Source organism: Candidatus Cryosericum terrychapinii (assembly GCF_003570925.1).
Lineage (GTDB): Bacteria > Caldisericota > Caldisericia > Cryosericales > Cryosericaceae > Cryosericum > Cryosericum terrychapinii.
The window spans coordinates 1-57,671 of the sequence record NZ_QXIS01000035.1 but is presented as its reverse complement, the minus strand read 5'-3'; the positions used below and the strand labels follow the sequence as shown (position 1 = coordinate 57,671).

At 55.7% G+C, this 57,671-nt stretch carries 53 protein-coding genes and 1 pseudogene (1 of these 54 running past the window's edge); 15 read left to right on the top strand and 39 right to left on the bottom strand.

The window, feature by feature from the left end:
- On the top strand, positions 1-1,007 hold part of the coding region annotated (locus SMC7_RS07110) for a DEAD/DEAH box helicase (protein WP_133298282.1) (this coding region is incomplete at its 5' end). 151 nt of the annotated region lie to the left of the window's left edge; 1,007 of 1,158 annotated nt are visible.
- A gap of 126 nt (positions 1,008-1,133) precedes the next feature.
- Here SMC7_RS07110 and SMC7_RS07105 read toward each other — a convergent pair.
- A complete protein-coding gene (locus SMC7_RS07105; RefSeq protein WP_119089658.1) occupies positions 1,134-1,853 on the bottom strand; it encodes a pirin family protein in 720 nt (239 codons plus the stop codon).
- Positions 1,850-2,875, bottom strand: coding sequence for an HD domain-containing phosphohydrolase (locus SMC7_RS07100; RefSeq protein ID WP_119089657.1), 1,026 nt, complete (start codon positions 2,873-2,875; stop codon positions 1,850-1,852). Before SMC7_RS07100 ends, SMC7_RS07105 begins: the two co-directional genes overlap by 4 nt.
- 462 nt (positions 2,876-3,337) lie before the next feature.
- Between SMC7_RS07100 and SMC7_RS07095 the strand changes: the two genes are divergently transcribed.
- The 3 genes from SMC7_RS07095 (at position 3,338) to SMC7_RS07085 (ending at position 4,478) form a co-directional block, all read left to right on the top strand.
- Positions 3,338-3,910, top strand: coding sequence for a DUF4388 domain-containing protein (locus SMC7_RS07095; protein WP_165845218.1), 573 nt, complete (start codon positions 3,338-3,340; stop codon positions 3,908-3,910).
- A 137-nt stretch (positions 3,911-4,047) separates the two neighbouring features.
- Positions 4,048-4,236: a hypothetical protein gene (locus tag SMC7_RS07090; protein WP_119089655.1), complete on the top strand. Its 189-nt coding sequence runs from the start codon at positions 4,048-4,050 to the stop codon at positions 4,234-4,236.
- Positions 4,237-4,247: 11 nt separating this feature from the next.
- Positions 4,248-4,478 carry a DUF2922 domain-containing protein gene (locus SMC7_RS07085; protein WP_119089654.1) on the top strand — a complete coding sequence of 77 codons (231 nt, stop codon included), beginning with the start codon at positions 4,248-4,250 and terminating at the stop codon, positions 4,476-4,478.
- A gap of 76 nt (positions 4,479-4,554) precedes the next feature.
- On the opposite strand, the gene SMC7_RS07080 is transcribed toward SMC7_RS07085, so the two are convergent.
- Positions 4,555-5,622 carry a type IV pilus twitching motility protein PilT gene (locus tag SMC7_RS07080; RefSeq protein ID WP_119089653.1) on the bottom strand — a complete coding sequence of 356 codons (1,068 nt, stop codon included), beginning with the start codon at positions 5,620-5,622 and terminating at the stop codon, positions 4,555-4,557.
- Positions 5,623-5,871: 249 nt separating this feature from the next.
- On the opposite strand from SMC7_RS07080, the gene SMC7_RS07075 reads away from it, so the two are divergent.
- The gene (locus tag SMC7_RS07075) at positions 5,872-6,843 is read left to right on the top strand and encodes a hypothetical protein (RefSeq protein ID WP_119089652.1); all 972 of its coding nucleotides are present in this window, start codon (positions 5,872-5,874) and stop codon (positions 6,841-6,843) included.
- Between the two features lie 30 nt (positions 6,844-6,873).
- Here SMC7_RS07075 and SMC7_RS07070 read toward each other — a convergent pair whose 3' ends face one another.
- A complete protein-coding gene (locus tag SMC7_RS07070; RefSeq protein ID WP_119089651.1) occupies positions 6,874-7,239 on the bottom strand; it encodes a P-II family nitrogen regulator in 366 nt (121 codons plus the stop codon).
- Positions 7,240-7,308: 69 nt separating this feature from the next.
- Positions 7,309-9,819, bottom strand: a complete 2,511-nt coding sequence (locus SMC7_RS07065; protein WP_165845217.1) for a DEAD/DEAH box helicase — start codon at positions 9,817-9,819, stop codon at positions 7,309-7,311.
- A gap of 129 nt (positions 9,820-9,948) precedes the next feature.
- Here SMC7_RS07065 and SMC7_RS07060 point away from each other — a divergent pair, with 129 nt between their 5' ends.
- From SMC7_RS07060 to SMC7_RS07050, 3 genes are read left to right on the top strand one after another with little or no spacing between them, the layout of a single operon-like run.
- A complete protein-coding gene (locus SMC7_RS07060; protein WP_119089649.1) occupies positions 9,949-10,950 on the top strand; it encodes a DUF438 domain-containing protein in 1,002 nt (333 codons plus the stop codon).
- Positions 10,947-11,369: a PAS domain-containing protein gene (locus SMC7_RS07055; protein WP_119089648.1), complete on the top strand. Its 423-nt coding sequence runs from the start codon at positions 10,947-10,949 to the stop codon at positions 11,367-11,369. The genes SMC7_RS07060 and SMC7_RS07055 overlap by 4 nt, the downstream gene beginning before the upstream one ends.
- Positions 11,370-11,419: 50 nt before the next feature.
- On the top strand, positions 11,420-12,205 hold the full coding sequence (locus SMC7_RS07050; RefSeq protein WP_119089647.1) for a toast rack family protein: 786 nt from the start codon (positions 11,420-11,422) through the stop codon (positions 12,203-12,205).
- 125 nt (positions 12,206-12,330) lie between these two features.
- On the opposite strand, the gene SMC7_RS07045 is transcribed toward SMC7_RS07050, so the two are convergent.
- From SMC7_RS07045 to SMC7_RS06990, 12 genes are all read right to left on the bottom strand, one after another.
- Positions 12,331-13,179, bottom strand: coding sequence for an alpha/beta hydrolase (locus tag SMC7_RS07045; protein ID WP_119089646.1), 849 nt, complete (start codon positions 13,177-13,179; stop codon positions 12,331-12,333).
- Positions 13,180-13,233: 54 nt separating this feature from the next.
- A complete protein-coding gene (locus SMC7_RS07040; RefSeq protein WP_119089645.1) occupies positions 13,234-13,875 on the bottom strand; it encodes a HutD family protein in 642 nt (213 codons plus the stop codon).
- A 331-nt stretch (positions 13,876-14,206) separates the two neighbouring features.
- Positions 14,207-15,391, bottom strand: coding sequence for a Gfo/Idh/MocA family protein (locus tag SMC7_RS07035; protein ID WP_119089644.1), 1,185 nt, complete (start codon positions 15,389-15,391; stop codon positions 14,207-14,209).
- 260 nt (positions 15,392-15,651) lie between these two features.
- Positions 15,652-16,599 carry a carbohydrate kinase family protein gene (locus SMC7_RS07030; protein WP_165845216.1) on the bottom strand — a complete coding sequence of 316 codons (948 nt, stop codon included), beginning with the start codon at positions 16,597-16,599 and terminating at the stop codon, positions 15,652-15,654.
- 55 nt (positions 16,600-16,654) lie between these two features.
- Complete coding sequence (locus tag SMC7_RS07025; RefSeq protein WP_119089661.1) at positions 16,655-17,839, bottom strand: sugar ABC transporter permease; 1,185 nt, start codon at positions 17,837-17,839, stop codon at positions 16,655-16,657.
- Positions 17,840-17,868: 29 nt separating this feature from the next.
- Positions 17,869-19,386, bottom strand: a complete 1,518-nt coding sequence (locus SMC7_RS07020) for a xylose ABC transporter ATP-binding protein (protein WP_119089642.1) — start codon at positions 19,384-19,386, stop codon at positions 17,869-17,871.
- A gap of 122 nt (positions 19,387-19,508) precedes the next feature.
- Positions 19,509-20,543, bottom strand: coding sequence for a sugar ABC transporter substrate-binding protein (locus tag SMC7_RS07015; RefSeq protein ID WP_119089641.1), 1,035 nt, complete (start codon positions 20,541-20,543; stop codon positions 19,509-19,511).
- A gap of 146 nt (positions 20,544-20,689) precedes the next feature.
- Positions 20,690-22,009: a xylose isomerase gene (gene xylA, locus SMC7_RS07010; protein WP_207798752.1), complete on the bottom strand. Its 1,320-nt coding sequence runs from the start codon at positions 22,007-22,009 to the stop codon at positions 20,690-20,692.
- A 16-nt stretch (positions 22,010-22,025) separates the two neighbouring features.
- Complete coding sequence (gene xylB / locus SMC7_RS07005; protein WP_119089660.1) at positions 22,026-23,504, bottom strand: xylulokinase; 1,479 nt, start codon at positions 23,502-23,504, stop codon at positions 22,026-22,028.
- A 419-nt stretch (positions 23,505-23,923) separates the two neighbouring features.
- Positions 23,924-24,955 carry a galactose/methyl galactoside ABC transporter permease MglC gene (mglC, locus tag SMC7_RS07000; protein WP_119089639.1) on the bottom strand — a complete coding sequence of 344 codons (1,032 nt, stop codon included), beginning with the start codon at positions 24,953-24,955 and terminating at the stop codon, positions 23,924-23,926.
- Positions 24,956-24,968: 13 nt separating this feature from the next.
- Positions 24,969-26,483: a sugar ABC transporter ATP-binding protein gene (locus tag SMC7_RS06995; protein ID WP_119089638.1), complete on the bottom strand. Its 1,515-nt coding sequence runs from the start codon at positions 26,481-26,483 to the stop codon at positions 24,969-24,971.
- Between the two features lie 111 nt (positions 26,484-26,594).
- On the bottom strand, positions 26,595-27,626 hold the full coding sequence (locus SMC7_RS06990) for a galactose ABC transporter substrate-binding protein (RefSeq protein WP_119089637.1): 1,032 nt from the start codon (positions 27,624-27,626) through the stop codon (positions 26,595-26,597).
- Positions 27,627-27,836: 210 nt separating this feature from the next.
- On the opposite strand from SMC7_RS06990, the gene SMC7_RS06985 reads away from it, so the two are divergent.
- Positions 27,837-28,541 (top strand): HAD family hydrolase, encoded by a 705-nt coding sequence (locus tag SMC7_RS06985; RefSeq protein ID WP_119089636.1) that lies wholly within the window; start codon positions 27,837-27,839, stop codon positions 28,539-28,541.
- 183 nt (positions 28,542-28,724) lie between these two features.
- Here SMC7_RS06985 and SMC7_RS06980 read toward each other — a convergent pair whose 3' ends face one another.
- From SMC7_RS06980 to SMC7_RS06935, 9 genes are all read right to left on the bottom strand, one after another.
- A complete protein-coding gene (locus SMC7_RS06980) occupies positions 28,725-29,273 on the bottom strand; it encodes a D-lyxose/D-mannose family sugar isomerase (RefSeq protein WP_119089635.1) in 549 nt (182 codons plus the stop codon).
- A 32-nt stretch (positions 29,274-29,305) separates the two neighbouring features.
- On the bottom strand, positions 29,306-30,310 hold the full coding sequence (locus SMC7_RS06975; RefSeq protein ID WP_119089634.1) for a carbohydrate kinase family protein: 1,005 nt from the start codon (positions 30,308-30,310) through the stop codon (positions 29,306-29,308).
- Between the two features lie 95 nt (positions 30,311-30,405).
- The gene (locus SMC7_RS06970; protein WP_119089633.1) at positions 30,406-31,749 is read right to left on the bottom strand and encodes a GH1 family beta-glucosidase; all 1,344 of its coding nucleotides are present in this window, start codon (positions 31,747-31,749) and stop codon (positions 30,406-30,408) included.
- Between the two features lie 94 nt (positions 31,750-31,843).
- Complete coding sequence (locus SMC7_RS06965; RefSeq protein WP_243620320.1) at positions 31,844-34,264, bottom strand: glycoside hydrolase family 2 protein; 2,421 nt, start codon at positions 34,262-34,264, stop codon at positions 31,844-31,846.
- Between the two features lie 249 nt (positions 34,265-34,513).
- The gene (locus SMC7_RS06955) at positions 34,514-35,458 is read right to left on the bottom strand and encodes an ABC transporter ATP-binding protein (RefSeq protein WP_119089630.1); all 945 of its coding nucleotides are present in this window, start codon (positions 35,456-35,458) and stop codon (positions 34,514-34,516) included.
- A 5-nt stretch (positions 35,459-35,463) separates the two neighbouring features.
- On the bottom strand, positions 35,464-36,417 hold the full coding sequence (locus tag SMC7_RS06950) for an ABC transporter ATP-binding protein (RefSeq protein ID WP_119089629.1): 954 nt from the start codon (positions 36,415-36,417) through the stop codon (positions 35,464-35,466).
- 4 nt (positions 36,418-36,421) lie between these two features.
- The gene (locus SMC7_RS06945) at positions 36,422-37,279 is read right to left on the bottom strand and encodes an ABC transporter permease (protein ID WP_119089628.1); all 858 of its coding nucleotides are present in this window, start codon (positions 37,277-37,279) and stop codon (positions 36,422-36,424) included.
- Positions 37,280-37,285: 6 nt separating this feature from the next.
- A complete protein-coding gene (locus tag SMC7_RS06940) occupies positions 37,286-38,275 on the bottom strand; it encodes an ABC transporter permease (RefSeq protein WP_119089627.1) in 990 nt (329 codons plus the stop codon).
- Positions 38,276-38,361: 86 nt separating this feature from the next.
- A complete protein-coding gene (locus tag SMC7_RS06935) occupies positions 38,362-40,446 on the bottom strand; it encodes an ABC transporter substrate-binding protein (protein WP_119089626.1) in 2,085 nt (694 codons plus the stop codon).
- 220 nt (positions 40,447-40,666) lie between these two features.
- Between SMC7_RS06935 and SMC7_RS07290 the strand changes: the two genes are divergently transcribed.
- From SMC7_RS07290 to SMC7_RS06910, 4 genes are all read left to right on the top strand, one after another.
- Entirely contained in the window at positions 40,667-41,119 is a 453-nt protein-coding gene (locus tag SMC7_RS07290) for a hypothetical protein (protein WP_165845215.1), read from the top strand.
- Positions 41,120-41,233: 114 nt separating this feature from the next.
- Positions 41,234-41,992, top strand: a complete 759-nt coding sequence (locus SMC7_RS06920; protein ID WP_119089623.1) for a SagB/ThcOx family dehydrogenase — start codon at positions 41,234-41,236, stop codon at positions 41,990-41,992.
- 136 nt (positions 41,993-42,128) lie between these two features.
- Positions 42,129-42,614, top strand: a complete 486-nt coding sequence (locus SMC7_RS06915) for a flavodoxin family protein (RefSeq protein WP_119089622.1) — start codon at positions 42,129-42,131, stop codon at positions 42,612-42,614.
- Positions 42,615-42,664: 50 nt separating this feature from the next.
- Positions 42,665-43,483: a GNAT family N-acetyltransferase gene (locus SMC7_RS06910; protein ID WP_119089621.1), complete on the top strand. Its 819-nt coding sequence runs from the start codon at positions 42,665-42,667 to the stop codon at positions 43,481-43,483.
- A 15-nt stretch (positions 43,484-43,498) separates the two neighbouring features.
- Here the strand turns inward: SMC7_RS06910 and SMC7_RS06905 are convergent, their stop codons facing one another.
- The 5 genes from SMC7_RS06905 to SMC7_RS06885 form a co-directional block, all read right to left on the bottom strand.
- Positions 43,499-44,215 carry a M48 family metallopeptidase gene (locus tag SMC7_RS06905; RefSeq protein WP_119089620.1) on the bottom strand — a complete coding sequence of 239 codons (717 nt, stop codon included), beginning with the start codon at positions 44,213-44,215 and terminating at the stop codon, positions 43,499-43,501.
- 183 nt (positions 44,216-44,398) lie between these two features.
- Positions 44,399-44,848 carry a CGGC domain-containing protein gene (locus tag SMC7_RS06900; RefSeq protein WP_119089619.1) on the bottom strand — a complete coding sequence of 150 codons (450 nt, stop codon included), beginning with the start codon at positions 44,846-44,848 and terminating at the stop codon, positions 44,399-44,401.
- A gap of 225 nt (positions 44,849-45,073) precedes the next feature.
- A complete protein-coding gene (locus tag SMC7_RS06895; RefSeq protein ID WP_165845214.1) occupies positions 45,074-45,904 on the bottom strand; it encodes an Mrp/NBP35 family ATP-binding protein in 831 nt (276 codons plus the stop codon).
- Complete coding sequence (locus SMC7_RS06890) at positions 45,885-46,631, bottom strand: NifB/NifX family molybdenum-iron cluster-binding protein (protein WP_119089617.1); 747 nt, start codon at positions 46,629-46,631, stop codon at positions 45,885-45,887. The genes SMC7_RS06895 and SMC7_RS06890 overlap by 20 nt, the downstream gene beginning before the upstream one ends.
- 296 nt (positions 46,632-46,927) lie before the next feature.
- The gene (locus SMC7_RS06885) at positions 46,928-47,953 is read right to left on the bottom strand and encodes a hypothetical protein (protein WP_119089616.1); all 1,026 of its coding nucleotides are present in this window, start codon (positions 47,951-47,953) and stop codon (positions 46,928-46,930) included.
- Positions 47,954-48,161: 208 nt separating this feature from the next.
- Between SMC7_RS06885 and SMC7_RS06880 the strand changes: the two genes are divergently transcribed.
- Positions 48,162-48,473, top strand: coding sequence for a hypothetical protein (locus SMC7_RS06880; RefSeq protein WP_126850755.1), 312 nt, complete (start codon positions 48,162-48,164; stop codon positions 48,471-48,473).
- A complete protein-coding gene (locus SMC7_RS06875; RefSeq protein WP_165845213.1) occupies positions 48,409-49,278 on the top strand; it encodes an integrase catalytic domain-containing protein in 870 nt (289 codons plus the stop codon). Before SMC7_RS06880 ends, SMC7_RS06875 begins: the two co-directional genes overlap by 65 nt.
- Positions 49,279-49,446: 168 nt before the next feature.
- Here the strand turns inward: SMC7_RS06875 and SMC7_RS06870 are convergent, their stop codons facing one another.
- From SMC7_RS06870 to SMC7_RS06830, 8 genes and pseudogenes are all read right to left on the bottom strand, one after another.
- Positions 49,447-49,635: a hypothetical protein gene (locus tag SMC7_RS06870; RefSeq protein ID WP_119089613.1), complete on the bottom strand. Its 189-nt coding sequence runs from the start codon at positions 49,633-49,635 to the stop codon at positions 49,447-49,449.
- Positions 49,636-49,683: 48 nt separating this feature from the next.
- Positions 49,684-50,187 (bottom strand): hypothetical protein, encoded by a 504-nt coding sequence (locus SMC7_RS06865; RefSeq protein WP_119089612.1) that lies wholly within the window; start codon positions 50,185-50,187, stop codon positions 49,684-49,686.
- Positions 50,188-50,318: 131 nt separating this feature from the next.
- On the bottom strand, positions 50,319-51,293 hold the full coding sequence (locus tag SMC7_RS06860; RefSeq protein WP_119089611.1) for an ABC transporter ATP-binding protein: 975 nt from the start codon (positions 51,291-51,293) through the stop codon (positions 50,319-50,321).
- 19 nt (positions 51,294-51,312) lie between these two features.
- Entirely contained in the window at positions 51,313-52,299 is a 987-nt protein-coding gene (locus SMC7_RS06855) for an ABC transporter ATP-binding protein (protein ID WP_119089610.1), read from the bottom strand.
- A 9-nt stretch (positions 52,300-52,308) separates the two neighbouring features.
- A complete protein-coding gene (locus SMC7_RS06850; protein ID WP_119089609.1) occupies positions 52,309-53,193 on the bottom strand; it encodes an ABC transporter permease in 885 nt (294 codons plus the stop codon).
- Between the two features lie 9 nt (positions 53,194-53,202).
- Entirely contained in the window at positions 53,203-54,216 is a 1,014-nt protein-coding gene (locus SMC7_RS06845; protein WP_207798750.1) for an ABC transporter permease, read from the bottom strand.
- A gap of 40 nt (positions 54,217-54,256) precedes the next feature.
- On the bottom strand, positions 54,257-56,479 hold the full coding sequence (locus tag SMC7_RS06840) for an ABC transporter substrate-binding protein (protein ID WP_165845212.1): 2,223 nt from the start codon (positions 56,477-56,479) through the stop codon (positions 54,257-54,259).
- A 430-nt stretch (positions 56,480-56,909) separates the two neighbouring features.
- Positions 56,910-57,671 (bottom strand): annotated as a pseudogene (locus SMC7_RS06830) (oxaloacetate decarboxylase subunit alpha); the annotation flags it as partial.

Here is a 57,671-nt window from a genome sequence, read left to right as displayed (position 1 = left end):
TCTACGGCGGCGTCGGCATCAACCCACAGATCGATGCGCTCCGGCGCGGCGTCGACATTGTCGTCGCCTGCCCCGGTCGCTTGCTGGACCATATCAGCCAAGGCACGGTCGACCTCACGAAGATACAGGTCCTCGTCCTCGACGAAGCGGACATGATGCTGGACATGGGCTTCCTGCCCGACGTCCGCCGCATCATCAAGAACCTCCCTGCCCAGCGCCAGAACCTGTTGTACAGCGCCACCATGCCGGAGGACATCCGCCATCTGGCCGACGCTATCCTGCATGACCCCGTGACGATCCAGATTGGACACTCCGCTCCGGTAGAAACGGTTTCACATGCTCTCTACCCGGTGCCACAGCACCTCAAGACACCGCTGCTCATCGAGTTGCTGAGGAACACTGACACGGAGTCGGTTCTGATCTTCACACGGACCAAGCACCGTGCCAAAAAGCTTGGCGAGAAGCTGGCGAAGGAAGGCTACCGCGCGACGTCGCTGCAGGGCAATCTGTCACAGCGCGCACGCCAGGCAGCATTGGACGGCTTTCGTGACGGCAGCTACAAGGTGCTGGTCGCTACCGATATCGCGGCCCGCGGCATCGATGTAACGCAGATCTCGCACGTCATCAACTATGACATCCCGGACACGACGGACGCCTACACCCATCGCATCGGGCGTACCGGCCGGGCTCTCCATTCGGGAGATGCGTTCACCCTCGTCACAGACGAAGACACGATCCTGGTCCGTGATATTGAGAAGGTTCTGGGAACGCCCATCGAACGGCGTACTCTCTCCGGCTTCGACTACAGGGCCCCGGCTCCAAGGCGCGAAACCGAGTTTGCCTGGGACCCCAGACCCAGTACGGGTTCCAGCCGCCCTCAGCGTTCGGCCGGTCGTGACGGTCAGTCCGCTTCAGCACCGAAACATCATGAAAATAGCATGAATCTGCCAAAGAGCTTGAATCATCGGTCAGAGACAAGAAGACCGGCCAATATCCGGACCTCTTGACAGCGTTTGCAGAGAAGTGATATAATAAGGTTGTGATAGCGCCAAACGTTATCACATGCCCTCCTTCGCAGGGGCCCCGTCTGGGGCCCCTCGCTTTTTTCCGCGACTTGTACCTGTTCCGGTACGCTATTCGTGAATCGTCTGCCCGAGCGTCGGCACATCCACGAGGACGAAGTCCGAGTGGTCGATCGCCCCCACCATGAACTCGGGCTCGTCCGCTATGCGCGCCTGATCGCCTACCTCATAGTCGACCCCATTAACAGTCAGAGCACCGCGGGTCAGGTAGAGAAATGCGCGACGGTCCGGGGTCATCCGGTATTCGATCATTTGGTAGGGTTCGAGGGAGCCGACGAAAACGGTTGCATCCGCGTTCATCGGAATCGCCCCTACCTTGTTCTGACCAGAGGCGACTGCGACCAGTTCGTTGGGGGGAGGAAGCGCTCCAAATGAAGCCTCAGCATGAGTCGGCATCAGTCCCGGCGCCCGCGGAAAAATCCCCACCTGATACAAATGGGCTTGTCCCGGGCACTCGTTCATCTCCGCGTGACGGACGCCGGTCCCAGCAGACAGGACCTGGACATCTCCTGGACGAAGGCGTACCGGAGGCTGAACCCCCTGCCGCTGTCGTATCTCCCCTGCCACGACGATGGTGACGACCTCAATCTCGTCATGGAAGTGGAGCGGAAAACCACACGCGGGGTGGATAAGGTCATCGTTGAAAAACCGGAGACCACCCCAGCGGACGTTTCCGGGCTCGAAGTAGTCGCCATACGAGAACAGCAGGAAGTTCTCGGCACTCTGCGACGCGGCGAGGTGTCGCTTCTGCGAGGCTACGCGGCGGATCATCCAGCCTCGCTGTCAAGCTGGTCCTCGGATAGAATCTCGCCAGCACCGATCATGTCGAGAAATGTCAGCCCGACTGTAGGATCGAACTGCGTCCCAAGGTGTCTTGCGATTTCCTCCCGGGCCTCTGCCACCGAGAGAGAGCTGCGATATGGACGCTGAGACGTCATTGCATCGAATGTGTCGGCGAGAGCTAGAATTCGAGAGCCGACCGGAATACGTTCTCCTGACAAGCCATCTGGATAGCCTGCTCCATCCCATCGCTCATGGTGATTGCGGATAATACCCGCAACATTGCGCAGCTGCGCGATGGGGCGAAGGATGCTCTCGCCGACCAGAGGATGCGTGTCCATGAGCACCACCTCTTCCGCCGTCAGACTGGATGGCTTGTCCAGCAGACGGTCGGGGACCGCTACCTTGCCGATATCGTGGAGACGGGCGGCCAGCTGGATCTCGGCCGCATCGGCGGCATGGCCCAGGACCCTGCGAGCAACCTTGCCGGCCATGAAGGCGACTCGGGTGGAATGCCCGCACGTATATCGATCTCGAGCCTCGAGTGCGTCGACCAGCGTGATCATGCCGTCCACAAAGCGTTCCTGCAGCGCATCCTGCAGGGCCGCGACCTGCTGCTGAAGCCCACAGAATCGCGCTTCCTGACGAGCATCCTGAAGCTGCCGGTCTGTCACGTCGTGAGATGTAACGGTAGTACCAGCATAGATACCTCCCGGCGCTTTCACGGGGACGCATCGGTGTTCATAGACCCTGCCTGTCGACGGGTTGCCCTCGACAACCGAGAACTCCGTCGCTGTTCCTGTCCGGAGTGCTCCAAGACCCTGTTCGATGTCCTCGGTCACTGAGCCTGCAAAAAGCAGGGGAAAAGCAATGCTGGCATCCGGCCGCGGACCCCTGATAAGTCGCGCCTGAGCGTTGAGCGTAACAACATGATCAAGAGCATCGGCCACGACGACGCCGTCAGGAAGCTGTTCGAGAGCCAATCGTATCAGTTCACCTTCATCCTGAGCCATATGCGCCTCCTAGGCGTCACGTACCACGTTCCTTCAAGAAAGTCTAGCGCGTTGTGGTGTCAAGTAAAACAATGTCAGCTGAGACAGCAGGAATGGGCGTCACTGCTGAGGGGAAATAGAAAAGGCGAAAGGCTGACGCCTCTCGCCATTGTAGTAAGTTGGTTGGAGAAAGAAAGTCGGAACCTTCTCATCTAACGCGTTCGTCATCATAGCGGGTTCATCGCGGCACACAAGACCAGGTCTCACACACAATCGTTCACAATTTGTGCAAGAAGCCGAAAGAAGCGCTGCAGATCAAACTTTGATATGTGCTCCCTTCCACCATACCATCTACGCCATTTTACCTGCGACAATACTGTTGCAAAAGGGGCGAGGTGGCATACCATAAAGTTACAGGCCTGCCCAGCGCTCACGTGGAACGCCGATGCCGACAATCACGGGCGACCACAAGGGGAGCACGAAATGGAGCTACGTGGAACGCTGAGGGACTTCTCACTCGAGGCCATCCTTGGCCTGATTCGGAACGGTCACAAGACAGGCACACTGCGTCTCGCAGTCACGACGCCGGTGGCAATGCTGCGCCGGGTCGACCTGTCCTTTCTGGGCGGGGAGATAGCATCGGTCCAGTGTGGCTCTCTTCGCGGGCTTGACGCTTTGCGTGAGGCGGCAATATGTGTGGAAGGCTCATTCGAGTTCAGCGTCGACAGCGCACTCTCCCCTCAGGACGAGACCGTCCCGGTTGCCATGGAAGTTGCGCTGGCGACCATCGACGAGGCACGCAACGCAATGAAATCTCTGGGCGCAACCCTTCCTGCCGCCGGCGTAGCATTCAGTCACGCCGTCCCTGCCGATGACACCATCCACATCAGTGTCGAGGAGTTCCGCCTGCTGGCCGTCACGCGCGATGGCATGACCCTGAACGATCTCATCGCAACGAATACTGCACCTACCGTAGATTCGATGCGAATCGTCCGGCAGCTCATGGAACGAGGCCTCCTCGTCGCCGGCCCCGCCGTGCCAACCGTCGGCCAGTGAGATAACCGGCTGAACTGACCCCTCCAACCGGGTGACACCAAGCGCGAACAGCATCACAGGCTCACTCTGGACCTTTCTGTTGATGGGTGCCTCATAAGAGAGACGGGTACCCGAAATCCAGAACACAGGAGGCACAGATGACCGTCCAGGACCAGGCAGGAACGATCCGCATCACGTTCGTCAGCACGAAGGGTGAGACCATCGCCTACGTCAACCCACTTGCCACAGACGCCGTCGCATACGCGTGCGCCGGACAGCTTATGACTCTGCTCACTGAGCAGACGGCCGCCATCGTACGCAACAGGCGGTCCGCATTCGTGGAGTAAGGAGGTAACCCATGGCTGATTCTCAGACCACCGTCCTTCGCCTCGTGTTCGGCACCGACACACCCGGCAAGAGCTATGCAATGGAGTTCAATAGCCCCAAGCCCAACCTCACGGATGCTCTGATCCGTCCGGTGATGCAGCAGTTCATCGACGGCCAGCTGATCAGCGGAAAGAATGGCATGCTCACGAGCATCGAAAGCGCCGGCATCGTCACGCGTCAGGTGACAGACGTCATCTCGTAACAACCGCGTATCCATCAGGGCATAACAAGAAGGGGCGCAGCCATGGCTGCGCCCCTTCTGCATTTCCAACGTCAGTCTAGTCCTTGACGTTGACTCCCGCCCGCAGGGCCACGTCGGCCGCAACGATCCCCCTGGCTACAAGGTCCTTGACGCACTTCTCCATGGTCATCATCCCCAAGGCGCCGCTCGTCTGCATCGTGGAGACGATCTGGTAGGACTTGTTCTCACGGATGAGGTTCCGGACGGCCGGTGTCGCTATCAGTACTTCCGTGGCCACGACCAGCCCATTGCCGTCCTTGCGCGTCAGCAGTTGCTGTGTCACGATGGCCGACAGGACATTTGCCAGCTGGATGCGGATCTGCCCCTGCTGTGCGGCGGGAAAGACGTCGATAATGCGATCGATGGACTGCGGAGCCGAATTGGTGTGCAGGGTCCCGAACACCAGGTGTCCAGTCTCGGCTGCCGTCAGAGCTGCCGCAATTGTCTCCAGGTCTCGCAGTTCTCCCACGAGGATGATGTCGGGGTCCTCTCGCAACACAGCGCGCAGAGCATGCGCGAACGATTCCGTGTCCTCGCCCAGCTCTCGCTGAACCACGATGCCCTTGCGGTGCTGGAACAGGAACTCAACGGGGTCCTCGACGGTGACCGTATGCACATCGCGTTCCTGGTTGATCTTGTCGATCATCGCCGCAAGCGTCGTCGACTTGCCGTGGCCGGTCGGGCCCGTCACGAGCACAAAACCCTTCTCCAGCTTGATGAGATCCTTCACGACGTCCGGCAACCCGAGCGAATCGAGGTCGGGGATGGTGAATGGGATGCGCCGCATGGTCACGGCCATCGTGCCCCTCTGGCGGAACACGTTCACGCGGAACCGTGCCAGTCCCTTGACCGAGTAAGAGAAGTCGAAGTCCAGATGCTGCTTGAACACAGCCTTCTGATCGTCGTTCATGATGGGGTACACGAGCGCTTCGATGGCGCCTCCCGACATCATCTCGGTACCAATCGGCAACAGATGCTTGTGGAGACGCAGCATGGGCGGCGTTCCCGCCTGCAGATGCAGGTCCGAAGCCCCTCGATCCACAACGATCTTCAGGATATCGTCCAGGCCCCTGATTTCTACGGGTGCCCTGTTGAGTTCTTCCATCAGTACCTCCACAAATCGGCCGGACAGTGAATCCTTGTACCGCGCCTCTATTTAGTATAGCAGGACACTCGTTTCTTCCAGTTATGAGACACATATCCCTGGCTTGACCATTGCCAACGTAGGCTGTTCAGCCTCCAGGTAGCTGTGCGCTTCCACAACCGGGCATGATTGACAAACCTGCTTGGGGGCAGTAGCATGAACTTATAGTCATGGAGCGCATGACCGTGCTCATCCACTGGGAGGCCTGTCATGAACATCAACACACGCATCTGGGAAAATAGCATCACAGATCTGCCACAAGGGGACCAGCAGGCTGAGCAGTTCGAGCACTACGCCCGCGAGTTCTTCATGCCCGACAGCATTGCGCCATCCGTCTATCTGGCCAATGTGGCTGCGCTGATGGAACAGGCGGTCGAGGAGAATGGAGTTCAGCCGACCCCGTCGGCGGCCAGGATGGCCTTGTCGATGCAGCATCCCACCGGTTTCCCAACATGGTTTCTCGCAGCCTATCCGGACGTTGCTCTCTGGTTCTCGTCACAGGACGGTCCGGACCGCAAGGCCGTCGACGCCGAAGTGACCAGAAGATCGGCGGCGTCTGGAGCCGCAACCAGTCATCTTGTCGACGAAAACGGGTTCTTCGCCCACGCCGTCCTGAGGACGCTCATCGACTTGTACCGCGAATGCACAACCTCTGTGCTGGAATGCACGGCTCCTGATGCTGACCTTCAGGAAGAGGGTGCAGCCGGTTCGACAGACGAACAGGCTCTGACAGCCCAGCAGGCTGTAGACTTGATGGCCGCCAACATCACTCGTTACGAGCGCGAGCTGGCAACCAGCTACGGAGACAGGTTCGCAGGCATGCAGCCACGGTTGACGGTGGCGGGACTTCTTCAGCTTGGCTACTACGTCCTCGTAGACCACGTGATCCCGTTGGCGACAATCGTCCAGGCTGCCGACGAATCAGCGTCAGCGGACGATCCAGTCGTTGAATTCGTGGAACGGCTCGAGATAGAGGTGTTCTGCGCCGAGGGAGGGGAAGGCGAACGAAAGCGCATCGAGGACACATGTCACCTCCTGCGTTCGCGCATCCTGGATGTCGTGCTGCAAACCCGCGCCGACTTCGACGAAACGCCCTCGCTCACTGCGGCTACCAGCAATTTCATGGAGCTAGCCCAGTTCGAGTCCTTGCGACAGGCCATCGGGATCCGTCCGACCAGCTAGCAAGCGATTCCGGCCCGAAGCGAGTTCCGACTAGGGAATATTCGGAGGTAGCGGTTCCGGCTCGATCAGCCCGTACGCCTCGGCAACGGGGACGACGAACATGATGCCGACACCCTTCTGGGTCATGTCCCCGACTGCGTCCAGTACGACCTTCTTGGCGCGGTCCAGGGTTTCAGAATTGTTGATGACCGAGAAAATCGTTCTGCTGCTCTCCTGCACCGGCGAACCACCGAGAAGGCGAGCAATACCGGCCACGATCGGAATGTCGGCCGCAAGCATCTGACCCATGCCTCTGCTGTCAATGACAGTTGCGCCACCGACATCAATGGCAGTAAAACCCTCAAGTACCTTACGCACATGCGCATCACTGTTCAGCACGGCAACCAGCAGGAACATCAGCACCTCCCGAAAACTTGTATCTTCGGTATCAGTGTGGCGAAGGACAGCCTCCTGTCAACTGTCGCACTATGGACTGGGGTCCAGGAGCTCCCCATCGGCAAGCGGCAGAGGCGTCTCTTCGGGCTGCGCAGGCGTTACGCTGCGATGAGCTGCGGACGCGGACGCAGTGTCCCGCGCCGTCATGTCATCCCCGAGTCCACGGCGTCTGCGCCCCTTGCCCTTCGCAGCTTCAGGATTGCGCCCAAGCAAGGACTCGGGGACGAACCCTGCGTTCTTGAGGAAGAACCAGTTCGTCGCAGGCAGGTCGAGCGCCAAGTATGCCGAGCGCGCCCCACGTTCCAGCGTCCCCTCCAGTAGCAGCGGATGGGAACCGATCTGAATGAAGCTCTCGAGGATGCCTTCACCGGGATACGTCTCGGACGCACCGAAGTGCCGCGCAGCTACGCGCAGACCGTCATGATCGGCGTAGTGCAGACGGCAGTCTGGTGAAACCGACGCCAGCAGACGCGCCATGAGAGGCGAGACATGGGCGCCCTGCGGCACACCCACGGTCACCGTGCGGCGCGCCGCGCGCGCCCGTTCGAGCAGCCAGCCCTGATGACGGGCACGTTCGCCCACAACGATACGCTGGCCGTCCACGACACGGTTGGGTAACCACTCCCGGATGTCGCTGAGAGCCCTCGGGTCGATGCGGCGCACGGCCCCCTCCTGCTCGATGATGCTGACAATATGCCTCAGGACGGAATCCTGCGCCCCACGGTCGTGCACGAAATCAAGGTCGCCCACCAGGATGAACTTGCCACGTGCACGGCTGAGTGCGACGTTCAAGAGACGAGGCGCCGGGTCGACGTCCCAGTCCTCCAGATTGCCCCGTGTCAGTGTCGACATGGACCACTGTGGTTCTCCGTCGGTCAGCGAGAGAATGACGACGTCCACCTCAGACCCCTGGTAGCGGTGGACCGTCGAGATCGTCAGTCGGTCCCGGTCCAGGGCCAGTTCGCGCGCCATGGTCCCCAGCAGACGTGCCTGGACGGCATAGGGCGTCACGACCCCGATGCTGATGTCCGGGTAGCGCGAGAGCATGCCGGCGGCCATCGTCATCACTGTGACCGCCTCCACCAGGTTGAGGCGCGAGTACCCCTTGACCTCTCGGTAGCACCGGGTCTGCAGCAGTGAAGTGTCTACGGCGGCCATGGCCTGTCCCTCGAATGGAGCAAGGCGTGCAATCGAGCTGGTATGGACGATGATGCGCTCACCGTCGTCCAGCCGGTCCTGGTAAAACAGCCGGCTCACGGCCGAACGGATGGACGGGTGCATGCGGTATTGCGTGCGCAGCATGGCCATGTCCGGCACGTCCTGACCCGCGCGCACCGCGCTCGTGATGCCCCGCACCTGATAGATGTCCCGCTGGAGCCACTCGCGAACGGCGGGCGTCGTGCCGGAGGCAATCGGGGGCAGCTGCATGAAGTCTCCCGCGAAAACGATCTTGCCCTGTGCCCTCGAGGCGGCCAGTACGTCATACGGCACCAGCGACATGCTCGCCTCGTCGATGATGACGACGTCGAACGAGCGTTCCATCAGTTCGTCCGACAAGGCCATTTTTGTCAGCGTCGTCGCGACGACCTGCGTCTCCGAGACCAGTTTCTTCAATTCCTTGTCGACACGGTGGCGCAGTTTGCCCATGTCGCCCCGCACTGTCTCGAACTCGGCGGTGTCGAACAGCTCCTCTCGCTTCGCGTGTTCCAGCAGGTCACGCCGCCTAGACTGAAGACCAACAAAGCGCTCTGCATCAACGTTGCGCCTGGCAAGGATGTTGAGCGGGTTGATGTCGGACTCGACCAGGAGGTCGCGCCTGGTGATGATGCCATACCGGATCAGGGCGCCCTGGGAAAGGTACGGTGTTCCCCGGCAGGCGTTCACCACGGCAAGCGTCGCAACGTCGACTGCCGCGTTGCTGTGTGCCAGCAGCAGGACACTCTTATGGCGCTCGATGAGTTCGCGCACGAGGTAAGCGACGGTCCGCGTCTTGCCGGTGCCCGGAGGACCCCAGATAAAGCTGACATCGCGCTCAGCGACCTTCTGCAGTGCGTCCCGCTGCGATGAGTCCAGCCACCGGTTGTCCACAAAGGCGCCGTTCAGCTCGGGTAGACTATCCCCGGGAGCGGGAGAACTGAGCAGGGCAAGGGCCCGGCCGCAATCGTCTTCGTCCTTGAGCGCGTTCAGCCTGTCTTCCAGCTTCAGCAGCAGTTCCCATGGTGTAGCAATCATGGTGGCCGCACGCACCCGGGCCCCCAGGAACTCGCTCGAGGCAATAGACACCAGGTCCCGGCCCCCGCCCACGTAGACCCCCTGCACGACACGGCCGTCCACCTCGAGCTGTACCATGGCTTCCTCGGGCAAGTTGACCTCATATGGAGTGCTGAAGAAATAGAGGAAGTTTTCGTCGCCGCTGTCCGACACCAGTGTGCCCTCGACGAGGGAATGGCGATTCGTCCGCTCGGAGGCTTTCTCGGCGGTGACTTCGTCCTCGATTGCAGCGGCGAACGCCGCGATATGGACTGCCAGTTCTTCATTCATGCGGGCTCCTGTCATCGCGGTGTTGTGCCACGCGAGTATTCATTATACCGCCACGGGGTTTCCTGTATACTGAACGCATGACACACACAATTTTCCTGGCATGCAGCGTTCCTTACGGGAGGTAACCTAGTGTACAAACCGACGACAAAACTCTCCGCTGTCCTGACCGAACACCCACGGGCAGCGGCTTATCTCGCGTCGATCAATCCACAACTGAAGCTCCTCGGTAACCCGGTCGTCATCGGTCTCATGGCCCCCCGCACCGATCTGCGGAAGGTCGCGGAACGCGCCGGCTGGACCGTAGAAGAGTTGGAAGCGGCGATGGTCCGCAGTGACACTGAGGGGGCCGCACCAGCCACATCGGGAGAGGCTCCGGCCAAGCTCAAGGAGGACCTCAAGGCTGTCCTCCGGAGACTATACTCCGGCGAAGACCCTGCCACGTGCAAGGCGCAATTCAAGGAACTGATCGCCAGAGCGGACCCCCTTCTCATCGCGACTGCCGAGGCGGAGCTGGCACGTGAGGGGTTTTCCACCGACCAGCTCATGGAAGCGTGTGACGTCCACATGGACGTCTTCCGTGACCAGCTGGCAAGCTCGCGTACCGTGGTTCCGGATGGCCATCCGCTTGAGCGCTTCATCCGCGAACAGGATGTCATCATCGCCTGGCTCGAGCAGGGACTCACCCTGACCAGGGCACTTGGCGCGCTGAACGGGTACGCAGAGGCAGAAGCTCCCCTCGCCGAGCTGCGCACCCTGATGCAGCATCTGTACGCCGCCCAGAGCCATGACGCCCGGCAGGAGAACACGCTGTTCCCCCTGCTGGAACGGTACGGCGTTGAAGAACCGCCCGCCATCATGTGGTCCGAACACAACCGCATGAAGGCGACGCGCGACGTCATCGATAAGACGATCCTGGGGGCGCCTGATGCCCTGCCTTACGCGCAGTTCGCACAGGTGCTGGCAGGAGCGTTTCAGCACTGGCTGGAAACCTTCGTCCAGCACGCAAAGAAAGAACAGGAGATTCTGTACAACGTAGCACTCGACCTGCTATCCGAGAAAGATTGGCAGGACCTTCAGCAGGAATCCCAGGAACTGGGGTTCTTCGCACTCCCAGGAGAGGAAAACCGATGAGCGATACTAGTCTCGACCTGTTCGAGGGTATGGACCTCGACATACTGTTTGCGCTGTTCGACACCCTGCCCGTCGACGTCTCGTTTGTGAACGCGGACGACGAGGTGACCTACTTTAACCTGCCTGCCGCGGGGCGCATCTTTCCACGCACACGGCTGGACATTGGGCGCAGGGTGCAGCGCTGCCACCCGCCCCAGAGCGTCGACAAGGTCCAGCGGATTCTGGACGATTTCCGTGCGAAAAAGCGCTCTACGGCGGACTTCTGGCTAGAAGCGGGCGGCAAGTTCATCTACATCCGATATTTCGCCGTCTGCGGCAAGGACGGTACCTACCAGGGGACCCTCGAGGTTTCTCAGGACTGCACCGAGATCCGTGCCCTTCAGGGCGAAAAGAAACTCGAGGGCGAACCGGGCGTCTGAGCCAGATTTGGACTAGCGATACGTTACATATTACATACGGAGGTGTACTCATGATGGGGCCGTTTGTCGTGGTTGGAGGACTCGCCGTGCTTGCGGCTGTCCTGTGGAAACAGGGAGTGTTCGGGAGCTCCGAGACGGGAGGACTTCGCACGGAGCACCGCAGTATTCCAAGGGAAGACACGCGACGCACGGACCTGCACGTGCGCATGGGGGCGGGCGTGCTGTCACTGCAAGGGGGAGCCGTCGGACTCCTGGATGCCGACTTCGTCAGCAACCAGCCGGAACTGGAACCGGAGTTCGTCTACCGCACGAACGATGGTATCCTCGAGGCCAGCATCACTCAGCCGTCAGGCCAGCTGGTTGTGCCGACGCCCCATATGCGCTATGAGTGGCACCTGCGCTGTGCGGACAATGTCCCTGCGACCATCGACCTGGAGTCGGGGGCGGGAACGACTGACATCGACCTGAGTACCGTCCCGGTCCAACAACTGCGGGTACGGACGGGAGCCGGCCAGGGTCGCACCATCATCCTCGCGTCCAGGCTCGAGCACTTCGACCTGCAGACAGGAGCGGGGCGGCTCGACCTCGAAATCAGGGGCTCGCCGACTGCACCAGCGCACGGGAGTGTCCATAGCGGCGTCGGAGCTCTGCAGATGCACATACCGCGAACCACGCCGACCCGTATCCACGTAGACAAGGCCATTGGCGGCGTCAATGCCCGGGGCTTCGTGCAGGACGGCCACAACTATATCAACTACGCTCCCGGCGCGACGCTGGCTCTCGACATCGACATTCAGGTCGGCGTCGGTGAAGTGACACTGGACACCGTAGGCTGACATTGCTTCCTCCTGGGCACAACTAGTCCCCGGAGACACGGCCGCTGCATCGAGACAGCAATCGCCCTCGCCTGAGCGGGGGCGATTCTTCTTTCTGGCGTTTACATGACTCGCTGCGTCGAGCGCTAGCCCGTGACGTGCGCGTCGAGCCAGTCGGCCGCGAAAGCCAGCACGCGCTCCTTGGCTCCGTCCGGTTCATGGTGGATGAAGTGATACAGTCCGGGCCACAGCTTAAGCGTTACATCTCCCGAGGCCCCCGCGGCAAGACGCTGCGACCCTTCGGGCAGCGCAATGACATCGTCCTCGCCATGCATCACCAGCAAGGGAACCTGGATCTCCCCGGCGCGCACAAGTGCCTCCGCATTGGCTTCCCCGATGACTGCGGCCAATCCGACGGTGATCTTTTTGTACACCAGCGGGTCGGCGTCATATGCGTCCAGCACGGTGACGTCATGACAGACCTTGTCTCGCATGGCACCCATGCCATTGCTGACAGCCATCGTTGGCACTAGGTGCCGCAGTGCTTTGACCTTGCTCATGGCAGCCGCTGACGCCGGCGGCATCACAAAGCCGCCGCTGCACAGAATAACGCCCGCCAGGCGTGGATGTCTTCGGACAAGATATGCGACACCAAGGGTCGAACCCATGCTGAAGCCGTACAGGAACAGCGGCTTGCCAGGAAAGCGTGTCCTGACCTCGTCACAATACTGGTCCAGATCGTCCATGAAGTCGTCGAGTCGTGCAGCGAACGCACGCCTGCCCTCGGACATGCCATGTCCCCGCAGGTCCCCTGCCACAAACGCATACCCCCGGTCCACGAAGCTGTGTCCGATATCCACGTACCGGCCCCCATACTCGCCCAGACCGTGTACCAGAGCGACCACGCCGCGCACGTCCCCTTCGGGCCTCCACACGCGAGCGTACAGGTTCAGGTCATCCTTGCTGCGATACCGGAACTCATCACCGTGCATCATTGCCTCCCAGACTCCGTGTCACTACTCATGACAGTATAAGGTCCACCGGGGAACTTACTCATACCATATGGTTGCCAGCAGAACATGGACGGGGGCATTGTCCTGATTGAGCAGCCTCACACTTTTTGTGGCTCCTTGATGGTCGGTCGTGAGAAGCAATGCATCCCCCGTGTTTATTCTCCACGTCTCATCGGTACCAGCACTGGCGACAATCGTGCCATCCACGCCATATACGACGTGCACGGCTTTCTTACCTTCATCGCGCTTTTGGAGTGTCTCTCCAGGTATCGCCAGACCTGATTGTCCTTGCACGCTGACAGCTTGCATCTGCCCGGTACAGGCTGCTGACAGCATGATGTTGAAATCCCTGGCCGTCCCTCTGCTTCTCGTCATCCAATCCCCAGCAAACGCATCCTGTTGAAATGGTCGTAGCCGCACGCTGTGATGATGCTCATGCCCAAGGGTCATATCTCCCTCGAGAACCATGATCAGCCTCCAGGTCCCGGGCAGTGAAGTGAATTCTGATTCCTCTGATTCGACGTTGGCCGAACTGATTCGCCACATGAAATCACGACGGCTGTAGACAGCATTCTTCGGATAAATGGCAATCTCAGTCGTTGTCCCTCCGTTCCAGGTACTGGTGTGTTGCTGATCTTGCCGCACCAGTTCCACAGCATACGCCATGTCTTCCCTCATCACGGAGCATCTCCCGTCTCTCCTGCACTACAGACCGCTGTCTGCATCGCCCATTATCCTGTTTGTTCAGTATACCACGCCAGCCACGAAGAACCGGGCTGTTCGAGCAGGCAACCCTAATCATGGCGAGTCGGCTGGCGATCCTCCTGTCATCACCCAAGCTGTGGTCGCTGGACCTGTAACGGAACTGCCCGGACGGGAGTCCCGTCCGGGCAGTAGAGAGAACGCAAGTATCAGGTTCTAGTAGATCGAATCCGGAACGTAGTACTTGGCTGCGTTGTCCTTCGTCATCAGGTCGGTCGACAGGATGATCTTGGCCGGGAACGGCCAGTTAGATGTCGAAGGAGGCGTCCACCCATGTCGCACCTTCCTTACTGCTCTTCACGCAATCGAACACGAACTTGATCCCGCGAGCGCCGTCGATAACGGTCGGGAAGACGTCTAGTGGGTCCGGGGTGCGGCCCTGTTTCCTCGCCATGAGCACATTGCAGAAGTTCCTGTACAGGTTTGCAAACGCCTCGAAGTACCCTTCGGGGTGGCCGGCACCAAGGCGTGTAACGTGCCCGGCAGCAGCCGAGAGGTATTCGCTGCCACGAGTCAGCAGTTGTAAGGGGCCGCCCTTCTTCTGGAAGCGGAGAACGTTGGGATTTTCCTGCTCCCACTCGATGGCGCCAACCGTCCCGTACGCGCGGATACGGAGGGCGTTCTCCTCGCCGATGGCCACCTGCGACGACCAGTAGCTCCCCGATGCTCCACCCTTGTACTTCAGGAGTATATAAGCGTTGTCGTCGAGTGGACGTCCCTCGACGAACGTCTCGAGGCTGGCTGCCAGCTTGTCGATTTCCAGTCCCGTAATGAAGTGCACCAGGTTCTCGACGTGCGTGCCGATGTCGCCAACGCAGCAAGACACACCGGCATACTTCGGGTCCGTCCGCCAGACGGCCTGGCGGTTGGTACCTGCGCGTTCGATGGGCTCGGCCAGCCATCCCTGCGGGTACTCTGCAGCCACGACGCGGAGAGTCCCGAGAGCGCCAGTTCTGACGAGGTTCCGGGCTTCGCGCACCATTGGGTAGCCGGTATACGTATACGTCACCATGAACTCAGCCTTGTGTGCACTGGCAAGTGCGACCAGTTCCTTCGCCTCCTCCTCGGTGAACACCATCGGCTTCTCACACACGACATTGATGCCTTGCTCGAGGAATGCCTTGGCTACCGCAAAGTGGATGTGGTTGGGAACCGTGATGACGATGAAGTCAATCTTGCCCTCGGTGCGTGTTCCCTCCTTGACGGCCATGTCATGGAAATCGGCATATGCACGGTCAATGTCGATGCCGAGGTCCTTCGCGACCTTGACCGTCTCCGACGGAACGTGGGAGAAACTTCCGGCAACCAGCTTCGCCTGGTTGTTCATTGCGATAGCGGTGCGATGCACCGGGCCGATGGAAGACCCTGGTCCCCCGCCTACCTGCCCATACAGGAGGCTGGTTCCTATCTCGTTCAGCTTGCCTTCAATCATGTCATTTCCCCCTTTCCAGAAGAGTCGATATGCGCTTGTACTGGTCCTTCACCGCTGACTATAGCTGACGGTGTTTCTCATACCACGTGTGTATTGCCGGCCTCTTCACGGTTCTGGCCGATAACTCTCGGGCAGATTGACCCAGGTGCGTGTGTCCGAACCGACTGCCTTCGCAGCCGCGCCACTTGCAACAGAGGCTGCCGGGAAATCCTGTGGACTTACCGCCACACCCGGTAAACGGTCCACTCCTGCAGGCCCCCCTACATCAGTCCTCCCCGTTCCATGACCTGAACCGTCTCGGCGAACGACCGAACACCGCTCGAAGCCCCTATAGCGGTAACACACATGGCCCCGACCGTCACGGCAAGCTGGGCGCACCGAGAGGCATTCCACCCGTGCACGAGGCCCGCCGTGAACCCAGCGACAAACGCATCGCCTGCGCCGGTCGTGTCGACGGCTGAAACGACAGGAGCAGCAACATGCTCTATCACACCGTCCTCTGTCCGCAGAAGACAGCCCCTGTTACCTAGTTTGATGATGACGTTCCGTGCGCCACGAGCGACAAACGACGCTGCCATCGCCTCCGGCTCAGTGACGCCGCTCAGCATAGCGGCCTCGGCCTCGCTTGGCAGGAAATAGTCACAGAACGGCAGACATATCTCGATTGACTTCATCCATCTTCCTGACGCGTCCCACGCCGTATCGAGCAGGGTCACCGCCCCACTTTCCCTGGCACCTCTCAGGACTTCCGCCGTCGGCTCTCCGTCCAGCTTTGGCATAAGGAGAGACCCGGCAACGACCAGGATGTCTGCCGACCGCACGAGCTCCATGTCGACATCTTCGGAAACAAACATGGCGTTGGCACCGAGGCAATGGAGAAACGAGCGCTCGCCGTCGGGCGCGACCAGGACGACCGTAGCCGACGTCTGTACACCGTCTGCACGTCGCAGACCACTGGCGTCCACCCCCTCCTGTTCCAGTGTGTGCAGGACAAAATCGCCAAAACCGTCGCGCCCGATCTTCCCCAGGACACTGCACGCTACGTCAAGTCGGGAAAGATCGATGCCTACGTTGGTAGCACACCCACCCGTGTGCAATTCCAGCTGGTCAATGGGCACCATCAGTCCGCGTTCGGGCATGCCGTCCACTGGTCTCGCAATGACATCGGCACACACAATACCCAGGACCACGACCTTGCTGCTGCTCACGACGCACTCCTGAGGGGTAGGTAGGCCGGAGGAGACGGCCTGCCTACCCATTCCATTACTGTTTCTTCCGCGTGCTGACGTCGACCGCAACAGCGATCAGCAGGACAATTCCTTTGACGACATATTGATAGACGACACCGAGGTTCATCAGACTCATGCCGTTATCCAGAGACGCCATGACCAGAGCACCAATGATGGCACCGAACACCGTGCCTTCGCCACCCATCGTCGAGGTACCGCCAATGATACACGCTGCGATGACGTCCAGTTCCATACCCGAACCCGCCCCACCCGTCGCCGCGTTCAGTCTGGAGGTATAGACAATACCAGCAATGGCAACTGCAAGTCCCTGAAGCACGAAAATCAGGAAGTTCGTCTTCTTGACGTTGATGCCCGAGAGTTGCGCGGCGTCCCTGTTGCCGCCAATGGCGTAAACGTACCGCCCGAATGTCATGTTTTGTGAGACGAAACTGAAGATGAGAACCATGGCCATGACAATGAGAATGGCGTACGGGATGCCGTGATAGAAAACCATGATGGCAAATACCAGCGCGATGACGACAGACATGCTCACTTGTATCAATATCTGCTTGCGCGGGGACGAAACCGCAAATCCGTGTTTGATACGCCCTCTGCGGCTGCGCACCGCCGAGACGTTGTACAGGATAATGGCAAGGATGCCAATGAGTGCGCTGAAATCGTTGAAACCGGCAACCTTCATGAACAACTGAGGAAGATACCCTTGGCCAAACTGACGGAACAACTCACTGTTGGGGCTGATAGTGTTGCCACCGGTGACGCCCAAGAGCCCGCCACGCATGATGAGCTGCCCTGCCAGCGTAACAATGAACGCCGGGACGCCAACGTACGCCACCCAGTATCCCTGCCATAGTCCGATGACTAGACCAAGGAGCAGTGTCACCGGGATGGCCAGCAGTGTCGGCCAACCCGCCTTGGTAATAAGGGTAGCAACCACAGCACCGGTGAAACCAACCGCGGATCCCACCGACAGGTCGATGTGGCCTGCTACCATGACCAGCACCATTGTGCACGCGATGATGGCAACTGTAGCCGACTGGAGAAACAGGTTCGACAGGTTCCTTGGGCTGATGAAGATACGCTTGGTAAGCACAGTAAAGATGCTCCACACGAGCAGTAACGCAATGATCATCGTGTACTGCCGTACGTTGATGCGCATCCGGCTGCGCCAGTTACCTCCCGGTGAGTTCTGCGGCTGCATGACCGTCTTTGAGTTCACGTTCTCCATGGTTACCTTCCTCCCGTTGCTAAGTACATGACCTTCTCCTGCGTGGCTTCCTTCCAGGAGAGGTCTCCAACCAGTCGACCCATGTGCATGACCAGAATGCGGTCACTGATGCCAAGAATCTCCGGCAGTTCAGACGAAATCATGACGATGCACACGCCCTGTTCGACAAGCTGATTCATGATGTTATAGATCTCGATCTTGGCGCCGACGTCGATACCGCGCGTCGGCTCATCGAGAAAGAGGACCTTGGGTTGTGTCATCAACCACTTTCCCACGACGACTTTCTGCTGGTTGCCGCCTGACAGGTTGCCCACCTTCTGTTCCACAGAGGGTGTCTTGATGGACAGATCCCTGACGTATTGCTCGGTGCGCCGGATCTCCTCGTTGCCGTCGATGATACCGTTCTTCCACAGCTTCTCCATGCTGGCAAGCGTCATGTTGCCGCGCAGATCCATCATGGCGATAAACCCATATCGTTTGCGGTCCTCGGACAGATAGGCCACACCCTTCTCGATGCAGGCACTTGGACTATTCGCGACCATCTTCTTGCCGTTCAACAGGAGTTCGCCAGTCCGTCCAACACCGTAACTGCCAAAGATCGACATGGCCAACTCCGTTCGTCCGGCACCCATCAGACCCGCAATGCCCAGAATCTCGCCCTTGCGAACACTGAAGCTGACGTTGTCGATGACCTTGCGCGTCGGCACGTCCGGGTCATGAACCGTCCAACCCCTGACCTCAAGAACCGTTTCGCCTGGCGTATGATCGACGCGCGGAAAGCGTTGGGTGATTTCGTGTCCGACCATGAGCCTGATCATGCGCTCCTCGGTCATGTTCTTCACATCATCGGTACCGATGGCCCTGCCATCTCGCAGGACGGTAACGCGATCGGCGATCTGAGCAACCTCCGAGATCTTGTGTGAAATGTAGATGCATGAGACTCCCTTGGCCCGAAGGTCACGGAGTATCTGCATGAGATTCTCGGTCTCGGTTTCCGTGAGCGCTGCAGTCGGCTCATCGAGAATGAGCAGGCTCGCTTTCTTGGACACGGCTTTCGCAATCTCTACCAGCTGCTGCTCTCCGACACCGAGATCGATGACCTTGGTGAGCGGGTTACGGTTCAGATGGACTTCATCCAGCACCTTGCTTGCTGCGACAAACGTCGCGTCCCAATCGATAATGCCGTTCTTCTGAAACTCACTTCCGAGGTAGATATTCTCTCGGATGCTCATCTGCTTCACAAGCGCAAGTTCCTGGAAAATGATGGAAATGCCGGCCTTCTCGCTGTCCCGCGTTCCGGCAAATTGCAGCTCCGCCCCGTTGAACATCATTGCACCAATGTAGGACCCGAAAGGATACACCCCTGCCAGAACCTTCATCAGCGTGGACTTGCCGGCACCGTTTTCCCCAACCAGTGCATGGATTTCCCCTCGCTTCACGTTGAAGCTGACGTCATTGAGTGCCTTGACGCCCGGGAATTCCTTGGTGATATGGTTCATCTCAAGAATGTAGTCATCCATCCCTTTCACCTTCCATGTTTTGATGGGCCGCACACTCGATCGGTGGGGTCTCCGCACACACGCGCTTTCGAACTTCATTCGGGGAGCGGGCTTGCCCGCTCCCCGGTTGGTACAATGGTCTACTACTTGTAAACGTCTGCCTTCTTGAGGTATCCGCTGTCGATCAGCGCAACGTCAATATTGTCCTTCGTGACAGCGATGGGGGTCAGCAGGATAGAAGGGACATCCACCTTGTTGTTATTAACGGTCTGGGTGGCATTCGCGAGAGTATAGCCACCAAACATCGACTTGGCGGCTTCGACCGCAGCATCGGCAAGTATACGAGTGTCCTTGAAGACGGTCATACCCTGGGTACCCTTCACGATACGCTGAGCGGCGGCAAGTTCAGCGTCCTGACCGGTGATCGGAACCTTGCCGGCAAGACCCTGAGCAGCGAGCGCCTGGATGCAGCCACCGGCTGTGCCGTCGTTCGGAGCGAGGATGCCCTGGATGTTGTTCTTGTTGGCCGTCAGTGCGTTCTCCATGATCTTCAGTGCGTTCTCGGGCTTCCACTCGACAACAGCCTGGTCGGCAACAATCTTGATGTCACCTTTGTCAACAAGAGGCTGAATGATGCTCATGGCTCCCTGCTTGAAGAGCTTGGCGTTGTTGTCGGTCGGGGCGCCGGAAAGAATGGCGTAGTTGCCCTTCGGAACGGCCTTGGTCAGCCACGTACCCTGGAGCACGCCGACCTGCACGTTATCAAATGAGATGTAGACGTCGTCGTTGACGGTATCCATGACCAAGCGGTCATAGCAGATGACCTTGACGCCGGCGGCATGCGCCTTGTCGACGATTGTTGCGGCAGCAGAAGCATCCTGTGCTGCAATGATGAGGACGTTGATGCCCTGAGTGAAGAGGTTTTCGCATTGGCTTTCCTGCGCAGCGGCATCCATGTTGGCGATCTGTGTCAACAGCTCGATGCCCTGGTCAGCACAATCCTTGGTGATACGATCCTTGTCACGGACCCACCGCTCTTCCTGCAGCGTGGCAAGAGAAAGGCCGATCTTCAGCTTCTTCTCCACGGCGACGGGGGCGGCAGTCTTGCACCCTGCGAGGACCGAGACGAACAGCATTGCGGCAAGCAGTATAACGATTGCCCTAGACGTTCTCTTCATGAGCCATTCCTCCTTGAACGATTCTGGCATTATTGCCAGTGCCATAAGAACTCACGCTTGGCAGAGAATCTGACCTTGCGTGCCAACACTAAGTCCAACCCCAAGAGGGCTGGTTCGTCCCGTCACTCTTGTGGCGGGACCTCGTCCTAATGCAGGCAGTTCACGATTGCCTGCGTCACGAGCGTTTCCAGGTACTCCTGCCGGCCCGAATGGCTGGGCGCTGGCTGTTTGTCGAGGATATAAGCTTCAAGGCTTGCAAAGTCCGCCCTGCCATCCACGATTTCCTTGCCGATACCTGTAGCATAGGATGCATACCGCTGTTCGACAAATCTGTCCAGTTCGCCACTTTCAATGAGCCTTGCAGCCGCTCTCAGACCTAGAGCGAAGGTGTCCATGCCGGCTACATGCCCCATGAACAGGTCGTCGAGCTCGAAGGAGGCGCGGCGCACCTTGGCGTCGAAGTTCAGTCCGCCCGGCTGAAGGCCGCCATTCTTGATGACTTCCATCATCGCGAGTGTGGAGGTATACGCATCAGTCGGCATCTGGTCTATATCCCAGCCAAGAAGGGGGTCGCCCTGGTTGGCGTCGACGCTGCCCAATTTCCCGTTGATGCGACAGTAGCGCAACTCATGCTGGAAAGTGTGACCGGCAAGGGTCGCGTGGTTGGCTTCGATATTGAACTTGAAGAAGGGGTCGAGGTCGTAGCCGCGCAGGAAGGCAAGTGCGTTCGCGGCATCGAAATCATATTGGTGCTTCGACGGCTCGAAGGCCTTGGGCTCGATGAGGAACTGCCCTGTGAACCCGATCTTGTCGGCGTAGTCGACGGCCATGTGGAAGAATCGCGCCATATTGTCCTGCTCCAGACCATTGTTTGTGTTGAGCAGAGTCTCGTACCCCTCGCGGCCACCCCAGAAGACATAGTTCTGTCCGCCGAGCCGCTTGCTGACCTCCAGCATATGCTTGACCTGGCCGGCGGCGAACGCAAAGATGTCGGCGTTGCAGGAGCTGGCCACGCCGTGGACAAAGCGGGGGTTGCTGAACATGTTGGCGGTGCCCCACAGCAGACGGACACGGCTGGTCTTCATGTGGTCTTCAATCAGTCCAACGATGACATCCAAGTTGCGGTTGGTTTCCCGCAAGGTATCCCCTTCGGGGGCAATGTCGCGGTCGTGAAAGCAGAAGAACGGGATGCCGAGCTTCTCACAGAACTCGAAGATGGCGTCGACTTTGACTTTCGCCTTTTCCATGGGGTCACTGATCGTCGTCCATGGACGCTGCATGGTCCCCCAGCCGAACATGTCGGTGCCATCGGCACCCAGCGTGTGCCAGTAAGCGGCGGCGAACCGCGTCCAGTCGGCCATCGTGCGGCCGAGGACGACCTCGTCTGCCTTGTAATATTTGAAGGCAAGCGGGTTTGTTGATCCTGGTCCCTCGTAGCCTATCACAGTAATGTCGTCGAATATCATGATGGTCTCCTTCTGGTTAGCTGCGCCGTTCCACTAGCCGGGCAGATGTCTTGAAACGTTCTCGCAATGCTTGATAGAGTTCCTTGTACTCCGTAAACCAGGGAGTATACAGGCGACCTTTCTCCTCATCCGGCTCGTAGCGCTCGACTAGCTTCACCCATCCGGTCGTGTCAATGCCTGCCGCGTTGGCTGCGAGGCGCGCCGACCCATACGCTGCGCCCTCGTCCACCAAGGGGCTCCAGACGGGCGTCCCGAGGTTGTCCGCCAGCATCTGGCACCAGACGTGTGAGCGCGAACCTCCGCCAACGACACGCACATTGGTCATCGGCGTCCCCATATCAGCGATGCTCTCAGCTCCCTCTCGCAATGCGAAGACGACGCCTTCGTGGACAGCACGCAACATGTCCCCCTGGCTGTTGAACGAGCTCATACCGTACAAGACGCCCCTGGCGTCAGGGTCGCGGTGCGGCGTACGCTCTCCGTTGAGATACGGAAGGAAGAGGACACCGTTGCTGCCCACCGGGCTCTGTCCGACCATCTCCTCAATACGACCATAGGAAAGGTTCTGAGCGAAGCGCTGTCGGAACCAGTCAAGCGCTCCCGCAGCCGAAAGGATGACCGCCATGTGATAGTAGCAGTCCTTGGTGACATGACTGAACAGGTGCACCCGACCCGTGAGATCCGGGTTCGGAGTGGCGGTAACGGCCACAACTGTCCCGCTGGTCCCCAGACTGACGACTGTATCGCCAGGCTTCTCGACACCGCACCCGAACGCTGACGCCGCATTGTCCGCTCCTCCGGCGACGACCGGAACACCATTGAGCCGAGGCAGGTCCGGGCAGGTGATCGCTCCGATGACCGAACCGACACCCACCAAGTCCGGCAGCATCGAACGCCGGACCGTCAGGACATCGAGGATGTGATCGTCCCACACACCCTCGCGCACGCGGTAGAGTGACGTGCCAGACGCATCGGAAGCTTCAATGGCGAGCCGGCCGGTCAACTTCAGGACGAGGTAGTCTTTGGGCAGGCAGAACCGCGCGATGCGGGCAAAGTTGTCAGGTTCGTTGGCGCGCAGCCACAGCAGCTTTGGCGCGGTGAATCCTGTCAGCACTGGGTTGCCGAATACCTTAATGACTTCCTGCTCGCCACCGCAGGCCTCGGTCAGCTCGTCGCACTCGTGCTGGGTGCGCTGATCACACCACAGGATGGCGGGGCGCACGACGTCACCGGCCGCATCGAGCGGCACGAGACTGTGCATCTGTCCGGATATCGACACGGCGAGGATCTCGAGATTGCGATCGACGGTAAGTGTGTCCAGGACCTGAATGGTCGCCTTCCACCAGTCTTCCGGGCTCTGCTCAGCCCAGCCGGGGCGCGGCGTCGACAGATGAATCGGGGCCGAGGCTGTTGCGACAATGGTGCCGGATGCATCGACCAGCAGTCCCTTAACGGATGCTGTCCCCGCGTCGATACCAATAATGCATTCCTTCATCTCTACCATCCCATCTCGCTCCTACCCACTGCACGCCCCGTTCACAATCATGTGCAGGTCAGACTTCGCATTTCAACAGCGATTCCAGACGCGCAATCAATGCAGCCAATCTGTTCCTAATATTGTATTAACAATCCTAGAAGGTTTCACAGGAAAGTCAACAGTTCGCACGCTGGCGGTTGCACGCAGCTTGGAAAGCGTATTTCACAATCATCATGGGAACACCAGAAATCGCTGGTATCCTCTCCCGGGTTCTTAGCCACGAGAGGGGAGTACTGGATGAAGGCCTTTCTGTTCGACCTTGACGGCACACTACTGGCTATGGACAGCGACGACTTTCTGCTGATTGCCGCTGGACGATAAACACAAAAAAACCCGGCCGAGCGGCCGGGCTCTGCTTCTTCGGCAAACCGTGAGGACTACCGTTTCTTGCTGTATTTCCGAATGTCGACCGCGACTGCCGCGACGATGATGACACCCTTGACAACCTGCTGCCAATAGGCCGAAATGCCCAGGACCACGAGTCCATTGTTGAGGACCTCGAAGATCAGGACACCAGTGAGGACACCGGCAACCGTTCCGATACCACCCATGTTCGAGACACCACCTATCACTGATGCCGCGATGGCATCCAACTCGTAGCTCTGACCATAGTTGTTCGTCGCGCCGCCCGAACGGGCCGAGAGGAGGACACCACCGAGCCCGTAAAGCATACCGGCAATGGCGTACAGGGTGACGAGGTTTTTCTTGACATTGACACCCGAAACGATAGCGGCGTTGAGGTTGCCGCCAATCGCATAGATGTTCTTGCCGAGCTGAGTCTTGTTCAGCATGACCCAGTAGATGCAATAAACGATGAGTGCAATCAGGATGATCGTCGGCATGAATCCGACCGATCCGGTCCCCAGGTTAGTGAAGTCGGTCCGGAGTCCACCAATAGGCTGTGCGCCCAGCGGCGGCCGGTCGACATAGAGCGATGCGGCGCCCCAGACGATGACCATTGTACCAAGGGTTGCGATGAAAGGCGGGACCTTCAGATACGCAATGGCAAGCCCGTTGATGATACCTACAAGGAGTCCGGCGGCGATGCCTGCAAGGATCGGGACGATGACCCACATGTATGGAAGGTTTGGAAAGATCTTGCTTGCATAGTCTGGACGCTGGGCGAGCGACGCCGCAACAACCGCAGCAAGACCGACGGTACGCCCTGCAGAAAGGTCGACACCGCCACTAATCAGGACACCGGCGGCTCCAAGTGCGATGATGAGACGGACCGAGGAAATCCTCATGATGTTGACGAGATTGTCCGGCGTCAGGAAGCCGTTCTTGACAATGCCGATGACAAGAACCAGTGCCGCAAGTACCAGAATGATAGCATTCTTCGTCGCGAACTCACGGATGGAACGCGCATTGATACGCTTGCTCCAACTTGTCGATGCAGGATTCTTCATGTTCGTCTCCCTGTTACATGAGCTGCGTCGCGAGCGTCATGATGCGCTCCTGCGTCGCTTCTTTTCCATCAAGAATGCCGGTGACCCTGCCTTCGCACATGACCATGATGCGGTCGGACATCCCGATGAGCTCGGGCATTTCCGAGGAAATCATGATGATCGTCTTACCCTTCTTCGCAAGGTCAGCAATGATCGAATAGATCTCGTACTTGGTCCCGACGTCGATCCCGCGCGTCGGTTCATCGAGGATCAGAATATCTGGCTGCGTAAGCAACCATCGTGCAACGATAACCTTCTGCTGGTTTCCGCCTGAGAGGTTCTCGATGAGGGTCGCCAATGAAGGCGTTTTGACCCTGAGCGTGTCAATAATCTTCCCCGCATCACGCCTGCCCGTTTTCTCGTCAAGAAGACCAGACTTGTGCACATACCGGCCAATGCTTGCCATGATCGTATTGTCCAGCACAGAAAGCACTGGGAAGATACCAGTCGCCCGCCGCTCTTCGGTCAGGAGCGCCATCTTGTATTGTTTAGCCTGGATCGGGCTCGTAATGACAACCTTCTTGCCATCAATACTGACCGTGCCGCTCTTGACGCTGCGCAGCCCAAACAGGGCTTCGACCAGTTCACTCCGCTGCGCACCGACAAGGCCGCCGATACCGAAGATCTCACCCTTCTTCACGTCAAACGTTATGTCCCTGAAGGAGTGTTCAGTCACCGATGTAAGGTTTTCGACCTTCAGAACAACACCGTCCGGCGTATTCTCCCGCGGAGGAAACATGTTTGTCAACGTACGGCCCACCATTTGTTTGATGACAAACTCGGGAGTAAGTTGCTTGGTAGGATAGGTACCAACACACTTACCGTCACGCATGATAGTAACTTCATCCGAGATTTCGAAAATCTCCTCTATCCTGTGGGAGATATAGACAATGGCGATACCTTGGTCCTTCAGTTTCCTTATGATCGTAAAGAGATGCTCCACTTCGTTCTCAGTAAGAGACGATGTCGGCTCATCCATGATTATGACTTTTGAATGGTGGGAGACTGCCTGCGCAATCTCCATGGACTGGATCTTCGAAGCCGACAGGTTGAACACTTTGGTCGCTGGATCAATATTCAGCCTAAGGTCGTCAAAAACCGCCTTGCAGTCGGCGTACATCTTCTTCTCATCGACGATTTTGATGATTCCGTAGTTCTTCTCGGGAAAGCGACCCAGCCAGAAGTTTTCCATGACGCTCCGCTGTAGAACGGGTAAAAGTTCCTGCTGAATCATGGCGATACCCGCATCGAGAGCCTGCTTGGTGCTGGCGAACGAGACCGGCTGACCGTTCAGGATCACTTCCCCATCATCGGCCGTATAAAGCCCGAATACGCACTTCATCAGGGTCGACTTGCCGGCTCCGTTTTCGCCTACTATCGCATGAACCGTTCCAGGAGCCACCTTCAGCGTAACATCGTCGAGGGCTTTCACCCCGGGGAAGTTTTTGGAGATGTTACGCATCTCCAGAACATATTCGCTGCTGCTCATCGAGAGGACACCTCCGTAGCAGAAATATACAGACGGAGGGCGTACACCTTAGCGCGCACGCCCTCCTCTGTCTACAAGGAAATCAAGCTTTTCCTTGGAAGTCGAGCACCACTATTTCGCGAGGAAGTCCTTGTAGTTGTCCTTCGTAACCTTCACGTACGGAACCCAGATGTACTTCCCGGTTGAATCGACTGTTCCATCGGCCAGAGCAAGTGGGGCCACGTCGGACTTGACCTCTGCGCCTGTAGCAAGCGCGTACGCGAGATCAAAGGTAGCCTGACCCTGCTTCACTGCGTCGTTCAGGACGGTTCCCAGAAGAGTGCCCTGCGCCAAAGCATCAAGAGCAGGCGGTGTAGCATCGACACTGACAACAGGCATGTACTTGCCATTCTTGAAGTAGCCAGCAGCCTTGAGAGCTTCGATTGCGCCGAGCCCCATGTCATCGTTGTTGGCGAGGACGACTTCGATCTTGCCCGCGTTGGCAGTCAGGAAGGCAGCCATCTTTTCCTGCCCCTTGACGCGGTCCCACATGGCAGTGTCTTCGGCGAGCTTCTGGACCTTGATTCCTGCTGCTTCAATGGCCTTAATGGAGAACTCGGTGCGGTACTTCGCATCGGTGTTGGACGGGTCACCCATCAGCATAACGTACTGAAGAATGCCATCTTTGTTGAGATCTGCTTCTGGATGAGCCTTCCAGTACTCAGCGACGATCTCACCCTGATAGGTGCCAGACTGCTGCGCCTTGGCTCCAACGTAGTAGACCTTGTCCCATGCCGCCATGTCAGCTGCAACGGGCTCACGGTTGAAGAGAACAAGCGGAACATTCTTGGTCTTGCACTTGTCGATAATGACGGACACGGCAGATGGGTCAACCATGTTGATGGCGAGAGCAGTGTCGCCCTCTACAAGGAACTGGTCAACCTGGTCATTCTGCTTCGGCTGGTCGTACTGGCTGTCCTGGACAGACAGCAGGATCTTGCCATTTGCAGCAGATTGAATCTGGTTGCGGACATAGGACATGAAGGTATCATCGAACTTGTAGATGGCCACACCGATTTTCGGGGTTACAACAGCCTTCTTCGCGCAACCGCCGACCGAGAGAACAAGCGCAGCAACGAGAAACAGCATTACGATCTTCTTCATTGTCAATCCTCCTTGTCAAGATTGGCGCTACCACAAACGCAACAATATTAATGTCACATAACGAATCGTAGAAGTATTCGCAAGAAAGTCAACAGTTCGCACACTGACGGTTACGCCGTTCTTGGAATGCACGTTTCAGAATCATCATGAGAACGTCGGAAATCACTGGTATACTCTCCCGGGTTATTAGCCACGTGAGGAGAGTACTGAATGAAGACCTTTCTGTTCGACCTTGATGGTACACTGCTGGCCGCAAACGAAAACGACTTCATGCACGCGTATTTTGGTGAGCTTACACATGCTTTGCACGGCCTCCTGCCCGCGGAGGGACTGGCCAGGAACATCCTCACCGCGACGGCGCGCATGCAGGCAGACACAAGCCCGGGCAGCTGTAACCTGGTGAAGTTCAGGAGAGAGTTCGAGGCCTTGTACCGTGGCGTCGACCAGCAGGCCGTCTGGGACCGCATCATGGAGTTCTACGCGACGACCTTCGACAACGTCCATGACGTCATGAGACGCAACGAGCCCCTCTACCGAAGTGTCGTGTACTTGCGCGAAAGGGGATACCGCATCCTGCTGACCACCAATCCCATCTTCCCACAGCTGGCTACGTACAAGAGGCTGGCATGGGCTGGATTCTCTCCGGATACGTTCGAGTATGTCAGCACGATGGAAAATTGCGGCTACTGCAAGCCCAATGCGGCATACTGGCAGCACGTTGCTACCATCATGAACGTCGATCCCGCCCAAGCGCTCGTGGTGGGCAACGATTGCACTGAAGATATGTCAGCACGTCTGGTCGGCATCGAGACCTACCTCGTGACCGACTACGTTATCGGCGATGCGGCGTCATCGGGGGCGGACCACATCTCCGACGGCCTCGGCTTCGAGCGCTGGGTTATGGCGAATTACTGAGTCTGGAGGCGAACGACGCAGTACGCCGTCATAGCGAACACACCGCTCCCTGCCACAATGATGCACCGTACATCGAGGTCGGGCAGACCACGGAACACCTTCCCTCTGCATTCATGCGAGAAGATGCCCGCTCTCATTTCTTGACCTCCACATTGTTCAGTCTTCTACGACGCTACGCGGCGCTCAATCTTCTATGATCTCTGGCATTCTCTTGATGCGTGGATCAGTGAAAACATCATTCTCATCGGTACTCGTACTGGAGAATTCTGAGATGACTGCCCCCTCGGGACCTGATTGGAACCAATGGAGAGTGTTCGGAGGAATGGTATACTGGTGGCCGGGAAGCAGCTCGACTTCGTGGAGCACTGTGTAGTATGCCTCGCTTCCTTTTGGCACCGTCGCCTTCAGATGACTCACGGGCTCTCCCTCGACGTACAGCCAAACCTTTCCCCATCTGCAACGGAAGGTCTCCATCTTCCCCGGCCTGTCCTCCATTGGCGGATGTTTATGTTCCGGACAAGTCTGACCGGGAAACAAGGTCATTTCCTTTGCGCAATACCGGTCCATGTTTATGTACACTACGAGTTCCAGCCCCTGATGCTCAAGGTCATCCAGACCGAACTCGGCAACTTCGATGGTTGCCTTCTCACTGGGTGTCAGGACAATACCTGCCTGCACGTATAGTTCGACAGCTCGGTCCTGTACCTTCTTCACTTGACTTCTTGTTATCACTGCGATACCTCCTCGCGTTCACCAATTTCCTCTTACGGTCGCTCTGATGCGCCATCCTGCACATTGTCATTCTGGTGAACAGAGAGGAACCTGCCGACTTCTCGAGGACGCGGCATGGCATTGGCTGCTCCATAGCGTGTACCAACAATCGTAGCTGCAGCATTTGCGAAGGTCACAATATCTGTCAGTTTTGACATCGAAAGGGTCGTCAAGCTGCCACTGTTCAACAATCCAGATATGATTGCCGCCATGAAAGCGTCTCCGCAGCCAGTTGTGTCTTTGACTCTTACTCTGTTGAACGTAGGGACATGTCTGGATTGACCCTTGTAAGAGGCTATAGCTCCATTCTTGCCAAGAGTAACAAGGGTCAGAGCATTCGCTCTGTTTGGTAGCATCCTCAAACCCTCTCTTACATCTGTCAGGCCGGTAATGTATTCCAGATCATCATCACTCAGCTTCATGATGTCAACCATTTCGGATATCCTGTAGAACATGTCCAGAAACGATCGTCTATCATTTATTAGAGACGGCCTTATGTTGGGATCAAAAGAAGTGAGTACTTTCTCCGCACGAAACACATTCAATAGCTCCAGATACGCATCCGAGGCCGGTTTCTCAAGCAAGGCGATTGAGCCAAAATGGTACATGGAATAGTCTTGAGGATCTATGCGTTCGACTTCGGAGACAGTCAACCTGGTGTCGGCCGCATTCTCTCTGTAGAACCTGAACTCGGGCTTTCCTTCTTTGTTCAGCGCCACGAAGGCGAGAGTCGTCTTCAGGTCGGGATCTCTCATCAGGCATTCAGTATTGATCTTCTCTTCCGTGATGACACTCATCAGCCCTTGACTAAACTCATCGCCTCCAAGTTTCGTCAACAGAGAAGCTGGGACTCCCAGTCTTCTTAGACCGACAGCAACATTGAAAATAGAACCCCCGGGCCTCTTTTCAAAGAAGATACTATCGGCAAGTCCTTTGCCCATATCCTTTGAAAGAAAATCAAGCAGGATTTCTCCTCCACAGAGAACGGGTTTCAGCATGTTGATGCTCCGTCAGTCATACTGTTGACCTCCAGCATGCTTGTCAGCACGCCGATCGGGCGGAGATGCAAAAGCAGGGGGAACAATGCAGCATTCTACTCAATGGTCCTGCTGCTGATAGTGTCTCTGTACCACAACGCACTGTCCTTCAGGGATCTCTCCTGAGTCTCGAAGTCGACATGCACGATCCCGAATTTCTTCGAGTAGCCATATGCCCACTCAAAATTGTCGAGCAGTGACCACAGATAGTACCCGCGTACGTCTGCCCCTTGCTCGTTTGCCCCAGCTATCTTCCTCAGATGCCCTTTGATGTAGTCTATGCGTTCAGTATCATGCACCCGCTTTCCCTGGGAAAGGACATCGTCAAACGCAGCACCATTCTCCGTAATGTAGATGGGCACCCGTGTGTATTCCCTCCTCAACCTCAGGACAAGATCGTACAGGGCTTCTGGACAAATCTCCCAACCCATTGCGGTAACGTTCTTCTTCAGGTTCCCCTGAACGTCCTGGTAGTTCAACCCTGAGTCCTGAACAAACTTAGTTTGAACACGTGTGTAGTAGTTGACTCCCAGAAAATCATTCCTGGCCGATATCGTCTGTAGATCTCCATCCTTTATAAAGTCAAACCCGCCCGCAAACCTGCCAAGTGCTTCCTTCATATCCTCGGGGTAGGAGGACCTGAAAACAGGATCCAGAAACCACCTGTTAGACAATCCATCAGATCTGGAAGCTGCCTCCACGTCTTCCTTGGAATTGGACGCAGGATATGAGGGCGTCAGATTGAGCGTTATTCCGATTTTGCTGTCTTTGAGACCACATTCCCTGAATGCCTCAACTGCAACTCCATGAGAAAGTAAGATGTGGTGAGCTGCAATTAGGGCTTCTCCCAGATTCTTGTGACCAGGCGCATGAATTCCTAAGTCATATCCCAGGATCGACGCGCAGAATGGCTCATTGTGGGTTATCCAGGACTTCACGGAGTCATTGAGTTCCTCAAACACTTTTGTAGCGTATTCTTTGAACCATGTGACTGACTCTCTATTCAGCCATCCTCCTCGCTCGTAAGCCCACATCGGCAAATCCCAGTGATAAAGAGTGACCATGGGCTCTATGCCATTCTGTTTCAGTTCGCGTATCAGGTTCTTGTAGAACTCCATCCCCTTGGGGTTGTAGACCCCATATGCCGGGAACACCCTGGACCACGAAATCGAGAACCTGTATGAATCGACTCCCAGCCCCCGCAATATTCCGACATCTTCTCTGTACCGGTGATAGTCATCACAGGCGATGTCGCCGGTCTGCCCTTCATAGACATTGCCCGGCGTCCTGCAGAACGTATCCCAGATAGAAGGGGTCCTGCCGTCTTCTGCGGCCGCTCCCTCGATTTGATAGGATGATGTCGCCACGCCAAACACGAAATCCTTTTTGAAGCTTACCATTTTAGCCTCCGCGTAATATTGGTTGGACGCCGTCTTCATTGCTCGAAACCGTATTCACCCATGCCTTTGAGAGAATATGCCCATACCGAATGCCCTAGTTCTCGCGGGCTTTGTTCAGGTAATTGTACAGGCTTCTTACCTCTATCCTGTTCGAAGAGCATGTTACCCTCTTACTTGCCGAGGGCACCAACGTAAAGAAATCATCCGAAGGGACACATTCTTCTTCGGTAACTATATGAACGCCAAACGCCGGTCGTATGCACTGGAATACCAGACTGTCGCCTTCTCTGACGTAAGATACCTCTGGATCCGCCAAATGCATGTTCCTGAAATCATCAAACAGAAGGTAGTTCTCGTATTCTTGTTCATCACATCGTACTGAAACATGCATCACCATATTGGATAGCGTCTTCATGGGCATCTCATCCACATTGACGATGTCAATCGTAGAAACAGAATCTCTTAGAATCTGCAGCCCTTCGTACTTCTTCTCCCAGATCTGTTTTCCTCCAGTATCCCAGATCTCCAGCAACATGTTCACGATCTTGTCTTCATATCGATCATTCACAACCATGACTCTGACAGCCCGGTCTGAACGTTCGTAGTGTGCTATGGGCAAGATATCGGCGTAGAATTTCTTCGTATAGTAGTACAGGGCTTTGGGCCTCTTGAAGTAGTCGACAGATGACCAACTGAACACAGGCCAGCTATCATTGTACTGCCAGTAAAGCGTGCCTGCCGTCCGGTATTTCCTCGCTCTCCAATGTTCTACGCCAAACTTCATGGCTTCTGCCTGATTGAGCTGTGAAAGATAGGCAAAAGCGTCGAATTCCGTCGTCAAGCCAAAGTGAGAGTTGATGAAACGGAGTATCCTTTCTTGCCCGTCAACTTGTTTGTTGTGGTTCAGTACAACACGGCCAAGGATGTCTTGCTCTTCCTTCCTGGCAAAGAAGTCAATGGTTCTTGAATGAGGCGCAGACTGGAACCCGAATTCGCTGATGAATCTGCCGTTGTCGTTACCATAGCTCCTATAATCCGCCCAGGCTGACCAGACATTCCACACATGATGATCGCCATATTTGGCCGAATTCGCCCTATCTCCCCCATATGGGCTGGAAGGCCAATAGGGTCTCGAGGGATCTTCCTGAGCACATATCATAGGAAAATCGTGCAGATATAGTCTGTTACCTGGATGTTCGCCGTTGACCTCGTGCGTCATCATTGGCCATTCATCGAATCCCCAATTGTTCTCATTGTTTCCACACCACAAGACGATACTCGCATGATAACGCAATTTCCTGACTGTCTCTCTAACTTCCTCATTGCTCAGCCGTCTAAACCATTCGAGATGATCGGGGTATTCAGCAGAGGCGAACATGAAGTCCTGCCATACCATTATTCCAAGTTCATCACATAGGGCATAGAACTGCTTGTCTTCGTATATCCCTCCACCCCATACTCTCAGCATGTTCATGTTCGCGTCTCTTGCCATATGAAGAAGTCTACTGTAGTCCTCCGGTCTTATCCAGGTCAAGATGCTGTCGGCTGGTATCCAATTCGCGCCCTTTGCAAATACATGTTTGTCATTGACAGTAAATATGAATGATTCGCCTTCAGCATCCTCTTCTCTCGTCAACTTGACAGTGCGTAGGCCTACCTTCGTCTTTTCGCTGCATACATCGACACCTTCGTACTTCAATGTGAACTCAAACGCATACAGATATTGTTCGCCCAGGCCATTTGGGAACCATAGGCGGATATTTTCCAAGGGGAACGTGCCTTCGAACTGCACTCCATTCCCGACACGTTCTATGGGAAACTCTGAAATGACTGCGTCATCTACCCTTACTTCTACCCTATAGTTCTGAGGGTCACCGACCCCTGCGCTGGATACAATATATCCTGAAACTCTAACCATTCCATTTCTGTCGTGCTTCTCTCCCAAGTACGCCGTGCATCCCGTCAACCTTGCTCTGCTATAGGACTCTACATAGACGGGTCTCCAGATTCCCGAAGTTGGCAGACGAATACCCCAATCCCAGCCATATGAATACTGGGCTTTTCTGATGTAGGTCCTTATGGATTCTTCTGCGGCTCCGAGCTGGCCGTATGCTCGTTCAAGAGTCCTCGCTTCTTTTACCGGAGACTTAATGTGCACTTCCAGTACATTTTTCCCTATCTTGAGCACATCTTTGATGTCGAATCTGTACTCCAGGAACATGTCCTCTGTACTGCCAAGGTATCTTCCGTTCAGGCGAATATCCGAAAGCGTATCTACACCTTCAAAGACCAGTTCCACATTCTCCTCTGTCGGCAAGTCATCCATTTCGAACTCTTTGACATAGGTCCAGGACCTATTCTCGAGATCTCGCATGTATTCTTCATTCAGACCCACATATGGATGCGGCACCAATTCCTGCCGGACAAGGTCTCCCTGTACCGTTCCAGGCACATTCCCAGCGAATGCATATTCGCCTTCATCATCATTTATCTGCCATTTTCCTTCCAGAGCCACTATCAACTACATCACCTCTTTGCAGTCCCCTTACCTTGTTCCACTATGCATCTCCGAAAAATGTCAAATGCCTCAAATCGAAAAGAAACTCGTGCGAATATTCCCCTATCAGGCCAATTGCAGCCAATGTATGATACACGCCAAGACTCATTCGGTTTCGGAGCGTGCTTAGTGAACTCCTTAGCAGGAGGGGGTTCGGATGCATAGACAGAGCCTTCGCCTCTCCTGTTTCAACGATTTCTCCTTCCTCTAGTGCCAGCACGCAACGAAGTGACCGGGTTCTGCCTCCACCAACGATGGTGATGTGCCACAATCTCTCTCTTTGCCGGCCTGGGAACACCTGTCATAGTAGGCACAGCCACTGGAGGGCCCTGAATGCTCTGCTATCAGGTTCGTCTCTTCTATGTCTCTGCATTCCCATTTCGTCCCCACCCGTGGAACACAGGTCATGAGCATCTTCGTATACGGATGCAGCGGATGATGGTAGACCTGCTCTGTCGGGCCCATCTCTACGACACATCCCCTGTAGAGGATCACCGATTTCTCGCTTATGTAGTAGCCCAGCGAGAGGTCGTGGGTTATGAAAAGGATGGACAGACCGCGGGACTTGAGCTCTGCAAGCAAGTTGAGAACACCCACTCGCGTGGATGCATCAAGCATGCTGATGATCTCATCCGCTACGAGAACCTGAACGTCGAGCAGCAGAGCACGCGCGATGAGAAAGCGCTGCAGCTGTCCACCGCTCAGCTGGTGGGGAAACTTGTTCACGACCTCGTCGGGGTTGAGGCCAACGGCCCTCAACGAACTGTCTATCTTCGTGTTCCATTCGCCGCCATCGATCCCAGGGAAGAACTCTTCTCTGATCGTTCTGAAGATCCGATCGGCCTTGAAGATCGGGTTGTAGGAACTGAACGGGTCCTGAAAGACACCCTGGACCTTCCGATAGTACTCCTTGAGTGCGTTCCCCTTGAGCTTGGAAACATCAACCCCGTCCAGTCTGATCGTGCCCGAGCTTATCGAGGCGAGATGCAGGATCATCTTCCCTATTGTGGTTTTCCCGCTTCCACTCTCGCCTATGAGTGAGACGACTTCACTGTCCTGCACATCGAAGCTGACATTGTTTACTGCGAGGAGTCTCTTCCCTCCGAACGTTCCAACCTTATAGACCTTCGACACTCCATCGAGTTTGAGCATTCCCCTCAGGCACCTGCCTTCCAGCACGCAACAAAGTGGTTCTTCCCGGTTTCGATGAACGGTGGCGCCTCAATGCATTTCTCAAAGGCTAGGGGGCACCGTTCCCTGAACCGGCATCCCACGGGAGGATTCAGCAACAATGGCGGTCCTCCGGGAATGCCCGTGAGTCGCTTGTCGGCATACCTCACTCCAACTTCGGGCAGCGTTGATATCAGCATCTTCGTATATGGATGCAGGGGAGCAAACATGATGATGTCGCTGGAGGCTTTCTCCGCTAATTGCCCTGCATACATGATCAGGATAGTGTCGGCGATCTCATACAGTACTGAGATGTCATGCGTGATGACAATGACGCTCTTGCAGTATCCCTTGTTCCGAAACTCCACCAGCATCTCTGCAACAGCCTTCTGACTGGATACATCGAGTGCCGACGTAATCTCGTCAGCGATGAGCAGTGAAGGGTTCAATAGAGTAGACAGGACCATCACCATTCTCTGCTTCATGCCGCCGGAAAGCTCTATGGGGTACATGTTCAACACGTCGTATGACAGTTTGACCAGATCCAGCCGCCTCTTCAGCTCAGGCAGGAGAGTCTGGAAGTCCACGTTTCTCGACATGAGCAATTCAGCTGTCATCTTCCCGATCTTCCGCGTCGGGTTCATCGCATTCATGGCGTATTGCGGGACGATGGAGATCTTCTTGAACCGAAAGTCGTTCATTCTCTCCATGTCCCCGATCGGCAGCTCCACATTGTCGAGTGTCACCCTACCCTTGACAAGTTTCATGGGGGGGTGCAAGAAGATCAGGCTTTGACCAAAAGTGGTTTTTCCGCAGCCCGATTCGCCAGCCAGCCCCATGATTTCTCCATCCACGATGCCGAACGATGCACCCTCGAGTGCATGGACGTCGCCTTTCAGGGTCTGGTAGTAGACCGTGAGGTTCTCTACTTGCAAGCTCATGTGTTCACATCTCCCTGAGTTTGGGGTTAAAGATTTCGTCCAGCCCAACGTTCGTGATATACAGGCCTCCCACGATAGCTGTGATCGCGAGGCCCGGTGGAATGAACCACCACCACATGCGAAGAATGAGGGCACCGTAGATGACAGCGTTGTTCATCATGAGACCCAGTGAAACACCATTCGTTGGACCCAGGCCGATGAAATCCAGCGTGGCAGCTGTGAGGATCGCCCCACCAAACTGAAGGATGAAGACCAGCAGCAAATAGGACATCATGTTCGGCGCAATCTCCGTGATGATGATTTTGAGTGGCTTCATACCGCTCAGACGGGCCAGATCGACAAAATCCCTGGAACGCAATGAGAAGGTTTGGGAACGGATGGCTCGAGCCGCCCAAGGCCAGGCAAAGAATCCAATAAAGACGCTTTCGAACAGGAGGCCTCTCACTTCAAGATAGGCGGCTATGATAAGAAGGACGACCAGCGATGGAACCACCAGAACAATATTGGTGAACATATTGAGTATCTCATCAACAATACCACCCCGATAGCCAGCAATAAAACCAATGAGAATGCCAATTAGGGTCCCCAATCCTCCACCTATGAGGCCTACAATGAACGTTGCCCTGAGACCGTACACAAACTGCGTAAAGACATCCTCCCCAAAGCTTGTGGTCCCGAACCAGAACTCAGATGATGGTGGTTGAACACCCGGAGCCACGTAATCTCTTGGCTGGTATTTTGTCAGCAGCGGGCCAACGAGTGCCAGCACCACAAAGAGGAACACGACAGCTACGCCAATACGGAGCTTGGCGTTCCGTAGGACAAAGTAAAGTATTTCGTTCTTCTTCCTAGGTTGCGGCATATTGCTTCACCCTTCCCCTTGCATCCCAGCACGCGTTCGGGGGTCCAGAAGAACATAGGCGATATCAATAGCAAAATTGGCAAGCAAGACGCCGATGATGACAAAAAGGAAACACCCTTGGAGCAGGAAGAAATCATGATTCTGAATCGCCTGAAGAGTCAAGTACCCGATTCCGGGGTATGAAAACACTATCTCTGTGACGAGAGCTCCTCCGACGATGACACCCAGCTGAAGTGCCAGCCCGGTGATCTGAGGAAGGAGTGCGTTGCGGAACGCATAATTCCTGACCAGTTTCCTTGGCGCCCCGAGCGCTTCGAGATAGTGCGAATAATCCGCTTCGAGTTCATAAATGATCATGTTCCGCATCCCAATCGCCCAGCCGCCGAACATTACCAGAAATAGGGAGGCGAAGGGCAGAATCCAATGTTGCAGGAGACTCCCAACGAAGGCCCAGGAGAAACTGGGCATCATTGAGTAGCTGTACGCGCCTGAAAACGGAAGAACATGCAGAATGACTCCAAACAACCAGCCCAGCATGATCCCGAGCCACATATAGGGAGTCGCCGTCAGGATATACCCGAGTGGTGATATGGTGTTATCGAGCCACTTTGATCGCGCCGCGTAAGCACCGAATTTGTTCCCCGCAAGCCAGCTTAGCAAAATTGCCGGGAGCAGTAGTAGAACATCAAATGGTACAGCCCGCATGATGATCTGGATCACCGGCTGTGGGAACAGCCATATGCTGATTCCAAAGTCCCCATGAAACAGCGCTATCCAGAAGTTGAGGTACTGCCGCCAGACGGGCACATCTAATCCAAAGGCTCGCATGTAATAGGAGTACAGGAGTTTGGCAGATTCAGCCTTCAAACCAGCCCTCGAAATGAGGATCTGAATCGGATTGCCGGGCATGAAGCGTGGAATGAGCCAATCGATGGTCACTGCGAGGACAAACGTCAGGATATAGATGAACAGTTTTCTTTCGAAGTATCGCCGCATCGTCCCTCCTTCCCGTGAAACAAAGTCTCAAACAACAAGCGCCCCCTCCCCTTTTGGAGGTGAGGGGGCGTTGAATGCTTGGACCCCTACGGTGTTACGGGTTTCAACGAAGTGAGCATGAGGATGCCGGTCATGTTCCAGTATCCGTTCCACGCAACAGGCAGATAGTGGTTGTCATTGGCTGCTGCAGACGGCCACTTCGTCCAGTACGTGCTGTTCATCTGAGCCCACATACCGTTATACCAGAGCGGGATGATAGGCAGATCAGTGAGCTGGATCGTTTGCAGTTTCGAGATGATGGCCTTCATACCTGCCAGATCATCGGTTTTGACCTTGTCCAGCTGGGTCACCAGATCAAAAGCGGCCTGGTTGTTGTACCTGCCGTAGTTGCCACCCTGGGTGGTTTCAATGTTCTTGAGATCGTCATAGAAGATGAAATGGTAGTAACTCCAGGGCGAGTTGCTTACCTGTTGTTGGTTATCAATAGCCAAGTCGAACGTCCCCTTCAAGCGCGCGTCCAGGTATCCGTTGTAGTCCGGGTAGTCGGGTACGATGTTGATCCCCACGGCCTTGGCGCTCTTGGAGATCATCTGAACTGCTGCCATCCAGTCCGACCATCCATTGGGCACAATGATCTTCAGCGCGATCTTGGAGCCATCCTTGTTTTCGACAAATCCATCACCATCGACGTCCTTGTATCCGGCAGCGGCAAGCACCGCCTTGGCCTTGGCGGGATCATAGCTGATGCCCAGCTTGCTGACGACGGTCTGGTCGACATACTTGTTCCAGACTGGGAGCAGGCCAGTCGGGTCGGAGGCCTGCACCATGTCGTTGTAATCCCTCGAGACGATATCGTCTACATTGATTGCGTAGGCAAGCGCCTTCCGGAACGCCACATCATCCATTGGCTTCTTCTGGAGGTTGACATCCAGCCAGGCTGTGTTGGCAGCGATATGGTATGGGGCAGCCGGATAGTAGGTGTGGATTGCGTAACCACCAGTCAGCAGTGTGGAGATACCCGGCAAATAGTTGTTGTTCAGATCTTCCTGCCCCTGGAGCACCAGACCAAGGGAGTTTTCATTGCTGCTGTTGACGAGGTCAATGACGTACTTGGGAGCGACCGATAGACCGAGCGCCGTGGTTGCCCACCAGCCGATGTTCTTTGTCCAGACCATCTTACTTTGGTCAGACGCAAAGGCCAAGTAAGCGCCTGAGCCCACAGGGTTCTGGTTGGCTCCGGTAGCGACCTCAGTCAGGCTCTTGCTCGCCCACAGATGCTGTGGAACTATTGGCACAGTGTACAGACGGTTGTCCCATTCCTGATAGAGGGCAGTTTTGAACTTGAAGTCCAAGGTGTAGTTGTCAACCTTCGTAATCGAGCCAAGCGAGCCCCACAGGCTACTGAAGTTGAGCGCAGTCTTTTGACCAAGCTCAAAGGTGAACTTGACATCGTCAGCCGTCAAGGGCTGGCCATCGGACCATGTGATGCCTTGCCGGACCTTCAGCTCATAAGTGATGGCATCGGTCCATTGTCCACCTGTAGCAAGCCACGGCTTGAACACATCCGTCAAAGGATCATACAGGAATAGCGTTTCGTAGCAGAGACCAAGCGTTCCTGTCACATAGCTTGAGAACGGATTCCAGTTCGACGGTGGGCCCCACGCCGTTCCAGCCATGTACAGGGTTTCTGATCGCTTGAATACAACAGGTGTTGGGGCCACCGTGACCGTGACCATCCTTGTCGTAGCGTTCCACTCGACCTTCGCCCCCATATTCTCAGTAACGAATCTCAGGGGAACCACTGTTCTATTAGTGGGAAGGATCTTGGGTGCAACATCAAGAGTAACCTGCTTGCCATTAACAACAGCAGTTGTTGAACCAATGATGAGGACAATGCTCACGTCCCCATAAGCGTAACTGACCATCTTGTTAGTAGGATTCCAGGCTACCTGGGCTCCGATTGCCTCCCCGAGAAACCTGAATGGCACAAGTGTTCTGTCATTCTCTATAATAGGAGGCTGATCAAGAACAACCTCTTTGCCGTTTATAGTCGCTTTTGTGCTTCCAACCGTTACCTGGACGATAACACCCTCAGCTGCTCTTACAGGGGTAAATCCCAGAGTTCCAGCGAGCAATGCTGCAACCAGCAGCATGACTAGTGCTTTCTTCATCTTGTTACCTCCTGTAAATCTCTTACCAGAACGTCCCCGTTTTGTTCTCTGTCTCAACAGAACCTTAGGCAAAAGCAAAACCTTCTTTCACCCCCTTTTCGCCTATGATTGACTCTCCTCCTTTTCTAATAGCACGTTCCGAATTAATGTCAAGTTTAGGAACATCCTCACCGCGACGGCGCGCATGCAGGCAGACACAAGCCCGGGCAGCTGTAACCTGGTGAAGTTCAGGAGAGAGTTCGAGGCCTTGTACCGTGGCGTCGACCAGCAGGCCGTCTGGGACCGCATCATGGAGTTCTACGCGACGACCTTCGACAACGTCCATGACGTCATGAGACGCAACGAGCCCCTCTACCGAAGTGTCGTGTACTTGCGCGAAAGGGGATACCGCATCCTGCTGACCACCAATCCCATCTTCCCACAGCTGGCTACGTACAAGAGGCTGGCAATGGCCGTGACGGGTCCCCCAAAAAGCCCCTTGTCCGATCGCACCCAGACCGTCCCCTCGGGGATGCTTGCAGCATTGGTGAAGACACGCCGCATGACGATGGCCTCGCCTGCTCCGGCATACCAGACGACACCTAGGACAAACACAACCAGAACCACTGTCAGGATGCGACCAACGTGTTTCATCACCGTCTTCCTCCACCACTGGAGCTCTGTTTCTCCATAAGAAACAACGCGAACGGGAACAAATGGTTACGCCGCCCATGCACTATATCCGTTCGGATTGCAAACAATTCGGGGGCGGTTACACTGAAATCATATCACGATGCCGAGGTGAACCATGGAAATTGGACAGCAGTTTCTGCACGATACACGTTACGTAAGCGACAACCTGTCTCAGCCGTCTGATCAGGAAAAGGGTCTGCCGCAACCGCCCCTGGAGTTGCCATTCGATGACAGTATGCCCATCATCGACCTGCCGGACCCGAAAACCCTGGTCATCCCGTCTATTGACCTTCGGACCGCAATCGACCGGCGTCACAGCATCCGCCTGTACCGCGACGAAGCATTGACGCTGGAGGAGCTCTCGTTCCTCCTCTGGTGCACGCAGGGGGTCAAGGCTGTTACAAAGCGTCCGTGTACTCTGCGCACCGTACCGTCGGGGGGCGCCCGCCATGCCTTTGAGACCTATCTCATGGTCCGGGCGGTCACTGGACTGGAGCCCGGCATCTATCGGTTCCTTGCAATCGAGCACAAGCTGCAGCTCGTCAAGCCCGGGACGCAAACCCTGCAGGACGTCACCGATCTGTGCGGCGACCAGAAAATGGTCGAGTTGAGCGCGGTAACATTTATCTGGGCAGCCGTACCCTACCGCATGGTCTGGCGCTATAACCAGCGCGCATACCGCGGCCTGTTCCTCGACGCAGGCCATGTTTGCCAGAACCTGTACCTGGCCGCGGAGGCCATTGATTGCGGCGTCTGCGCCATCAACGCGTTCTTCGACGACGAGTTCAACGCCTATCTTGGCTTTGACCCCGAGCAGCAGTTTGTCATCTACTGCGCGTCGCTGGGAAAGAAGCCGACCGGCATCCACAAGTAGTTCCAGCCGTGGAGAACATGCCGGAGCACTGTCCGGCTGTCCTCCCGACCGTTCCTGACCCAGCCATTATATCGTTAACAGGGTTTCACTTGACACATGGATACGCAGAACTAGTCTGGCACTAGAGAGGTGGACAATGCCCAATGCACTGATCGTGTTTTATTCGCTGGATGGTGATGTCCGGTTTCTAGCACGGACGCTTGCCAAGGAGCTCGTGATGGACTCCATGGAGCTGGAGCTAGTCAAACCACATCCGACACACGGGTTCATGAAGTACTTCACCGGCGGGTTTCTTGCTGCCACCGGCGCAACACCCCCACTCCGTCCGCTGGCACACGACGCCGCGGACTACGACATTGTGTTTATAGGAACACCTGTATGGAACAGTCGCCCGACGCCGGCTGTGCGAACATTCCTGAAGGGCGCCGACCTCGAGGGAAAGCGAGTTGCTTTCTTCACCAGCTACGGCGGGAGCGACGTGAAAACGCATCGGATTCTCAATTCGCTGGTGCCAGGAGCCAAAGTTGTCGGCAACATCGGCTTCAAGATGCCGCTCAAGATGGACAAGGAGCAATGTTCTGCCGACTTGGTCCGCTGGGCCAAGGAACTGCTGAACAACTGACGCTGCGGTCTGACGGTTGACGTGGCCCGCCAGGGCGCTATCCTGCCCGTATGCCCCGACGAAAAGCAGCAGTCATAGCCGCACCTAGAGACACGTCATCCGACGAGGTGGCACTTCGCGCCCTCTACCACAAGGATCCGTTGCGCATCCTGCCAAATGCACTGTGGAAGACCGTCGCGCGCCTGCAGTCCCTGGAGTGCCGGTTCATTGATGACGCCGGCTCGGTGACGGGTGTCGAACTGCGAGAGCCTGGGAAGCTGCTCATCTATGGCACACGGACACAGGACCCCCTGAAGGCTGCGTCGGTCAAACTGGATGGTGTCCCCACGGTGTACATCCACAACGACTTCGTGGCTCCACTTGCCCCATGGTTCGACCGCAAGGAGGCCTTCTTTCGTCTGGTCCATACCGGCAGTGAACTACCGCTGCGCGCTACGGTCCCCGGCTACACCATCCGACAAGTTGACACGACAACTGAACTCCCACTCGTGGCGACCATCCTGCACGCCTGCTACGATACCTCTACGCCGGGCACCAACGAGATCGCAATGTGGACGAAGCGTCCGGTCTTCGCCCCGCGCGCTTGGCTGTGGATCATCGACCGCAAGGAAAAGCGCCCAATCGCTCTCGGCATCGCTGAGACCGACAGGCTCACTGGAGAAGGGTCCCTCGAGTGGATTCAGGTCCTGCCTGCATTCCGCAGTCTCGGACTGGGCACCATGCTGGTGCAGGAGCTTGTCTATCGCCTGGAACAGAAGGTCGCGTTCACGACGGTTGTCGGCCAGATGAAAAATCCCTGCGAACCGGAGCATCTTTTCCGACGCTGCGGCTTCGCCGGTCGCGACGTCTGGTGGGTCCTGCACCGCTAGCCCCACTTCTTCGTCCTAGATCGTCAGCATTCCCCCATGGTCCTTCAGCCAGCGCCTGCACACGTCGTAGTACGGCAGGACCGACGCGACAACCACCCAGAACCGCGCAGAGTGGTTCATCTCGCGCTGATGCGCCAGCTCGTGCACAACCACGTAGTCGACCACATCCATGGGAGCCATGATGAGGCGCCAGGCGAAGCTGACGGTGCCGCTCGTACTGCACGAGCCCCAGCGTCGCTCGGCGCCAGTGATACGCAGTCGGGGGAGGCTCACGCCGACCAGGGGCGCATAGTGATGGACGCGCTCAGCAAGAAGCTCACGTGCCCGGGCGCGGTACCACTCCTCGAAGACCACTTCCCCGCGGTCGAACGCCGCCATGTCCAGACTGAACCCTGTCTTCTCGTCGAAGGCCAGCGGCATTTTCTGGAACGCGAGGACCACGAACGGCCATTCTCGCCCTAGGTAAGGGAAGCGTTCTCCCGTCAGGAAGTCGTGGCGTGGCAACCGGGACACGTGGCTGCGCGCCTTTGCAAGCTTGTCCTCGATCCACCCTGCCTTCTCCCGCAGCAGGGACTCCACAAACCACACGGGCGTTCGTGCAGGAGCCCTCACCACTAGCGTCGCGTCCGGCCGTACCTCAAGTCCCACAGTCCGGCGACGGGACCTCACCAGCACGTATGCCCCCGCGACGGGACTCGTGCGCTGTTCCCCTTCCGGCTTCTTCACGCCCATGAATTGTGATTCTCTTTGGGGTCAGGCACTATGATCTTCACATTCCAGTTGTCACTGTCGAGTGCTCCTCGGTTCCAAGTTCCCACATTTTCCATGCGAGTATTGTGCCCCCATGTCGCAGAAGCGCAACCGGCACGTCTGGGAAACTTCACCCACGTGGAAACCAGACGGAACCGCAGACACCTAGTCGTATGCCAGACGGATCTCCTCGGTAGCAAGCGTGGGCTGGATCAGCTCCTGCCATATGGGCGACTTCCACGAACCCAAAGCGTCATGGATCTTGAAGTACTTCTGAGGGATGGGGTGAGTTCCGACAACCACAGGGATGCCATATTGCTCTTCGATGAACCGTCGGAAGTAGTCGATCCGCGTGCACGGTGGATAGCCCACAAGCATGCCCGTGGCCAGATGGATGACGGTTACCCCGTTCTTCTTCATTTCGGCGGGAGCATATTCGATATTGCCCCCAGGACATCCACCGCATGTGGTACAGCCAACAAGCTCCACTTCCTTCCCCGCGTAAATGCTGAAGCCACCCTCGCGATTCTTCATAGCCCTGAAGCACTTCCCTCCTGCACAGGTATGGTACCTGTTGCACATGATCATCCCGACACGCATGATCTCGCCGCTCATTGAACCTCCTCATCACACAACAAATTCACGCCAGTCAGTCTAGCCTCATTCGGCCTAGCAGGCCAGAGCAAGACGCAGACCGACGATGCAATGGCGTGCTTGCAGACACAAAGAGATCCCCAGGCGATAGACCTGGGGATCTGACTCACATGCTGGGAAGGGGCTTGTGCTGTTTCTCTATCAGATGATATCTGGCTGACGTCAGCCGTCGCCGGAACACGGCGTTTATGACGCCTTGGGAGAAGGTGCAGGATTCGCAGCGGCAAAGACCGTGGACGGGGTGGTAATATACTCCGCCAGAGCCTCGGTGACGGGTGCGAAGGCTGCCATCTTCACGTCCTCCACATGTCCCGTGTCGGCAAGAGCGGTCACCGTGGGATCGATGGGCAGCCGTGCAAGGACGGGAGCTCCGATGTGGTCTGCCAGTTCCTCGGCATGACTGGGCCCAAACACCTCAAATATCTCTCCACAGTGAGGACACGTGACCATCGCCATGTTCTCGACGATGCCCAGAATCCGCTTGTTCATCTGCTTCGCCAAGCCTGCAGCCTTCTCGACGATCATGCTGGCAAGCTCCTGCGGCGTCGTAACCATGAGGATACCATCGACAGGCAGGGACTGGAACGCCGTCAGGGGGACGTCGGCAGTTCCAGGTGGCAGGTCCACGATGAGAACGTCCAGATCTCCCCACGCCACATCTGTCCAGAACTGCTTGATGGCGGATGTGAGCAGTGGGCCGCGCCAGATGACCGGCTGGCCGGCATCGTCCAGGAACAGGTTCATGGAGATGATTTTGACACCGGTTGCTGTCTCGGGAGGGATGATCCCGACCATTGAGGACTCGGGTCGCGCGGTCAGACCGAATAAGCGCGGGATGGATGGGCCCGTAATGTCCGCATCCATGATACCCACCTTCAGTCCGCGTCGTGCCAGCTCAACCGCCGCCATGGCAGACACCAGGGACTTGCCTACGCCGCCCTTGCCGCTGGCGACTGCAAGCACGTGCCGCACGTGGTTGATCTGTGAGGTCATGCTCTCATTTTCTGCAGTTGTCATGTCCCTCTCCTTCATGATGACAGGATACCTTTCCAGCCAGATTGACAAATGTCCCTGCACGGTAGGACTCCACAATCTCATCCAGGTTGCTCATGTCCGTCTGCATCACGGAGTAGCCTGCAGCAGTGAGTGCGTTCATGGCGCCCGTCCCCATTCCACCAGCAATGATAGTGTCGCAGCCGTGTGCTGCGTCGGCCATGCGGCCGTGCACCTCTTCGTGGCTCACATCTGATTCTCCATGATTCTCCTCTCCATGAACGTGCGCAAACTTATCACGCAGTTCTGATGCGGTCACCTTGCCGTCCGTAATCTCGACGATCTTGTAGTAGTGAGCACGGCCGAAGTGCTGACACAGTGCCGTGCCATCGTCGGTCGGTAATGCGATTCGTGTGATCATGCCGATACCTCCTGGTTTTTTTTCCTGGCGCCTGTGGACTGGTACGCCGTTCATGTCCGCGTCCCACGCCCGGGCGACTGTCAACGGATAGCCACCGACGAGCGACGCAGCGACCTTGTGGCGAGCGCCCGCAAGGATGCGATGGAACGTACTCTGGGAGATGTCCATACGGTGCGCCGCTTCCGTCTGGTCCAAGTCCAGCAGATCGCTGAGACGCAACGCCTCCATTTCGTCGGCCCCAAGGACGTGCAACGTCCCTGGGGCCTCTGGACAGAAGGGCTGCGCTCGGTCATATGTACCGCACCTGCGGGCAACCTGTCGTCCTGGCATGTCATCTCCTTGTATGATATGAATATATATTCATTTCGTTTGAATGTCAATCTCCGCGTGGAGGCTGAAGCCCTTGCATCTCATGGCCGGGGATGTTCGCCGGACGGTGAAACGAAAACCCCGGGATGTTCTCCCGGGGGTACAACTTTCAGAGATGGAGGGGTCAGCCTGCGACGCAGCTGTCAACGTAGACACGACGGCCACCCGGGCTAGCGTCGTTGCTGCATGACCTTGTCCTGCGCCGCGACTGCCACAGCCAGTCCCATGCTACGGCATGTGGATGCGTTCCCAGGGCTCTAGGGACTGGATGACAGCGCGCTCACCTTCCAGGCACCGGCTCCCTGCGGAATGATGGATACCCAGCGAACGTTGCGGCCGTTGTTCCATCCGTACTTCTCCTGTAGCTCAGATGTCTGCACATCCAGCGTCACCTTGTAGAACTCGCGCTCGGCCGTCCACAGCTCGAGGCTCGCCTGCTCCACGCTCACGACGGTCAGTGCACTCAGGCTCTGGAAGTTGGCCAGCCACTTCTGGGCAGTGGCTTCGGTGGATGATGCCGCACTCGCAAGCTGACGTACAGCCCACTCGGGTTGCCCCGTGCTGATGAACCCGAAAAACTGGCGGAGGTCCTTCTCGTGGTTGTCCGTCCGAGGCTTCGACAGGGCTTCGCGGTCTATGGGCAGCTCCATGGGCTCATTCCGGTCGTTGACGGCCCGGAGGACGGCGCCCGTAATACCATCGACGAAGAACCAGTAAATCAGCGTACCTCCGGAGGCAAGCGTCTCAGAGAAGGAGAACACCCACCCCGGCCGTTGGCTGCCGTCGCTGGCATGGTCGTAGGTGAACTCCGTCCAAGTGAGAGCTGAAAACTCTGCACCCTGAGCGGCTGCGGCCTTTGCAGCATCCTTCATGGCCACGGCGGGACGCTCTCTCGGCCAGTCAGCGCCCATGGCCATCTTCGAAAAACTCCGTGTCCCGATGTCTCTGCTGGCTATGGCCGTACCTTGGATGCTGAACATCATCCAGTTCTCGCCGACGGGGTCGGCATACCAGACGAACCAGGCCGATGACCGGTCGCTGTCCTGCCAGTCGGAGGCAAGGCACATCGTGAGCGACTCACGTTCCTCGACGGGCGCAAGGCGCCACAGCACAGCATCACCGAAGTTTTTCTTCGCCTCCGGCCAAGCGAGTTCGGCAGCCTCGACGGAGGTCAAGCCGACTGTCTGTGACGGACCCCCGGACGTACGACCCTTGCATCCGACCAGCGAGCAGGAGACGACACACAGCAGAAGACAGAGTACGACGAGACGACGAGTGGTCATAGCCACCTCCGGTGGACGATGTCCTTGAGTCCTGCCCTTAGTGTGAACAGAGGAGGCCCGGTGTCAAGGAAAGGTATTGCCTCATCTATTCTGTACTCGAAATCGGATCGTTGCCTCACGAGTAAACCTACTCCAACACACTTGACTGAGGAGGAACCATGGAAGAGGGTGAACAGAGGAGAGGAGAGGTGAGGAGATGGGGTTAACGGTGAAGCAACGACAAGCCGTCATGAAGGAACTGCGAGGACAATATCTCCATACGCCCCCGCACGAGAAGTCGAGGATCCTGAATGGGTTCGTGGACCTGACGCATCTCAACCGTTCGTACGCACGCAGCACCCTGCGAGCGAGGGCAACGCAGGGAACAGGTCCCGTGCATCACCCTCGGGCATCCGTCACCATGGCGGCGGTCCTCCCTGCGCTCACCGAGTTCTGGCATCCATCGGACAGACTCTGTGGCAAGCGTCTGGTCCCGTTCCTGCGGCGCATCATCCCCTCCCCTGACCCAGGGACAGCTTGACCTCGCTCCTGCTCTTCGTGATCTCCTCCTCCACATGATTCCGGCCACCTGTGACCGGCTGCTCCAGGACGTGCGCACCAAGGAGGGACCCTGGGAACACCCGCACCCTCGTCCCGGCATGCTCCTCCTGCGGCAGGTCCTTGTCAAGACTGCTGCTAAGTGGGACCCTCCCCAGCCAGGGTTCGTCGCCGTGGACCTGGTGACCCATGAAGGCAGTGTAGCCGGGGGAGAATATGCCTGCACCCTGGACGTCACCGACGTCGTCACGGGGTGGACCGAGACCAGGGCCGTGCGGAACAAGAGTCAGGAGTATGTCTTTGCTACACTGAGAGGCATTCGCGGCGACCTCCCGTTCCCGCTCCTGGGCATCCATTCGGATAACGGAAGCGAGTTCATGAACGGCCACCTGATCCACACCTGTCATCAGCAGCACATCACCAAGGCACGGTCACGTCCGTACAGGAAGAACGACAACTGCTTCGTGGAGCAGAAGAACTGGAGCATCGTCCGCAAGACGGTCTGGTATCTCCGGTATGACACCGAAAAGGAAGTCGGGCTCATGAACAAGATCTGCCAGTCTCTTCGCCTGTTCACCAACTTCTTCCTGCCGGTGATGCAGCTCACCCACAAGACACGACAGGGAGCCAAGGTCACCCGCTCATATGATGCACCCTGCTCTCCGTATGAGCGTGTCTTGGTGTCCCCCTGTATCACCAAGGAAGCAAAGGAGGCACTCAGGGCTCAGTACCAGCATCTTGATCCCGTCGCTTTCCATGATACGTTCCTTGAGGATGAACGGCATTAGCGGGAGCTTGTCCTCACCAGGAAACAAGACCAACTCCACATCATTCCGAGGAAAGCTAGGGACTGGCAACTTCACACGGTTTCGAGTACATTCTGATGTGAGGCAACAACTCCCCGTTCGAGTAGGTCTATCTGTGAGGCAATAGGGGACACCCGAACCTGTCTGACCTCAGTGCACGCCGGCGAGGAACGTCGGGATGGCAGTACGGTACGACTGGTCCTTCGGACCGCTACCGTCGCCTTGAACGACCATGTGGCCTGCGTCATCCACCAGGTCAAGGTGGACGTTGTCTCCTCCGACGTCCTCGAACAGCGGTGTGTTTTCGACCGAGATCTCGCTGGCGGCTGTCCCATACATGAGGACGATGCTATGTGTCTTCTCTGACAGGATCCAGAAGTCCGCCAGTTACCTGATGAGGAGCGCGACGACGAACAGCACGACCATCAGAGCGGAGGCGATGAACAAGATTTGGCGCTCCTGCTCCGTGGGTGTGGGGATGGAACCCTGCCACCATGAGCGCGCAGGGAACCGGGCCGGCTGGAACGCAGACCACGAGGTGCCCCGGCTCGTCGTCGACCACGAATCCCGCGGAGTGGAGCGCACTCTCGTCCAGGAACGCTGCCCGGCGCGCACGACGGCGTTTCGGACGCACACCAGCACCGGACGTGCGCCGGCCGGCCACCACGAGGTCAGCTGCGCTGGTCGCGGGATAGATGAAGGCGTCTTCGAGGAACTGGAGCCCACGTGTTCGACGAGCACGCACCCGCAAGACGGGCATCGTTCGGACTCCCATGGAATGACGACATGGCAGAAAGGACAGGGACGGTATCCGGTGGGCATGTCTCCATATGAGCCATTCATACTCTGCCACAAGTTTGGCTGCGTCTTGTCCGGATGTTCCTCTTCCATAAGGGACCTCCTACTCCGAAATGCATTCCGCCTGAGCGGCGTGAGCACCACCCAAGGGTATGCAATAAAGGCTGCCGGTCCCTCTTGGCCAAAGGAACCGGCAACTTGTTTCAAACCTGCTCTGATGTTTTCTACTTCCTGGTCAGCAAATGACAGGCGACGGTATGTCCGGGCGCAACTTCGATCATCGCGGGCTCCTGCTCTTTGCAGATGGGCATCGCGTAGGGACACCGCGTGCGGAAGTGGCAGCCGGACGGAGGGTTTATCGGTGAAGGGACATCCCCCTGAAGGATAATCCGCTCTCGTTTGACGTCAGGGTCAGGAACAGGCACTGCCGAGAGCAGAGCCTGTGTGTACGGGTGAAACGGGTGGTCGAACAGCTCATCGTTGTCTGCAGTCTCGACGATCTTGCCAAGGTACATGACCGCAACGCGGTCAGACATGTGGCGCACGACGGCAAGGTCATGAGCAATGAAGAGATACGTCAGGTTCAGCCTTTGCTGAAGCTCCTGGAGCAAGTTGATGATCTGCGACTGAATCGACACGTCCAAGGCCGAGATGGGCTCATCCAAGACAAGCAGTTCTGGATTGATAATAATCGCACGGGCAACCCCGATACGCTGACGCTGACCACCGGAGAACTCATGAGGATAGCGCCTCTCGTACTCGGGGCGCAAGCCCACAGTCTCCATCATCGTGGCAACGGCCTGTTGGCGTTCCTTGCGGGTGCCGATGCTATGTACATCCAGAGGTTCCCGAATGATATCACCCACAGGCATACGTGGGTTGAGTGAACCATACGGGTCCTGGAACATGATCTGCATGTTCCGACGGAGGGGCCGCATCTGGTTCGGAGTAAGCTTGGAGATATCCTTCCCTTTGTAGATGATCTTTCCACTAGTGGGTTGCAAGAGCTTCAGCATGGTGCGTCCGGTGGTCGTCTTGCCTGATCCGGATTCTCCCACCAAGCTCAAGGTCTCGCCCTGATCGATGAAGAAACTCACCTCGTCCACAGCCCTGACTGAGGCCACGGTCGTAGAGAAGACTCCTCCCTTGATGGGGAACCACTTCTTGAGTTTCTGGACTTCTACGAGTCTGGTTGCCATGGTCATTTCTCCTCTCTACCTATGGCTCGATGGGATGGAAGCAGCGTACTAGATGACCGGGGGTAAGCTCGAGAATCTCCGGCTCTTCCTCTCTGCACTTCTCCGTAGCAAATGGGCAGCGCGGGTTGAAACGGCAACCCTTGGGCATGTGGTATGGGGAGGGGACCATGCCCTCAATAGCGGGCAATGGCTCGTTGGTCCTCTTCTCGGTGAATTTCGGAATAGACTTCAACAGACCGTACGTGTACGGATGACGTGGAGACTTGAAAACCTCTCTGGCAGAAGCACTCTCGACAATCTTGCCGGCATAGGCAATGTTAATGGTGTCTGCCATTTCCGCGACGACGGCAAGGTTATGGGTAATGATGAGAATGGCCATGCCCAGCTTTTTCTGAAGTCCGCGCATCAGGTCAAGAATCTGAGCCTGGATCGTGACGTCGAGCGCCGTCGTAGCTTCATCAGAGATCAGGAGCTCAGGGTTCGAGGACAGTGCCATGGCGATCATGACTCTCTGCCGCATGCCGCCGCTCATCTCGTGAGGGTACTGGCTGAAGCGCTGCTCCGGCTCGGGGATACCGACCAGGTGAAGCATCTCGATGGTACGCTTCTTCGCCTCGGTGGCATGGATCTTCTGATGGAGGGTAATGGCTTCACTGATCTGATCACCAATTGTGTAGACAGGGTTGAGCGATGTCATGGGTTCCTGGAAGATCATGGAGATCTTGTCACCACGTATCAAGCGTATCTCTTCTTCGTTCTTCTTGAGAAGGTCTTCCCCGTGGAAGAAGATCTGGCCTCCGATGATCTTTCCAGGAGGATTAGGAATGAGGCGCATGATCGAGAGGGCTGTAACGGATTTTCCGCAACCAGACTCGCCCACCAAACCTACAACCTCTCCCTGGTGAATCGTCAGATCAATGCCGTCCACGGCCGGAACTACGCCGTCCTCCGTATAGAAGAACGTGCGCAGGTTCTTGATATCAACAAGTACCTCTCGGTTGTCCATGTCTCCCCCCTAGAGCTTCAGCCTTGGATCCATTGCATCACGAAGACCGTCTCCAAGGAAATTGAAGCTAAGGACCGTTATAAATATCATTATACCTGGCCAGATGACCAAACGAGGCGCAATGAAAATGTCCTGCTGAGCATTAGTGAGCATGTTGCCCCATGTAGGTGTAGAAGATGGAACACCTAATCCAAGGAAACTCAAACCGGCTTCAGATAAGATAGCTCCTCCGACAGTTAACGTAACAGAAACTAAGATGGGAGCCATTGCATTTGGCAAAAGATGCCTGAACATAATCCTCAGATTGCTTACGCCTATAGCTTTAGCTGCCTCAGCATATTCGTTCTCCTTCAAAGATAGAAACATTCCTCTGACTAGCCTTGCATCTACCATCCATCCTAAAAAGGAAAAAACCAGAATGATATTAATAACTCCCTGCCCCATTACTTTTGCAAGAGCCATATAAATTGGAAAAGAAGGAACAGAGAGAAAAGCATCTGTAATTCTCATCAGAATGTTATCAAGTACCCCTCCATAATATCCGGCAAATGCTCCAACTATAATTCCAAATATAATAGGAAGAATAGCAGCTGAAAAACCGACAATCAAAGAGATTCTCCCCCCATACATTAATCTTGTGAAAGTATCGTGACCCAAATTATCAGTACCAAACAAATATCGAGAATTTGGAGAACCATATAGATAGGAAAAATCACTGTAAGTAGGCTCGTACTTGAAAAACAAGGGAACAACAAAACAAAAAATCAAAATAGAAATAAGAATTCCCAGTGAAATAACTGCCAATTTATGCTTTAGAAGTCTTCTAATGACCATTGAGAAATAGCTCTCCGGCCCCGATCCTGCAAGTTGAACCTCAGTTTCAAATGGACTCATAAGCCACCCTTAACTATACTTTATTCGTGGATCTGCTATAGCATAAAGCAAATCTGCGGCAAAATTAAAAATCACAACAAGGATAGCAAGCACCATTAAAGTACCCATAGACAAAAATGTGTCAGATGTTGTTATTGCGGTGTATAGCAACCTTCCAATACCAGATATTGAAAAGACCGTCTCTGTTAGAACAGCGCCTCCAAATAGTCCCGGAATGGCCAACATAAGAAGCGTTATAATAGGGATTAAAGCATTTCTTAATGCATGCTTGTATATTACTGTTCTTTCGGACAAGCCCTTGGCTCGCGCTGTCCTAACATAATCCATCCTGAGAACTTCTAGCATAGACGATCTCGTATATCGCGTCCAAGATGCCATCTCCTGTAAACCTAAGACTATTGCAGGCATAATGAGATATTTAAGATGGTCCAAGAACCTCATAAGAAAATTGGCTGTGTCCATTCCTTGTGAAGAATACCCACCAAGAGGCAACCACCCGAGCTTAACGCCAAACAAAAGCATTAGCATTAGTCCGAACCAGAAAACAGGCATTGCCATTCCAAAAAAAGCGAGAGCAGTTGCAGCGTAATCAAGCAAAGAATATTGCTTCAGTGCTGAATATATGCCAATTGGTATAGCTATAGCTACTGAGATCAAGAATGAAAGTCCCATTAGCGCTAGAGTGACAGGCATTCTTGCCTTGATAAGCACCAAAACAGCGTCATGGTATTCCCTTGAATATCCCCACTCTCCCGTAAAAAAGGCTTTGAACCAATAAACAAATCTTACTAACAAAGGCTTATCCATCCCATAGATTCTCTCTAATTTCGTAATTGTTTCAGCCGTAATTCTTGGATTAGAAGTAAGAAGTGACCTCAAGCTGTTCCCGGTTAGAGAAAGAGTGATAAAGATGAAGAAGGAAATTATCAACAAGAGTGGTACTAATTGCAGCAGCCTTCTAATTATATAGTTCCGCACTTGATCCTCCGTTATGAAAAGGTTAAAAACTGCCAGCAGGCTCATGGCCTGCTGGCATACAAAACAATCTTTTCTTTAGTCCCTGCTATTGTTTATAGGTAAACGGAAAATCATCTGTCCAAGTCTTAAAAGGATATGGTTTGTATGACTTTACATTGGCACCTACATAAGTATGATCTACCCAGTTAAGCAAGAAAATAGAAGGCTCCTGGTCTGTCCAAATCTTCATTGCAGCTTTCAAATTCGGAATCACTGTCGCCATGTTTGCACTATTATTCGCAGCCGTAATTGCTTTATCAAAATCAGCATTGCTCCATCTAGCATTGTTGCTTGTATTATAGTCGTTTTCTGCTGTTGGAATCATTTCAGTGGTCCATATCTGATCTGATGCTGCGGTTAAATCAAATGGTGAACCTCCTCCCCAAGCATAGACTGTAGCTTGGAAGTCCCCCATAGGAACCGTCTCGGTCATTGCAACACTCCAGGAAATTGATTTCGTTGTAATTGATACACCTACTTGTTTCCACTGTTTTATCAACACTTCAACCGTTGATGCTCTTGCTGGCTTTTCTGGAGAAATTGTAATCTGGATTTCAAGCTTTTTTCCATCCTTGTATCTATAGCCGTCCGCTCCCAATATCCATCCTGCTTCATCCAACAATGCATTTGCTTTAGAAACACTATACGGATACATTGTCACCAACGATGGATCCCAAACTGACAGGTTATCAAACCAGTCATAAGAGGGAGTGTAAGTTCCCTGATAAACAACTTTACTAATTTCATCTCTATCTGTAGCATAAGCCAAGGCTCTTCTTACTCTTACATCAGACAGAATTGGGTCCTCGGTATTCAGACATATGTGTTCACGATACGTTGATGGAACAAATATCACATTTACACTACCCTTCATTTTGTCCCGTATCATGTTAGCTTGTTGGGCTGTAGAACCTGTATTGACAGCAATATCTACCTTTTTTGCAAGCAAGTTGGCCATAATTGTATTAGTATTTGGAATTGCATACTGAATAACGGTCTTTGAAACAGGCTCACCGTAGAACCAATTGGTGTTTATTCCGAACTCAAGTCTTTCACCTTTTACCCATTTTGTAAGTTTATAGGGCCCAGTTCCCACTGGATTATCCCAATAAGAGTCATTTGCCAATTCTCCAGGGTTTGCTTCAAACTTTGCACGAAGTAGATGCTCAGGATACAGTGTAGAACCATATGTGAATCCCAATAAATCGGCTACGTTGAAGTAATAAATAACCGTATAGGCATCTGGGGTTTCAACTTTCTCTATCTTTAAGTCCATAGTGTTATCGACAATAGGGACATCAGGATTCTTTCTCACTTCCCATGCAAATTCCAAATCCTTTGAGGTAAACGGTTGCCCATCAGACCATTTAAGGCCCTTCCTGAGCCTATAAGTGACGGTCATTGTTTCTTTTCCATTTACATCATTAATTTTCCAAAGACCATTTGCCTGTGAGGGGACTTCTCTCGCCATTCTTGGATAATAAACTGAAGGACTTTCATCTAATCCAATTAAGCCATCGTAAATAAGATCTGCAGTATCAACGCTTACTGCAAAATTTGCAAACTCTTGGCCCGCAAGATCAGCAGGTTCCTGAGATTCTGCAAAAGTCAACACCGGCGTGTTTTTTGGAGGAACAACCATCATATATATACTATTTGCACATTCAGCACGAGTAGCACTAACAAGCGGTGCTATCAATCTTCCTTTCCTGTAGTTCATCATTTGAACTTCTGGGCTATAAGCTATAGTTACAGCGCCATATGCCCATGTTGCAACTTTTTGCTCATCATTAGCCATTGCCATAGGCTGTTCTAGAGTTTTGTTCAAATTCAAGGCTTGACTCTCTTTCCCAACAACTCTCACACCAAGAACAGCAAGCTCCTGCCTGGTAATAGAGCTTGCAGGTTTAAATGTTCCACCTGGATAACCTTTGATATACCCAGCCTTGGCAGCTGCCTCGACATAGCCGAATGACCAGCGGGACGCTGCAACATCGGTGAACGTGGGCCTAGAGGGTTTCACCAAGGCAAGACCCTTGGCGACAACGATCATCTTGGCGAACTCTTCACGAGTCACCAGGCCCTCAGGCTTGAACGTGCCATCGGCATACCCAATGATGACCTTCTTGGCGGCCAGCGCGGTGATCTGGTCATAGGCCCAATATGACGCTGCAACGTCCTTGAAGCCAGCGGCGTTCGCGGTCAGTACTGGGGAACAGACGGCAAGCAGCATAACGACTGCAAGAACAATAGACAGGAATCTCCTCATGTAATTCTCCTCCCTTAACAGAGTAGGTGCTGTAAACAATTTCAGGTGGAACGGTGGTTGGCTAGCACCTCCTTCTTCGCAAGCAGTTATCGCATTCATTGGACTCATTCACTCAGTCACGGTTACCAATTAGAAAGATGCGTCCCCAGACCTACACACATAGCGCACCTTCTTGTTGCGCCACGATGCATGGAAAAACACGTCAACAACTATTTCAACATTACACAAACGGTTTTTTTTGTCAAGCAAGGAGCGATGGGGTTGGGCGCCAAACGAATTGTGTCGGCAATCATTCGGACACCTTGATGCGGCAGCGCGTTCTTGTGGCGAATAATGAAGGTGACGAGCACCCTCCGTGGACGCGCCCAGGATGTGAAAAGGGGCCTTCTCACGAAGACGCCCGACAGCTTGCGGGACAGAAAACGGTCGATCAAACTTTGTTCTCCTGCTGTTCCTTGCGCCACTTGAAGAAGTCGAGGGCCACCTGAGGGAAGATGGCATACGACAGGACGTCTTCCTCCTGCTGGGTATATTCCTTGATCTCTTCGCGGAACTTGGCCATCTGGGGTTCAATCAGGTCTGCAGGACGGCAGTTGATGGTCGGTTCGTCACCAATGATCAGCTGCTTGATTTCGTCGGAGATCGGCACCGACGCACGGCCATACTCGCCCTTGACGAGTGCCTTGGTCTCCTTGGTGCACTGCACGTATCGGCCCATCATCACGTTGAACACGGCCTGCGTTCCGACGATCTGTGAGGTAGGGGTGACGAGGGGCGGGTAGCCCAGATCCGCACGCACCTGCGGCACCTCCTTGAGGACCTCCTGGTACCGGTCGAGCATGTTGGCTTGCTTGAGCTGGCTGACCATATTGGAGATCATGCCGCCGGGCAGCTGGTAGATGAGCGCGTTCACGTCGACCCCCATCACTTTGGCGTCCAGCAGACCCGATTCCAGTGCCTTCTCGCGGACTGGGATGAAGAACTGCGCCACTGCGTTCAGAGCTTCGAGGTCGATACCCGTGTCATACGGTGTACCCTTGAGCGCGGCTACCATCGTCTCCGTACAAGGCTGGGAAGTCGCCATCGCGAAGGGCGAGATGGCGCAGTCGACTATGTCGGCGCCCGCCTCGATCCCCTTGAGGTACGACTGTCCAGCCAGCCCGGTCGTGTAGTGGCTGTGGATCTGGATGGG

Bases quoted from the DNA above. Each gene is read 5' to 3' on its own strand.
- SMC7_RS06840 (WP_165845212.1), bottom strand. From the start codon at position 56,479: ATGAGGAGATTCCTGTCTATTGTTCTTGCAGTCGTTATGCTGCTTGCC.
- SMC7_RS06995 (WP_119089638.1), bottom strand. From the start codon at position 26,483: ATGAGCAGCAGCGAATATGTTCTGGAGATGCGTAACATCTCCAAAAAC.
- SMC7_RS06950 (WP_119089629.1), bottom strand. From the start codon at position 36,417: ATGAGCTTGCAAGTAGAGAACCTCACGGTCTACTACCAGACCCTGAAA.
- xylB (WP_119089660.1), bottom strand. From the start codon at position 23,504: ATGAAGGAATGCATTATTGGTATCGACGCGGGGACAGCATCCGTTAAG.
- SMC7_RS06920 (WP_119089623.1), top strand. From the start codon at position 41,234: ATGGAAATTGGACAGCAGTTTCTGCACGATACACGTTACGTAAGCGAC.
- SMC7_RS06865 (WP_119089612.1), bottom strand. From the start codon at position 50,187: ATGGAAGAGGAACATCCGGACAAGACGCAGCCAAACTTGTGGCAGAGT.
- SMC7_RS06990 (WP_119089637.1), bottom strand. From the start codon at position 27,626: ATGAAGAAGATCGTAATGCTGTTTCTCGTTGCTGCGCTTGTTCTCTCG.
- SMC7_RS06890 (WP_119089617.1), bottom strand. From the start codon at position 46,631: ATGCCAGGACGACAGGTTGCCCGCAGGTGCGGTACATATGACCGAGCG.
- SMC7_RS06860 (WP_119089611.1), bottom strand. From the start codon at position 51,293: ATGGCAACCAGACTCGTAGAAGTCCAGAAACTCAAGAAGTGGTTCCCC.
- SMC7_RS06985 (WP_119089636.1), top strand. From the start codon at position 27,837: ATGAAGACCTTTCTGTTCGACCTTGATGGTACACTGCTGGCCGCAAAC.
- SMC7_RS07075 (WP_119089652.1), top strand. From the start codon at position 5,872: ATGAACATCAACACACGCATCTGGGAAAATAGCATCACAGATCTGCCA.
- xylA (WP_207798752.1), bottom strand. From the start codon at position 22,009: ATGATATTCGACGACATTACTGTGATAGGCTACGAGGGACCAGGATCA.
- SMC7_RS06915 (WP_119089622.1), top strand. From the start codon at position 42,129: ATGCCCAATGCACTGATCGTGTTTTATTCGCTGGATGGTGATGTCCGG.
- SMC7_RS07100 (WP_119089657.1), bottom strand. From the start codon at position 2,875: ATGGCTCAGGATGAAGGTGAACTGATACGATTGGCTCTCGAACAGCTT.
- SMC7_RS06845 (WP_207798750.1), bottom strand. From the start codon at position 54,216: ATGAGCCTGCTGGCAGTTTTTAACCTTTTCATAACGGAGGATCAAGTG.
- SMC7_RS06955 (WP_119089630.1), bottom strand. From the start codon at position 35,458: ATGCTCAAACTCGATGGAGTGTCGAAGGTCTATAAGGTTGGAACGTTC.
- SMC7_RS07040 (WP_119089645.1), bottom strand. From the start codon at position 13,875: ATGAGGGAAGACATGGCGTATGCTGTGGAACTGGTGCGGCAAGATCAG.
- SMC7_RS07095 (WP_165845218.1), top strand. From the start codon at position 3,338: ATGGAGCTACGTGGAACGCTGAGGGACTTCTCACTCGAGGCCATCCTT.
- SMC7_RS07050 (WP_119089647.1), top strand. From the start codon at position 11,420: ATGATGGGGCCGTTTGTCGTGGTTGGAGGACTCGCCGTGCTTGCGGCT.
- SMC7_RS07055 (WP_119089648.1), top strand. From the start codon at position 10,947: ATGAGCGATACTAGTCTCGACCTGTTCGAGGGTATGGACCTCGACATA.
- SMC7_RS07045 (WP_119089646.1), bottom strand. From the start codon at position 13,179: ATGATGCACGGTGATGAGTTCCGGTATCGCAGCAAGGATGACCTGAAC.
- SMC7_RS06940 (WP_119089627.1), bottom strand. From the start codon at position 38,275: ATGCGGCGATACTTCGAAAGAAAACTGTTCATCTATATCCTGACGTTT.
- SMC7_RS06895 (WP_165845214.1), bottom strand. From the start codon at position 45,904: ATGACAACTGCAGAAAATGAGAGCATGACCTCACAGATCAACCACGTG.
- SMC7_RS06885 (WP_119089616.1), bottom strand. From the start codon at position 47,953: ATGACCACTCGTCGTCTCGTCGTACTCTGTCTTCTGCTGTGTGTCGTC.
- SMC7_RS06945 (WP_119089628.1), bottom strand. From the start codon at position 37,279: ATGCCGCAACCTAGGAAGAAGAACGAAATACTTTACTTTGTCCTACGG.
- SMC7_RS07105 (WP_119089658.1), bottom strand. From the start codon at position 1,853: ATGATCCGCCGCGTAGCCTCGCAGAAGCGACACCTCGCCGCGTCGCAG.
- SMC7_RS07090 (WP_119089655.1), top strand. From the start codon at position 4,048: ATGACCGTCCAGGACCAGGCAGGAACGATCCGCATCACGTTCGTCAGC.
- SMC7_RS07070 (WP_119089651.1), bottom strand. From the start codon at position 7,239: ATGTTCCTGCTGGTTGCCGTGCTGAACAGTGATGCGCATGTGCGTAAG.
- SMC7_RS07080 (WP_119089653.1), bottom strand. From the start codon at position 5,622: ATGGAAGAACTCAACAGGGCACCCGTAGAAATCAGGGGCCTGGACGAT.
- SMC7_RS07065 (WP_165845217.1), bottom strand. From the start codon at position 9,819: ATGAATGAAGAACTGGCAGTCCATATCGCGGCGTTCGCCGCTGCAATC.
- mglC (WP_119089639.1), bottom strand. From the start codon at position 24,955: ATGAAGAATCCTGCATCGACAAGTTGGAGCAAGCGTATCAATGCGCGT.
- SMC7_RS06910 (WP_119089621.1), top strand. From the start codon at position 42,665: ATGCCCCGACGAAAAGCAGCAGTCATAGCCGCACCTAGAGACACGTCA.
- SMC7_RS06855 (WP_119089610.1), bottom strand. From the start codon at position 52,299: ATGGACAACCGAGAGGTACTTGTTGATATCAAGAACCTGCGCACGTTC.
- SMC7_RS06905 (WP_119089620.1), bottom strand. From the start codon at position 44,215: ATGGGCGTGAAGAAGCCGGAAGGGGAACAGCGCACGAGTCCCGTCGCG.
- SMC7_RS06975 (WP_119089634.1), bottom strand. From the start codon at position 30,310: ATGCTGAAACCCGTTCTCTGTGGAGGAGAAATCCTGCTTGATTTTCTT.
- SMC7_RS06935 (WP_119089626.1), bottom strand. From the start codon at position 40,446: ATGAAGAAAGCACTAGTCATGCTGCTGGTTGCAGCATTGCTCGCTGGA.
- SMC7_RS07085 (WP_119089654.1), top strand. From the start codon at position 4,248: ATGGCTGATTCTCAGACCACCGTCCTTCGCCTCGTGTTCGGCACCGAC.
- SMC7_RS07015 (WP_119089641.1), bottom strand. From the start codon at position 20,543: ATGAAGAGAACGTCTAGGGCAATCGTTATACTGCTTGCCGCAATGCTG.
- SMC7_RS07025 (WP_119089661.1), bottom strand. From the start codon at position 17,839: ATGCAGCCGCAGAACTCACCGGGAGGTAACTGGCGCAGCCGGATGCGC.
- SMC7_RS06850 (WP_119089609.1), bottom strand. From the start codon at position 53,193: ATGAGTCCATTTGAAACTGAGGTTCAACTTGCAGGATCGGGGCCGGAG.
- SMC7_RS07035 (WP_119089644.1), bottom strand. From the start codon at position 15,391: ATGATTGAAGGCAAGCTGAACGAGATAGGAACCAGCCTCCTGTATGGG.
- SMC7_RS06870 (WP_119089613.1), bottom strand. From the start codon at position 49,635: ATGTATGGGACAGCCGCCAGCGAGATCTCGGTCGAAAACACACCGCTG.
- SMC7_RS06970 (WP_119089633.1), bottom strand. From the start codon at position 31,749: ATGGTAAGCTTCAAAAAGGATTTCGTGTTTGGCGTGGCGACATCATCC.
- SMC7_RS06900 (WP_119089619.1), bottom strand. From the start codon at position 44,848: ATGAGCGGCGAGATCATGCGTGTCGGGATGATCATGTGCAACAGGTAC.
- SMC7_RS07020 (WP_119089642.1), bottom strand. From the start codon at position 19,386: ATGGATGACTACATTCTTGAGATGAACCATATCACCAAGGAATTCCCG.